The organism is Bryocella elongata (assembly GCF_900108185.1).
Lineage (GTDB): Bacteria > Acidobacteriota > Terriglobia > Terriglobales > Acidobacteriaceae > Granulicella > Granulicella elongata.
Genome location: NZ_FNVA01000001.1, coordinates 173,015 through 230,685, shown reverse-complemented (window position 1 = coordinate 230,685; position 57,671 = coordinate 173,015). Strand labels below are relative to the sequence as shown.

The window sequence follows — 57,671 nt, the reverse complement described above, 5'->3', positions numbered from 1 at the left end:
AGTCTCCGCCCTTGACCAGCACATCCGGTCGAATCACACGGATCAGCTCAATCGGAGTGTCTTCGTCGAAGAGCACCACGGCGTCCACCGCGGCCAGCGCAGCCATCACACGCGCCCGCTCGCGCTCACTCACCACCGGCCGCGTCGGCCCCTTCAAGCGCTGCACGCTGGCGTCGGTGTTCAATCCCAGAACCACCTTGGATCCAAAGCTACGGCAATCCTCCAGCAACGTGACGTGCCCCACATGCAGCAGGTCGAAGCAGCCGTTGGTGAAGACGATCGTCTCCCCCGCAGCGCGCCACTCGGCGATCCGCCGGCTCAGACCGTCGCGGTCGAGGATCTTCTCGTCAAAGCGCAGCTTCGAGGAAGGCGTGAGCTGAGATACCAGCTCATGCGCTTCAATCGGCACCGTGCCCATCTTGCCCACAACGATCCCGGCAGCAAGGTTCGCCAGCTCAATCGCAGTCTCCACCTTGAGCCCCCCGGCCAGCGAAGCCGCCAGCGTCGCGATCACCGTGTCTCCCGCACCAGAGACATCGAAGACCTCCCGCGCCCGGGCCGGCGAGTGGTACACCCCGTCCTCGCTCAGCACACGGATGCCACGCTCGCTCATCGTCACGCACAGATACTTCAGCTCATGCTCCTGGCGCTGCAGCTCGCCTGCAGAGAGCATGGCGTCCATCTCCCGCGCGTGAATGCCGGTAGCGGTGGAGAGCTCGCCCAGGTTCGGGCACACCATCGTAGCGCCCGAATACTTGCTCAGGTCCGGCGTCTTCGGATCGGCGAGCACGGGAATGCCCCGCTCGCGCGCCTTGCGAATCACGGCCTCGCAAAGCTCGCGCGTCAGCGCGCCCTTCGCATAGTCGGACAGCACCACCGCGTGGACCTTCTCTGTCAGCGCGACAGAGCTCTCGATAAGCCGTTGCCGGTCGACCTCGCTGGGCTGATCCTGGCTCTCGATATCGAGACGCAGCAGCTGCTGACGGCGTCCCACGATGCGGGTCTTGGACACCGTCGCCAGAGAACTCGTCACCATGCCTACGGTATCGACCTGCTTCGCTTCGAGAAGCCCCGCAAGGTCCCGGCGCTCCGCGTCATCTCCCCAGAAGCCCGCAAGCACCGTCTGACAGCCGAGCCCGGCCAGATTCATAGCGACATTGGCTGCGCCGCCCGCACGGTCGTAGCGCTGCACATGCCGCAAGACCGGCACCGGAGCCTCCGGCGAGATGCGATCCACCTCGCCCAGAATGTAGCGGTCCAGCATGACGTCGCCGACCACCAACACCTTCAGCTGGCCGAAGCCACCCTCCAACAATCCCAATACCGCGTGCAACTCAGGCAACATTCGTGAAGCTTACTCCTTCAAGGTTGGTGTTTCGTGGCGACAGACAGGAGCGCAGGGTGTTGGATGTTCGGTATTGGATGTTGGATCTCCGAGGGTCGTGCCGTCACCCAACACCGGACATCCAACGACTAACAACCAGTCCCCAACACTTCCCTGACCTTCTCCATCACCTCATCCACCGTGATGCTCATCAGGCATTTCTTCTGCTGTTCGATGCAGGTTTCCAGGCCGCAACCCCAGCACTCCACGCGATGGTAGACCACGCGATGCTGCTGGCCGAAGGGAAACCACTGCCGCGGGATGTTTCGCGCCGCGAAGATCGCCACGCACGGCGTCCCCACCGCGGCGGCAAGATGCATCGGGCCGCTGTCATGGCCGACGAAGAGGCTGGTCCGCGCGATCGCAGCCGCACTCTCACGGGGCTTCAGCACTCCGCAGAGATTGACCACCGCCCCACCACCGTTCGCACGCCAGCCTTCCGCAGCGAACTCGCTCGCTTCGCTCTCCTCTGGCGCGCCGACGAGCAGAAGAGGCCGTCCTGGCAGCTCCCGCGCCATCGCCGCCAGCAGCGCCCGCCAGTTGTCCCGGCCCCAGTCCTTGGACTGCACCTTGGTCCCGACACAGGCCGTGATTGCCTCGCTCCCGAGATCGACCTCGCCGATCGCCCGATCGGCCGCAGCACGCTCTTCTGCTGTGAGATGGAGGTCCCAGCTGGCCGGATCCTCCAGCCGCGCGGGATCGTCAAACTCGCCGATTCCCCCAAGCTCACCGATGTTGCGCGCCAGCCGCGCCGCCTCCGGCTCGAGATGTCCATCGCCCATCGCGCCATCGCGGCCACCGGTGGGCCGGCCATAGAAGTTCCGCTGCATCCCCTCGGTCAGCGGTACGCCCACGATCCTGCGAATGCCACACAGCCGGAAGAACCGCTCGTCGCGCAGCGCGGCCTTCACGCCCCGGCTCGATCCGAGATATACCAGCACCTGTGGCCGCCAGCGCAGGATCGTCCACGCCAGCCGCAGGAGATCCTTTGGGCTGCGGGTACCCGTCTCGTACCGGAAGTACCCATCCACCAGGCCGGTGTGATCGAGCACGGCCGCCGCCGCCGGAGCCTTCGCGTTGACCGGAAAATTCGTCAGCATCCGGCGCTCCGCGTTGGGGAAGGCCCGCGCCGCCAGGTGCAGTGCGGGCAGCGCCACCAGCATGTCACCCAGGCTGCCGAGGCGGTAGATCAGAACTCTGCGAACTTTATCCCTGCGCATCGCATCCAGTTTCGCATCCTCCACGGGAAATGCGCCTTTTCAGACGCCCATCCCGCCAGGTGGACCAGATCGCGAGAAACAAACGCCGCAACCGGTTATCCTTGAAGTGTTCTCTCCATGCTTGAAGCTCAACGCATTTTGACCCTCCAGGATCTCGCCACGGCCTTTGGCCACGATGCGACGCTCGCGACTCCCGTCGCAGCCTCGGCCTTTGAACAACTTGTGCTCGACCAGCACATGGCGAACTTCGATCTCTGGCACCAGGAAGATCAGGCCCGCGACGTCGCCGCCAGCGACCACACCATCACCGTCGTTAAGCACGAGATTGACCGGCTCAACCAGCGCCGCAACGACCTCGCCGAGCAGATCGATCTGGCTCTACTCGCAGAGCTTCCAGCGTTCGACCTGGCGCTGCCGCTGCACTCCGAGACCCCGGGGCTCATGATCGACCGGCTGTCCATCATCGAGCTCAAACGCTTCCACACCGCGGAGGAGGTGCAGCGCCCCGACGCCGACGAGGCCCATCACCAGCGCAATCGCGCCCGGCTCGCGGTTCTCGATGAACAGCGCAACGACCTCGCCGGCTGCCTCGACGCCCTGTGGAAGGATGTGAACGCCGGAAAGCGCCGCTTCAAGCTCTACAGGCAACTCAAGATGTACAACGATCCGTCTCTCAATCCGGTGCTATATCAGAAGGCGCAGAAGTAGCATTTCGCAGGCATTGGGCCACTCCGTCGCACCGCGAGTTGACCCACCCTATGCGCTGCCCGTATAACACCGGAGCAAGCTCACAAATAAATTAACCCACCCAAAGGCTCCGCATCCGCTTCAGTCGGGCCACGCAACCAGAGAAGACCATGTCCACGAAGTCCGCTACTGCCGCCCCCACTCCCCTCAATAAGGCCACTGCCCGTCGCGCGCCCAAGCCCGTCACCTCGACCCCTGCGGGGGATGCAGCGCAGCGCAAGAACACGCTCGCCCTCTACGAGAGCGCGTTGAAGCTGATGCAGACCGGCAAGTACGAGAAGGCGCACGTTGCCTTCGGACAGATGCTGGAAACAGCTCCATCCGATTTTGCCGACCGCATCCGCATGTACATCTCCGCCTGCGTGGCCCAGATCGACAAGGGATCCACCAGCTTCGAGACCCACGAAGAGCGCTACGACTACGCCATCTCGCTGCTGAACCATGGCAACTACGAGGACGCGCGTCAGCACCTCCAGGACATCCTGCTGAAGGACACCGCAGCCGACTACGCCTTCTACGGTCTCGCGCTGCTCTCCTCCATGACGGGAGACACGCAGTCGTGCATCGATCACCTCACCGAGGCCATCCGCCTGAACTCGCAGAACCGGTTCCAGGCCCGCCTCGATTCGGACTTCGAATCGGTCGCCGACGATCCGCGCTTCACCGAGCTCCTCTACCCCGAATCCTAGACCCCGAATCCTAGACCCCGCAGCTTCCCCAGATGCCAAACGCGCGTGAGAGATCTCTCTCACGCGTCTCTGTCTCTGGGCGAATTGCGCCCTCAGACCATCTTCATCTCGGGCTCGATCTTTTCCTTCAACTCGTTCTTTTCCTTCAGCGCGTTGAGCCGCTCGACCACCACCGGCGGCACCAGTTGCGTGATATCCCCACCCAGCCGGAAGACGCCCTTGATCAGCCGCGAGCTCACGTAGGTGTACTTCTCCGCAGGCATCATGAACAGCGTCTCGATCTCCGGATCGAGCTTGCGGTTCATCATCGCCATCTGGAACTCGTACTCGTAGTCCGAGATCGCGCGGATGCCACGCAGCACCGCCTTCGCGCCTTCCCTGCGGGCAAACTCCACCAGCAAGCCGTCGAAGGTCGCCACGCGTACGTTGCCCAGGTGCGAGGTCGCTGCCCGCAACATCTCCGCACGCTCGGCGACGGAGAACAGCGGCTCGCCCTTGTCCGCATTGCGCAGGATGGCGACCACCAGCTCGTCGACGATCTTCGCGCCGCGCATGATCAGGTCAAGATGCCCGTTCGTCGGAGGATCGAACGTTCCGGGATAGATGGCTCGGATGGGTTCCATGGCGGGTTTCAGCATACGTCAAGCAAATCATCTTCGGCTTGAAGGGAGTGTCCGCTGCTCGCACACCAAAACTCGCAGCTGGCGACTCGGAACTGAAAACTCGATCCCCACCTCTTGCCGCCGTGGTGCTGCAATCTACGTCCGGAAGAATCCTCGCACGTAGTCGTCAATCGCCACTTCCAGCTTCGTGAACGGCCTCTCATACCCTGCAGCCCGCAGCTTATCCGTCGTCGCTTCCGTGAAGTACTGGTACTTGCCTTGCAGCTGCTCGGGCATGGGGATGAACTCGATCTTCGGCTCCAGGTCGAGCGCCGCGAAGGTCGCGCGCGCCAGGTCCAGCCACGTCCGCGCCTCGCCCGTGCCGCAGTTGAACAGCCCGCCCGTCTCCGTGTCCTCGAGCGCGAAGTGCAGCGTCACATCCACAGCGTCCTTCACATAGATGAAGTCCCGCTTCTGCTCGCCATCCGCAAACTCTGGCTTGTAGCTCCTGAACAGCCGCACCACGCCTTCTTCGCGGATCTGCTTCACGCTCTTCGAGATCACCGAGCGCATGTCGCCCTTGTGCTCTTCGTACGGCCCAAAGACGTTGAAGTACTTCAGCCCCACAATCCCGACCTGGCCCTCCGGCGCGAACAGCCCATTCTTCAACGCCCACAGATCCAGCATGTGCTTCGAGTAGCCGTACATATTCATCGGCCTCAACGTCGGCGTAACCTCGTCGGAGTCTTCATAGCCCCGCTCGCCGTCGCCATAGGTCGCCGCGCTGGACGCATACACCAGCCGCACGTCATTAGAGATCGCCCAGTTCGCCAGCACCCGCGTGTACTGATAGTTGTTGCGCACCAGGTAGTCGGCATCGCGCTCCGTCGTCGCGCTGCACGCGCCCAGGTGGATCACCGCGCGCGCCTCCGCAAACGCGCCGTCTTCCAGCAGCCCGAGAAACTCCTCCGGGCTCACCAGGTCCTCGTAATGCAAACCCACGAGGTTCGACCACTTCTCCCACTCGCCCGGCGTGTTCTTGCCCAGCTCGTCCACCAGGATCAGTTCGTGCTCACCTCGGCGGTTCAGCTCCGCCACCGTGTTTCGTCCGATGAAACCGGCCGCGCCGGTGATGATAATGGGTCGATTCGACATAAACACCATGCTACCGGATTGGGCACGCGAGATTGCCTGCCGTGCCCCGCCTCACCCTCCCGGCACCGGCACCGTCTATACTCTGTAGCGGAAACCGAACTCGCGCTTCGCCGCGACCCATTGACAGAGGAACACCATGCCGAATCGTCGTCGCAATCTTGAAGCGGCCTCCACAACCGCGGAAGCCGGCTTCACCCTGATCGAGCTGCTGATCGTGATGTCGGTCATCCTGATCCTCATCACCCTCGCCGTACCGGGCTACGAGAAGGTGAAGAAGAAGACCAACGAGACCTCCGCGATGAACTCCCTGCGCACCCTCGTCTCGATGGAGAGCGAGTACAACTCGCAGTATCCTTCGCGCGGCTACGCCTGCACCTTGACCCAGCTTGGAGGCAAGCAGGGCTCGGGCGCTCCTTCGCCGGATGCGGCCCAGCTCATCAACGACGATCTCTCCGGCGGCACCAAGGCCGGTTATACCTTCACGATCAAGTGCGGCGACAAGAACACCAGCGCCGGCGTCGATCAGTACAACAGCTACCAGCTGTTTGCGACTCCGAACGCCGTCAGCAAAACCGGCGACCGGGGCTTCTGCACCGACGAGAATGGCCAGATCCGCTTCGATCCGGCAGGAGGCACCAACTGCACCGAACTGCTGCAGTAGTCCTCGCATTCTTCGCCCCGGCCGTCGCCTTGTCCCAGGTGACGGCCGCGTCGCTTGCGCACAAGGTGGATGACCACTACAACCACCTGCACTCGCTTACCTGCCGCTACACCGAGCGCTATCGCGGCCTCGGCATGGACCGAAGCGAGAACGGAACCTTGACCCTCGCCAAACCCGGCCGCATGCGCTGGGCCTATGACACGCCCGCCGGCAAGGTCTTCGTCCTCGACGGCAAGTTCGCCACCTCCTACACCCCCGGCGACGCCCAGGCAACCCGCCTGCCCGAGTCGCAACTCAACGACCTGCGTACCCCCCTGCGATTCCTCCTCGGCCACACCGAGCTCGCGAAGGAGCTCACCGGCCTGTCGCTCACGCTCGTCGGCACTCCGGACAAGCCGCTCTACACCCTCAGCGGCGCACCCAAGGTCAAGATGGGCGACCCCGCCTCGCCCGTCAGCAACATCGAGCTCACCGTCGACGCAGCCGGCCAGATCCACACCATGCGCATTGAGCAGACCGACGGCACCCGCACCGACTTCGCCTTCACCAACATGCGCGAAGACCTGCCCACCACGCCGGCAGACTTCAGCTTCGTCCCTCCAGCCGGCGTGACGGTGATCAACGGACAGCCACCCATGTAGGGCAGCAGAACAGCAAATTAGCAGAACAGCAGAACAGAGAGAGCAGCACGCAACCGTCCTCGACTGCTGCCCATCCTGCTATTCGCTGTTCCGCTATTCGCTGTTCCGCTGTTCCGCTGTTCCGCTGTTCTGCTGTTCTGCTGTTCTGCTGTTCTGCTGTTCCTAGTAGTCTGTTCTCCATGCGACTCGGCCTCCTTGCTCTTGCTCTTCTGCTCCCTTCCGCTCTCGCCGCCCAGACAGCCGAGTCGCTGCACCTGATTCCGATCCCGCGCGACGTCCGACCCGGCGCTCCCGTTACGCTCGCGCTGGGTGTTCGCATCGACTGCCAGGCGCCCTGCAGCGCCGATGACTCCTTCGCCATCGCCGACCTGACTGCAACGCTCGCTGCCCGCCACATCGCAGTCGTCACCAATCCCCTGGCCACGCACATCTTCGTCGCCCGCATGGACACAAAGCTGGGCCAGCAGACCTACGCCGAGTCGCTGCCCGCAGGCTCTCCCGCCGCGACCGCCATGCCCGCCGAGATGCAGCCCGAAGGCTACGTCCTGATCCCCGATCGCAACGGCGATCGCGTCGGCGGCCTTGCCGTCACCGCCAGCACCTCCGCCGGCATCTTCTACGCGCTACAGACCGTCAAGCAGCTCATCGTCGGCGACGGCCCCGCAGCGCACCTCAACGCAGCTACCATCCGCGACTGGCCTGCGATGAAGTGGCGTGGCCTGCACGACGACCTCTCGCGCGGCCCCGTCGATACGCTCGACTTCCAGAAGAAGCTCATCCGCACGCTCGCGGCTTACAAGGTCAACATCTACTCGCCATACTTCGAGACCACCCAGTTCTTCCCGTCGAACCCGCTGGCCGCCGTTCCCGGCGCGGCGATGTCGCAGCAGGACGCCATGCAACTGGTCGCCTACGCCGCGCAGTATCACATCACCATCGTGCCCGAGCAGGAGGCCTTCGGCCACCTCCGCCACCTGCTCACGTGGGAGACCTACGCAGGCGCAGCTGAGACGCCCCACGGCGCCGTGCTCGCGCCCTCCGAGCCCCAGTCCATGCAGATCATCGATGGCATGTTCAAGGACCTCACGCAGATGTACCCCGGTCCCTTCGTGCACGTCGGCGCAGACGAGACCTTCGACCTCGGCACCGGCAAGACCCGCCCCGACACCGACGCCCGCGGCCTCAACGCCGTCTACCTCGACTACCTACAGCGCATCGTCACCGACCTGCAGCCGCTGCACAAAAAGGTCCTCTTCTGGGGAGACATCGCGCAGAAGGCACCCGACCTGCTCAAGGCCATGCCGCAGAGCTTCAAGGACCAGACCATCGTCGTGCAGTGGGGCTATTCGCCCCAACCCAAGAACTTCGACCACTTCCTGACGCCCTACGCCGACGCCGGCTTCCAGATCTGGGTCGCGCCTTCGATCAACAACTACCGGCAGGTCTTCCCCAATCAGCAGGAGGCACTGCTCGACATCCAGCAGTTCACCCGCGATGGCCAGAAGTTCGGCGCGCAAGGCCAGCTCAACACCTTGTGGCATGACGACGGCGAATCCCTCGCCAACATGGATTGGTACGGCGTCCTCTTCGGCGCAGCCGCCGCGTGGCAGCAGGGCGAAAGCTCCATCCCCGCCTTCCAGGCCTCCTACGGCCTGCAGTTCCACGGCGACGCTTCGGGCCTCATCGATCAGGCCGAGAACGAGATCACCGCCGCCATGGCCCTGATGCACGATGCCAAGGTCAGCACCGGCGGCGAAGGCAGCGACGGCGTCTTCTGGCTCGATCCATGGTCGAAGGACGGCCAGGCCATGGCCGTAAAGATTCGCCCCATCGACAGCGAACTCCGCCTGCACGCCGAAAGCGCCATCAACCTCATCGGGAAGGCCCGCGTGCAGAATCCCAATCTCCGCGAGAGTGAAGCGCTGGATGCCATCGACTTCGGCGCCCGCCGCATCGACTTCCTTGGCCTCATGTTCCAGCTCTCCGACGAGATGATCCACAGCTACGCGCAGGCCCAGGCGACGCTGGCCGCGGGTACCTGGAAGAAGGCCAGCCCCGGCGTCGCCTCTCTGCTCGGCGACCTCAACAACGTCGCCAACGGCCGCCTGCAGGACATGACCTACGGCTACTCGCAGATGCGCCAGATGTACCAGGAGCAGTGGCTGCGCACCTATCGCCCCGCCAACCTGCAACCCGTGCTCGAGCGCTACGACTTCACCATCCAGCGCTGGATCGCCCGCGTCGACCAGGTGCGCGCCGTGCAGCACCAGTGGGCCGAGCAGCACACCCTGCCCGATCCCTCGCAGTTCGGCATGCCTGCCCCGCTCACGCCCGTCGCACCGTCCCCCGTGCCGCCGCCACTGCCCAACGGCCGATAGCTGCCAACATCTCGAAACTCGCAGCCCACAACTCGCAACTCAATCCCACTTCTTTAGAAACCCGCCGCCATGCAAGCTAGGACCATCACCGCCCGCCGCCTCTACACCGACATCGGCGAGATCGAGTACCCCGTCATCGACGTCTCCGCCGATGGCACGATCGCCGGCATCAGCTCCGATCCATCGCTCGCCAGCGACACCACCGTGCTCGCGGCGACCTTCCTCGACGTCCACACGCATGGCGCGGTCGGCCACGACGTGATGACAGCGTCGGCCTCAGACCTCGGCGAGATGCAGCGCTTCCTCGCCACGCGCGGCGTCGGCCACTACCTGCCCACCACCGTCACAGGCTCGATTGACGAGATCCTGCACGCGCTCGAGTCCCTCGCCAACGCCATCGAGGCCTTCGCCGCATCACCTCAGCCCAGCCAGGCCGCGCCCATGGGCATTCACCTCGAAGGTCCATTCCTCTCGCACCTCCGCCGCGGTGTTCACCCGACTCATCTGCTCATCCCGCCCACCCTCGAGCTCTTCGACCGCTTTCAGCAGGCCGCCCGCGGACACATCCAGCTCATCACCGTCGCGCCGGAACTCCCCGGAGCGATCGACTTCATCCAGCACGCGACGCAGCGCGGCGTCCGCATTTCCATGGGCCATACCGACGCCAACACCGAGCAGGCGCTCGCGGGCATCGCCGCCGGAGCCACCAGTGCGACCCACACCTACAACGCCATGCGCCCCATGGATCACCGCAACCCCGGCGTCCTCGGCACGGTGCTGACCACCGACTCGCTCTACGCCGAACTCATCGCCGACGGCATCCACGTCCACCCCGCGATGGTCGACCTGTGGTGGCGCGCCAAGGGCCGCAACCGCGCCATCCTCGTCACCGACGCCATGGCCGCCGCCGGCATGCCCGACGGCGACAACTACTCCCTCGTCGGCCTGCCCGTCGTCGTCAAGGACGGCCGTGCCCAACTGAAGGACGACCTCGCGCTGGGCAAGAGCACCCTGGCCGGATCGATCCTCACCATGGACAAGGCCGTAGAGAACCTGCAGGCCTTCACCGGCGCCTCCGTAGCAGACGCCGTCCGCGCCGCCAGCCACAACCCCGCCGCCATGCTCGGCCAGCCCGCCTGGAAGCGCCTCGCCCCCGGCATGCCCGCCAACCTCAACCGATTCGACGTAAACGGCAAACTGGTAGCAACCTACCTCAACGGAGCCGTTGTCGGTTGTTAGGTGTTGGTTGTTAGGTGCTGTGCTCTTCACCCAACACCCAACAACCAACACCTGACATCCCCAGACCCTCCAGCGCAGCTACCCCTTCCGAGCTCGCCACACCGCGCCTTCCAGCGGCTCCACCGGCTTGTCGGCAAACTTCAGCTCCGGCATCATCGCTGAAAGGTGCGCTTCCATCGAGCGCCGCACGCGCGGGATCTTCCCCAGCACGTTACCCGTGAACGCCAGCTGCGAGAAGTCCTGCACCTTGCACGTCGAAAGCGCCTTCATCTTCGAGATCACCAGGCTGACCTGCGAAGCCAGCTCCTCGCCAGCACGTTCCAGCACGCTGATCGCCAGCGCATCGCCGCCGTCCGCGCAGGTTGCGACCACCATGCACAGCTCCGAGAAGTCCGGCCGCAGCCGCTGGTTCGCGCGCGCCACCAGCTCGCCCAGGTCGTCCAGCTCCCAGAAGTCCTCGATCTCCCGCAGCACGCACGTGCTGACACCGCGATCCCTTGCCCGCAGCCCCGCACGCAACGCTTCGATCCCGATCCAGCCTCCCGAACCTTCGTCGCCCACCATCGGCCCGTAGCCGCCAGCCGTCACGCGCGTTCCATCGCTGCAACGGCCCATCACGTTCGAGCCCGAACCAGCGATCACCAGCATCCCCGGCCCACCCTGGAACGCCGCCTCCAGCGCAATCTCCTCATCGCCCAGGATGATGATCTCTCCCGAAGCGACGCTTGCGATCGTGCGCTCCGCCCATTGACACACCGCGTGGCTGGAGTTCCCCGCCAGCCCGATGCACGTCCGCGTGATGCTATCCAGCGGCACATTCGCCTTCTTCGCCGCCTCGGTGATCACGCGCTTCAGCCGCTCGGTCGCGACCTCTTCCCCTACCGCCATGATCTTTACGGTGCCGATGCTCGCACAACCAAGCACCTGCGTCTCGTCCGCCACCCAGCATCGAGTTCCCGTCCCACCTGCATCCAAACCCAGATACATCCCCATCCACAACCACCTTTCCTCTGCCGTCCCGGTTGCTGCTGCTGCACGGGCCGCTATCATAACCTCCGGGAGCACTCGGCGTCGCCAGTCTTTTGTCGAAGATCGCCCTCGATTGTTCTCGTGAACCGACAGGAGACCCAAAGCTTTGCCGGATGCCCTCGCCGCCCTCACCCTGTTCGTCCGCACCGGACGACTCGGCCCGCTCGATCTCTCGCTGGTGGCGCTGTATCTCGTCGGCATCACGCTCTTCGGTCTGCGCTTCCGCGAGAAGGGCGGCGAAGCCGGCAAAGGCCGCTCCCTCAAGAGTTACTTCCTCGCCGACAACACCATCCCCTGGTGGGCCATCGCGCTCTCCATCGTCTCGGCCGAGACCTCCACTCTCACGATCATCTCCATCCCCGGCGTCGCCTTCGCGGGCGACTTCGGCTTCCTCCAGGTCGTCATCGGCTACATGCTCGGCCGCATCGTCGTGGCCATGCTCTTCCTGCCGCGCTACTTCGCCGGCGAGATGCTCACCGCCTACCAGCTCATCGACCAACGCTTCGGCCCCACGCTGCACAAGGTCACGGCCGGACTCTTCCTGCTCACCCGCGCTGCCGCCGAAGGCGTCCGCGTCTTCGCCGTCTCCATCGTCGTGGCCATCGCCATCGGCACCGGAGACGTGCTCTCCATCGCGATCATCTCAGCGCTCACGCTGCTTTACACCTTCGAAGGTGGCATGGCCGCCGTCGTCTGGACCGATGTGGTCCAGATGGGCATCTACGTCTTCGGAACGCTGGTCGCCGTCTGGTCCCTCGGCCACCACATTCCCGGCGGCTGGGCGACCATCCACCACGTCGCCGGAGCCGCGGGCAAGTTTCACATGCTCAACTTTGCGTTCAACCTCACGCAGAGTTACACCTTCTGGGCGGGCGTCCTGGGCGGAACCTTCCTCACCATGGCATCGCACGGGACCGACCAGCTGATGGTCCAGCGCCTGCTAGCTGCAAAGAACCTGCGCGAATCGCGCCTCGCCCTCCTCAGCTCCGGCGTCGTCATCTTCATCCAGTTCACACTCTTCCTGCTGATCGGCGCAGGCCTTTACGTCGTCGCACAGCAGCAGGCCGCCACATACGGCATTGGCCACCTGTACAGCGAGTTTTGGACCAGACCATTCCTGTTGAATCAGACATCGGCGGACCGTCTCTTTCCCACCTTCATCGTGCGCGAGATGCCCATCGGCATCGCCGGCCTCCTCGTGGCCGCCATCCTCGCCGCCGCCATGTCCAACCTCTCCGCCGCGCTCAACTCACTTTCCTCCACCACCGTCGTCGACTTCTACATGCACCTGCGCCCTAACGCCGACGACCGCGAGCGCAACCTTATCAGCAAGTCCTCCACGCTCGTCTGGGCGCTGGTCCTCTTCGCCATCGCCGTCGCCACCGTCTCCGCCGGCGGCAAAGGCCACGTCGTCGAGATCGCACTCTCCATCGCTTCAGTCGCCTACGGTTGCCTGCTCGGAGTCTTCCTCCTCGGCACCCTCACAAAGTTCGCCACCGAGATCGGAACGAGCATCGGCATGGTCACCGGCTTCGCGCTGAACCTGTGGCTCTGGCAGGGCACGTTCCCCAAGACCATCGGTGGAGGCGGCTTCTCCTCGTGGTTCAGCGTGCGCGGCTATCCCGTCAGCGTAACGGGCGCGCCATCGCTCACCATCCCCCACATCGCCTTCACCTGGTACGTCCTCATCGGCGCAGCCGTCACCTTCCTCGTTGGAGCCCTCATGAGCCTCATCTTCCGCAAGAAGCGCACGGCCACCCAGGCCGCCACCGCTCTGCTCTTGTTTGTCATCCTGAGCGCAGCGTCGCGCCCTTGCGACGCGCAGTCGAAGGACCCCGAAGGTCAACGCCCCGCCATCACCGCCACGCTCCTCTCAGCCTCGGCAGCACCGCCCTCTGGACCCTGGGCCCTGAACCCTGAGCCCTCGACCGCCCCCTCGACCCGCTACGACTTCTCCAACGTCAGCAAGCTCATGACCGACGCCATCGCAGCCCACAAGCTCCCCGGCGCCGTCGTCGTCATCGGCCGCAACCAGCACGTGCTCTATCAACAAGCCTTCGGCAACCGCAAGCTAGACGGCGAACCCGGCCTCGACGGCACCCCATCCCCCGCCGAGCCCATGACCGAAGACACCATCTTCGACATGGCCTCGCTCACCAAGTGCCTCGCCACCGCCACGTCGATCATGCAGCTCTACGACGCGCACAAGATCGCGAGCTTCGACGATCCGGTCGACAAGTACATCCCCGAGTTCAACCCCGCGCATGACGCCACGCGCGCCAAGGTCACCCTGCGCCTGCTGCTCACCCACACCTCCGGCGAGCCGCCCGACGTCCCGCTGAAAGACCCCTGGGGCCTCGCCTCGCCCGACAAGGAAGAAGGCTTCCGCCGCGCTCACGCGGCCGCCCTCGCCTCCGAGCCCGGCACGCACTTCGTCTACTCCGACATCAACTTCATCCTGCTCGGCGAGATCGTCGAGCGCCTCAGCGGCCAGCCCGAAGACGCCTACGTGCTCAAGAACGTCTTCCTCCCGCTCGGCATGACCGAGACGCGCTACCTCCCTTACTACAAGGTCTGCGGCCCGCATAAACTCGTCGGCGCGGCCATCATGTGGGCGCCGAAGCCGCCCGGCCGCATCCTCATCGCCTGCCCCGGCGACACCTGGAGCACCAGCCTGCTCCCGCGCATCGCGCCCACCACGCACGACGACGAAGGCACAAAGGACACCAACCTCCACTTCGACCTGCTCACCCGCGGCACCGTACACGACCCCACCACCCGCCGCATGGGCGGCGTCGCCGGCCACGCCGGCGTCTTCTCCACCGCGCACGACGTCTCGCTCTACGCCCAGGCCCTGCTCGACAAGCTGCTGCGCAATACCGGCCCGTTCCCGGTCTCGCAGCGCACGCTGCAGCTCATGGTCTCGCCCGAGCAGCCCCCCACCGTGCAAAACGCCACCATCCTCACCCGCGATCCCAAAGCCGCCACGCCCATGCTGATGGCCGTACAGGGCACGCCCCTGCGCGGCTTCGGCTGGGACATCAACACCGCCTTCTCCCGCCCGCGCGGAGCCATCTTCCCCACCGTCGCCCCCAGCACGCCCTCGGCCCAGATCCCCAGCTTCGGCCACACCGGCTTCACCGGCACCACCCTCTGGATCGACCCCACCTCCGACAGCTACGTCATCCTGCTCTCCAACGCCGTCCATCCCCGCGGAGCCACACCGATCTCCGCCCTGCGGGGCGAAGTAGCAACCGCCGCAGCGGAGGCACTCTCAAAACCCTGTGAGCGGAACACGGTCTGCGATCCGCGTGTATGGGTTGAGAGTGATGAAGTCGAAGTTCGCAACGACCCCGGATACCAATCGGGGCCTCCTGATCCCACAAGTACCGGTATCGATGTCCTCGAAAGATTAGGCAACTCCAATCCTCTGCTGAAGCTCGCGACCGAACGCGGCGCCGAACCAGCGCGATGCTTCGGGGGGCATTGCTATTACCCGCTTCGAATTGGCGTCCTCACCAACCAGTCCGGTATCGACGCTCAAGGCAAGCGCACGATCGACATCCTAAACAGCAGAGGGTTTAGAGAAGACCTGATCGACCTTGAAACAATCTTCACCCCCGAACACGGCCTCTCCGCCCAGCAGGACACCACCCACCAACTCGCCGAGAAGGACCAAGCCACCAACCTCCCCGTCATCTCCCTCTACGGCGCCCACGACGCCGACCGCCGCCCCTCCCACGCCCAGCTCGCCTCGCTCGACGCCGTCGTCATCGACCTCCAGGACATGGGCACCCACTTCTGGACCTACGAATCCGCCATGGGCTACTTCCTCGAAGCGGCCTCCACCGAGAAGACCCAGTACCACCACGACCTCACCATCGTGGTTCTCGACCGCCCCAATCCCGTCGGCGGCCTCGCCGTCCAGGGTCCCGTCTCCGACCCCGGCCGCGAGTCCTACGTCAACTACATGCCACTGCCACCCCGCAACGGCATGACCTTCGGCGAGCTCGCCCGCTACATCGTCGCGGTCAAGCACCTCGACACCACCCTCGTCGTCATCCCCATGCAGCGCTGGCAGCGCAGCATGTTCTACGCCGACACCGGTGTTCCCTGGGTCAACCCGAGCCCCAACCTCCGTTCGCCTGAAACCGCCCTCCTCTACCCCGCGCTCGGCCTCATCGAGTCCACCAACATCTCCGTGGGCCGCGGCACCGATCACCCCTTCAGCTTCTTCGGCGCCGGCATCCCGCCACAGAAGCCTTCGACCTCAACGGCCACTGGCGGCCTCGTGGACTCCACCGCGAACACCACGAAGGCATGGTTTAACGCCGCGGACGTCGTCGCCTACCTGAACTCGCGCAACATCCCCGGAGTCGCCTTCACCGCTACGAAGGAACCCATCGCCGAGGACGCCAACCACTATCCCTTCCACGGCCAGACCATCGACGCCGTCCGCGTCACCCTGACCGACCCCAGGCACGCAGACACACCGGAGCTGGGCGTCGAGATCCTCTCCGCCCTGCATCGCCTCTATCCCACCCAGTTCAACCTCGCGCGCGCCATGACACTGGTCTGCAACCAGGCCACCATGGACGCCATCGCGCGCGGCGACGATCCCCGCGCCATCGCGCAGAGCTGGCAGCCCGGTCTCGCCGCCTTCCAGGCCGAGCGGACAAAGATTCTTCTCTATTAGCGAAAACCGTTAGCGATACCCCGCGAACTACGCGTCGGCAGCCAGCGAAAGCTCGCCCTGTCCTTCCGGCGGCTCCGTTGACGTGGGCTCTTCACCCTCCTGCTCCATCACCGTCAGCAGCGCGTCCCGAGTGAAGAAGATGTGCTCGCTCATCGCCTCAGCCGCCGCCGTACGATCGCCGCGGCGAAGTGCCTCAAGGATCTTGGCATGGCCCGCCGGCGTCGCCGGAGCGCTCAGGTGGAAGGTCTTCGAGCGCGAGAGCAGGCTCTTGTGCTGGACGTTCTCCAGCATCGCCTTCAGCTCCCCATTGCCCGAGCTCGCGGCCAGCAGCGAATGGAAGCGCACGTCTTCATCCACGTGCCCCGGCTTGTCACCGTTGCGCAGGTGCTCGCGCGTGCGCTCGATGCTCTGCTCCAGCTCGTCGATGAGCCGGGGCGACACATCCGCCACGCGGACCGCGTAGGTCTCCAGCACCTCGCGCACGTTGTACAGATCGCGGGTCTCTTCCAGCGTGAATCGCCGCACAAAGGCCCCGCGCCGGGGGGAGATCACAATCAGCCCTTCGGTTTCGAGGCGGTTCAGCGCCTCGCGTACAGGCGACTTGCTGATGCCGAGCCGCGTCGCGACGGACTCTTCGGTTAGCCGTTCGCCCTCGGTCAGCGAACCGTCCAGCAGGTACTTGCGCACGCTCAGGTACGCCATCTCGGTCAGGTTAGGAACCCTGGGAAGTCTCAACATTCGTGTCAGGCCCTCTCGATTCGACTCGATTCGCGCGTGGCGAATGACGCATCCTCCACCGGCCCGGCTTCCGGCAGAAACGCCCACAAACAGCAATGGGTCCCCCGGGCGGGCAGGACCCATTCGCCACACGCAGCTAGTGTAGAACGTAAAACGATTACCGCAAGGGTTCTCTCGACGTGAACGGAACCGGACAGAGCTACATCAGCCGCTGCATCACGTCGTCGAGCACCGACTTCGCCGGGCGGACCCGCTCCTCCGGCAACGTCGCGAGCGGCTCATCCACCAGGTTCAACAGCTCCGTAAAGCTCGGCTTGTCGGTCTCCACATAGAAGACGCCGGTCAGCACCTCGCCGCGCTCACCATGCTCCATCAGCGCCTCAATCGCCTTGGTGCGGCTGGTCGGATCGTAGTCCTCCTGCAGCTTCTTCAAGCGCAGCTGGCTGCCATCATGCATCCGCACATTGACCGTCGTACCCGGATCGTACTCGACCGCGATGTCCTCGAACGACGGCACGAAGCCAGTCTCCGCGATCGGCACATCGTGCTCCTGCATGTACTTGTAGCTGCGCGTCGAGCCCTCGTGGTCATTGAACGTAACGCACGGGCTGATCACATCGATCACCACCGTGCCGTTGTGCGCAATCGCCGCCTTCAGGATCGCCAACAGCTGCTTCTTGTCACCCGAGAACGACCGCGCCACAAACGTCGCACCCAGCTGAATCGCCAGCGCGCACGTGTCGATCGCAGGGAGATCGTTGATCACGCCGGTCTTCAGCTTCGAGCCAATATCAGCCGTCGCCGAGAACTGGCCCTTGGTCAGCCCATACACGCCGTTGTCCTCGATGATGTACAGGATCGGCACGTTGCGCCGGATCATGTGCACGAACTGGCCCATACCGATCGACGCGGTATCGCCATCGCCGGAGACGCCCAGCGAGCGCATCGTCTTGTTGGCCAGCAGCGCGCCCGTCGCCACCGAGGGCATGCGCCCATGGACGGTGTTGAACGAGAACGACCGGCTCATGAAATACGCCGGGCTCTTCGACGAGCAGCCGATGCCGCTCATCTTCATCACGCGCTCGGGCTCAATTCCCATCTCGTAAAACGCATCGATGATGCGCTCCGAGATCGCATTGTGCCCGCAACCCGCGCACAAGGTCGTCTTGCCGCCGCGATAGTCCAGCACCTGCAAACCAATGTGATTCGTCTTGGGAGCCTTGGGCGCATCTGGTGTGATTGCTGTTGTCGCCATGGTTCAAATCCTCGCGAGAGATGAGCTTTGTCAGGGCGGGGCTTCAGCCCCGCCGGGATCCGGGTCGAGTGACAGGGGCTTTAGCCCCGGAGGGAAACTTCACAGTCCCTCCTGCATCACCAGCTCGTCGGTGATGGAGCGCGCATCGATCGGGATGCCGCTGAAGTGGCGAATGCTGCGCAGCTTCACAATCAGCTCCGCCGGAATATCCAGCTTCAGCAGAGAGAGCATCTGCGCATCGCGGTTCTGTTCGACGACATAGACGCGATCATGCGCTGCGATAAAGTCGACCGTCTCGCGCGTGAAAGGAAACGCCTTCAACCGCAGGTAGTCGGTCTCCAGGCCATACTCGTTGCGCACCTGGTCGCGGCTCTCGCGCAGCGCAAAGTCCGTCGAGCCGAACGCGATCAGCCCCACCTTCGCCTTGCCGGTCTGCACGACCTCAGGACGCGGCACCAGCGTGCGCGCCGTCTCCCACTTGCGATTCAGCCGCTCCACGTTATTGATGTAATCGTCCGGACGCTCCGAGTACGCCGTCTTCTCGTTGTGGCTGGTACCACGCGTGAAGTAAGCCGCCTGCGGATGATTCGTCCCCGGCAGCGTACGGCTGCCAATGCCCGAGCCGTCGGTGTCCTTGTAGCGCGCGAAGCCGCCCAGCTCCGTCAGCTGCTCGGCCGTCAGCACGCGCCCGCGATCCATCGGCTTCTCCGGATACACAAACGGCTCACTCATCCAGTTGTTCATCCCGAGGTCGAGATCGCTCATCACGAAGATGGGCGTCTGTAACACCTCGGCGAGGTCGAACGCAGCGATGGCCATCTCGTAGCACTCCTTCACGCTGCCGGGAATCAGAAGCACATGCTTCGTATCTCCGTGCGAAAGGAACGAGCAGGCCAGCAAATCAGCCTGCTGATTGCGCGTGGGCATGCCCGTCGAAGGCCCGCCACGCTGCACATCGAAGATCACGCCCGGCAGCTCCGCGTAGTAACCAAGGCCGGAGAACTCCGCCATCAGCGAGATGCCAGGGCCAGAGGTCGCCGTCATCGCACGAGCGCCCGCCCAGCCAGCCCCAAGCACGCCACCGATCGCCGCAAGCTCATCCTCAGCCTGCACGATCGCAAACGTCGCCTTGCCGTCAGCCTCGATGCGAAACTTCTTCGCGTAGTCGATGAAGGCCTCCACCAGCGAGGTCGAAGGCGTGATCGGATACCACATCACCACCGTGCAGCCGGCGAACACGCAACCCAGTCCAGCTGCGGCATTGCCATCGATGATGATCTTCCCTGCCGTCTCATTCATCGGCTCCAGGACGAAGGGATCCTTCTTGGTGAAGTTGGTCTGCGCATACTCGAAGCCGGCCTGCACCGCGCCCCAGTTCAGGTCGGCAGCCTTCTGCTTCTTCGCGAACTGCTTACGCAGCGCCGGCTCCACGACGGTCAGCGGCATCTCCAGCAGCCACGCCGCCACGCCTACGTAGATCATGTTCTTGACCAGCTTGCGCAGCTTGGCTTCAGGACATACGCCCGCGATGAGCTTGTCGAACGGCACCGGATAGAAAGCCACATCGTCGCGCAGCTGCGAGAGCTGGTAGGACTCCTCGTAGATCGCCGCAGCCCCCGCCCGCAACGACTTCACGTCCTCCTGCGCGGTCTCGGCGTTCATCGCGATGACGACGTCGATCTCCTTCTTGCGCGCAACGTATCCATCCTTGCTGGCACGAATCGTGTACCAGGTCGGAAGGCCTGCAATGTTCGAAGGAAACAGGTTCTTGCCGCTGACGGGAATGCCCATCCCGAAGATGGAACGCAGCAGGACCGAGTTCGCCGACTGCGAGCCCGAACCGTTGACGGTTGCGATCTGAATGCTCAGGTCGTTGATCTTCTTGCCCGGTGGGATCGCGTTGGCCGTGGACCCTGACTCCGCCGGTCGATCGTGGCCGGCTGCCACCGCGACGTCTTGTGTCGCCATTGAGAAATCTCCCTGAAGAACCGCATTCTTGGCCGCTTTACGGCGGAAAACAACCTAACACAGGGCCCCAAGGACCGGCCCATTACCGAACGTTCATCGCACAGGCTCCGGTCCTTGCGCCTCGAAACGGAGGACCACCCACCACCCCACGCCGAAACCAGTTGCACACGGGTAGAAGTATGGACTAGCTTGGCTGCGTTGCAACGGCGCCGACGGCACCGCTTTCAGTGACTCGCGTCACACGGAACTTCGGCACCACCATGGCACGATGTCCTTGGTTGCATCGCTCGCCTTCCCGGTTGAGACGGGCGGTGCACCACCTTCCTCCCGCGAACACCTCGCAGGCGATCGGGCTCAACCGGGATCACACCGGTATTTGCCGCCTCCCCGGGAGAGGCCTTTCATGATCAAAGCCCTGTTCGCAACTCCTGCCCTGTTCCTCCTCGCACTGCTTCCGCAAACCCCTTCCGCACCAGACGCTGCAGCCAATCCGCCCCTGGTGATTCCTGCCGCCGCGGCCGCCGTTCCCAATCCCGTCAAGTCCACCCCCGAAAATCAGGCCTTCGCCAAGAAGGTCTACGGCTATGACTGCGCGATGTGTCACGGCCCAAAGGGCGATGGCAAGGGCGAGATGGTCGACAGTATGAAGCTCACCATGAAGGACTTCTCCAACCCGGCGACACTCTCCGGCCGCACCGATGGCGAGCTCTTCTGGGTCATCAAAAACGGCGTCGGCCAGATGCCCGGAGAGACCGGCCGCCAGACCGATGCCCAGATCTGGGCCATGGTGCATTACGTCCGCGGCTTCTCGAAGTAGCGAGCGCAACAAGCACACTCCTTCGCAATGGAAGCAACGGCCCGGCAGAGATCCTGCCAGGCCGTCGCATTGCTTGTTTGCCCACCAATTCCGGGCCGAGCGATGGTCGCAACGTTTATTCGCCGACCAGGACTCCCGTGCCCACCCGCTCCAGCAACTCCTTGGCCGCATGCTGTCCGCCGCGAATGCAATCCGGCACGCCAACCCCCTCGTACGCATTACCCACCAGCAGCAGGCCCGGCAGGTGGCCCAGCCGCCCCCGCACGCGCGCGATCCGCTCCGCGTGCCCCACGGCATACTGCGCGCTCGTCTGCTTCCAGCGAAAGACCCGCGTAAACATGGGCTCGGCCGTGACTCCTGTGATCTCTTCGAGATCGCGGCGGAAGCACGCCAGCAACTCGCCTTCGCTCGCGTCCACCATCTCTGCCGCACGCGATCCCCCCAGGAAGCAGCGCAGCAGCCCTATGCCCTCTGGAGCTCGCCCCGCGAACTTGCGATGCACGAACGTACACGCAGCCATCGCACGTCCCTCACTTGCCGGCACCAGGAAGCCAAAGCCCTCCGGCAGCTTCTTCAAATCCGCCATCCGATACGCCATTGTCGCCGTAACCGAAGATGCATAAGGTATGGCCGCAAGCTCCGCGCTCAGCTCTCCATCGACCGTCTGCAGCAGCTTCGTCGCCACGCCAGCCGGTGTCGCGACGATCACAGCGTCGAAGTACTCGGGACCTTCCGGCAGTCGCAGCACCCACTTGTGCCCGTGCCGCTCGACGCGCTCAATCGCCACGCCCGCGCGGATCCGCTCAGGAGCGATCCGTGCCTCCAGCGCCCACACCAGCGACGCCATGCCGTCACGCAACGTGGTGAACAGCGGGAGTTGCCGCTGCTCCGCCGCGCCCCCCGTAGCCGCCTTTTTCATCTTGCGACGCCCCGCGAGCATGCCCCGCGTCAGGCTGCCGTACTTCGCTTCCATCTCCGCCATGCGCGGCAGCACACTGCGCACACTCAGCTGTTCGGAGCTCCCACCATAGATGCCGCTCAGCAAAGGATCGCTGAGCCGATCCACAACCTCGTCACCAAAGTGCCGCCGCACCAACTCCGCAACCGTCTCGTCGTGGTCGCTGGGCCGCGGCGGATGCAACAACTCGAAGGCCATCCGCAGCTTCGTCTTCAGCGAGAACAGCCTAGTAAGCGCAGTAGGAATCAGCTTCGTCGGGACCATGAACATCAGCCCGTCCGGCAGCTCCACCATGCGGTTCTTCACCACGATGTACGTCTTGCGCTCGGCGTCGTTCGACCCCACCAGCGCTTCACCCAGCCCCACCTCGCGACACAGCGCACGTCCCGCAGGCTTCTCGCTGAGGAACGAGTCCGGCCCGCCTTCCACGATGCACTCCTCCACGATCTCAGACCGCACGCAACCGCCAAGGCGGTCCGAGCGCTCGAAGAGCACGTAGTCCAGATCCTGCCCCGCAGCGCGAGCCTTCTCCAGCTCCCACGCTGCACTCAGACCGGCAATGCCGCCGCCTACGATCGCGATCCGCATGACTTACACTCCCGTCAGTTGAACAAGCTCTCCCCGAAGGCTGGCCCGCGTGTTGCTCGCGGCCTCGGCCGCCTCCGCAATGATGCGACGCGCTGCGTCGGCCTCTGACAGAGAAGCCAGCGCCATCGCAATCGTCTCCTCCGCAAGCGGGTGAGCATCCTCCGACACCGGGTGCCAGTTCTTCGGCTCATAGATGCAGCAGGGTTCCTGCGCCAGCACATCGCCGGTCACCGCGAAGGCACGCGCCCGCGAACCGCCGCACACCTGCTTGTACTCGCAGACGCCGCACTTGCCGTCCAGCAGCGCGGTATCGCGCAGCACCTTGAACACCGGCGACTCCTGGTAGATCTCAGCCAGCGAGCGCTCGCGGATGTTGCCCGCCTGTAGCGGAAGGAAGCCCGAGGGATAGACCTCACCGGTATGCGAGACGAAGACAAAGCCCTTGCCGTCGTTGATGCGGCGCGTCGCCCAGCTGTGCGTGCCCGCATACATCGGTCCGCCACGCTCACGCAGAGCATCGCCATGAGAGTCGGCCTCGCGGGCCGCGCCCATGTCGTCCACTTCCCCCTCGGCCGCACGCCGGCGCTCGGTCTGCTTCTGCAGCAGGAAGCGGCGATAGTGCATGCCCTCGGTGGTCTTGATCTGGTACGGCACGCGCGTCGAAAGCTCGTAGATCTTCTCGAAGACCTTCTCGAAGTCCTCGCCGTCCAGTAGGTCCGCCGTCTTCCCGCGGCCCATCGGAACCAGCATGAACACATTCCACATCGCGATCTTCCAATCCGTCAGCAGCTTCGCGATGTTGTCGAGATCGTGGATATTGTGACGGCTCACCGTCGTGTGCACCTGAATGGGAAGGCCTGCATCGTTGGCGTACTGCACGGCCAGACGTGTGCGCTCGAAGGTGCCCTCCACGCCGCGGAAGACATCATGAATCTCAGGGCACGATCCGTCGAGTGAGACCGAAAGCCTCACCACACCGGCCTCCTTGGCCTTGAAGATGGCATCGCGCGTCAGCAGCGGGGTCGCGCTGGGAGCCAGCGCCGTGTGCACGCCCTTGCCGTTGGCATAGCGCACCAGGTCGAAGATGTCGGCACGCTTCAGCGGATCGCCGCCCGTCAGCACGAAGATGGGCACGTGCAACTCCGAGATCTGGTCGATGAGATTCATGCCCTCCGCCGTCGTCAGCTGCTGCGGATGCGGAATGGGCTGCGCCTGCGCGCGGCAGTGCTTGCAGGCCAGATCGCAGGCCTGCGTCGCTTCCCAGATCACCAGGAAGGGTTGCTTGTCGAAGTCGAGTCCGTCGAGTGGGTTCATGGCATCACCAGAACACCACCCCCCGCGGCCAACGGCGGTGACAGCTATCACCCGCCGGAGATGCCACAGTCACCTGATACGACACATTCTGCGGAGATTGCCCCATCTAGAGATGTGTCATTTCGACCGCAGCGGGACAGTTCCATCGTCCCGCGTAGTGGAGAAACCTGCTTCTTTACCGGCATAGGCAAACAGCAGATCCCTCTACCTCGCTCGAGACGACACATCTCAGCGCTTTCGTAGATCCTTAGCTCACCAAATGGCTGCAGCCTAGCTGGCCTTCAATCGCGCGTGATCGTCCAGCGCCAGGTACTGGTGCACGAACGCGATCGCCATGCTGCCCTCGCCCACGCCGCTCGATACCCGCTTGATCGACTCATGCCGCACGTCGCCCGCGCAGAAGAAACCCGGCATGTTCGTCTCCAGCATGTACGGCGTGCGGCGCCGATTGTCCCATCCCGGCAGGTCGACCACGTCGCGCCCGGTGCAGATGTAACCTCGCTCATCGCGCTCGATGCCCTTCGGCAGCCAGCTCGTATTGGCGTCCGCGCCGATCATCACGAACAGCGCATCGGCCTTGCGTGTGTACGGCGCTTCATCCTTCGTCTGCGTCGTCAGCGACTCGAGATGCCCGTCACCCGTCGCTTCCACCACCACCGTGTTCGTCTCGATACTGACGTTGCACTTCTTCGCCAGCTGATCGACCAGGTACTGCGACATCGTGAACTCCACCTTGGGCCCGCGCACCAGCATCGTGACGCTGCGCGCATAGTTCGTGAAGTACATCGCCGCCTGCCCTGCCGAGTTGCCCCCACCCACGATGAAGACATCCTTGCCAATGACCGTCTGCGACTCCGTCCGCGCGGCCCCGTAGAGGACACCGCGGCCAATCAGGTCTTCGACGCCCGGAGCCTCCAGCCGGCGCCAGTCCACACCCGTCGCCAGGATCACCGTGCGCGTCTGCACCCGATCGCCGCCATCCAGCTCCACGCAGTATCCATGGCCGCCGTGGTCGATGGTCATCGCCTCGATGTTCACCACGGTGCGCGTCAGCACCATCTCAGCGCCGAAGCGCGTCGCCTGCCGCAGCGCCTTCTCACTCAGCTCATCGCCGGAGACACCATTGGGGAATCCCAGGTAGTTCTCGATGCGGGTCGACGTCCCAGCCTGTCCACCGGCAGCGTTGCGCTCCACCAGCAGCACGCACAGACCTTCGGAAGCCCCATACACCGCGGCCGCAAGGCCAGCAGGTCCACCGCCCACGATCACCACATCGTACATCGGCTTCGTCGGATGCGTCCGAATCCCCAGTGCCTGAGCGACCTTCCGTACCGTCGGCGGTTGCGGGACCCAGAAGGCATGGTCGACCACCACGGCCGGACCATCGACGTCCTTCGGCATGCAGGAAGGGATGCGGTCTGCCTCGTTATCCCGGTCCAGCCATTCATACGGAATCCGGTTCATCGCCAAGAAGGTCCGGATATCGCGGCAGTCAGTGTCATACTGCGAGCCGACCACCAGCACACGTGCCGACGGTGTCTCCATCGCGTATTGCTGCACCCGCAACAGGCGGCTGTTCATCGCCTGCATGATGACCGCCGAACACTTCTCCGAGTCCTGGATCAACTCCTGGAACTGCTGGCGATCAAACCGCGCCACGCGGCACCAGGTTGCGGCCTGCAGAGACGCAAGAGACGCTGAGCCGAGCAGAATCGGAACCTCGCCAAAGAAATCACCCGCCGCGTACTTGACCTCGTCAATGAACTTGTCCCGCCCCATCACCTCTTTGTAGAGCTTCATCCTGCCTTCGAGCAGGACGAAGAAATGGGCCGTCTCTCCCTCGCGGATCAGGTATTCGTCGGGTCGCACATAAATGTCCGCGGCCTTGGTCGCCAGCCTGTCGCGCTCAGCAGCGTCGAGACACTCAAAGACCTTACAGATGCGCAGCTCTTCCCCGGTAATCATGCTTCTATTCTCCCACTATCCTGGATCAACCTCTATAGATGAGCTGGCGCTGCAGAACGACTCGATGGGACTGCAAAACACTCCCACCAGCGTGCCTTGCACCCGGCGCCGCAACACGTTCAGCGAGGCAGAAAGCCGTTTGGTTCCACCAGTTCGAATCCCGGCGTCTCCGCCACACACTGTCTCAGCAGAAAGGCGTGCCCCGCGCCATAGAACACCACCACCCTGTCCCCGGGCTTCGTGTGTTGGATGAGGTTCGAGCAGATCAGGAAGTTCCGGTGATACCACGCGGTCAACAGCTCCGCCCCGGGCTGATCCGTCCCGCTGCCAACCCGCAGCATCTCCCGGTAGAAGGCATTGTCGTCACGCAGCAACACAGGATCGTTAAGGAAGCGCAGAGTCGCGCCCACTCCCTGCCCGGAGAGGATCTTCGCCTGCCGATCCACCTTCGCCTGGATCGCCGCATTGGCCCTCGCCAGGACATCCGCCTGGCCATGCGTCTCCGCAAACTTCTGCACCGCCTCGTACGGGAACTCCCCATCCGCGTCGATTCCCTCGACACGCTGCAGTCCAGCCGACTTGGCCAGCCGAAAACCCAGCTGCACCACCTCGTTGCGGCTCGGCGGCAGCGTCCCTGCAAGAAACTGCGAGTATCTTTCGTCTGCCTGCTTCTCCGGCCACTCCGCCATCACCACCGTCGGGCGAAACCGCGACATCCCTGCATTCACCTGCTCAATCTGCTTCTGCATCGGCGCCGACAGCACGTCATCGACCTTGAGGTTATGCAGGTCATGCCCTGGATTGGACATGTGAAATACGCCCACCACCATCACCCGCACCGCTGGTTGCTGAGGCTCCGCAGGCTTCTGCGCAAGAGCTGCGTGAGCGCAGACACACGCTACCGACAGCCCCATCCAATTCATGATCGCCGCATATCGCATATCCCCGATACGAGCGGACACGCCCTTCCGGTTCCCTGGCTTTCAAACCCCAAACCCGCCTGCCTGACGGGTTTCTGATATTTTTGAATCGAATGGCCGGGGCCGATCGGGCCTTGTTTCGAGTGAATCGACCCGCCTTCCGCACTCAATGTTCGTGGCGCACCGGCCGTGCGCCACGCTACACTTTTCTTCAACCTCTCATCTCTTTTTCTTGAAGGAGCACCATGCCCAGCGATTACCGCGACTTTCTGGAGTTGTCGTACGAGGAGCTCGAAGAGCTCAACCTGCAGGCCAAGGAACAGCGCAAGAAGCGCGTTGATCCCGAGACGATTCAGGAAGAGCGCGTGAAGTGGCTGACAGACACCAAGGGCATCAAGGCCGTGACGGTGTTGTTCTCGGATCTCGAGGGCCGTCTCCACATGCTCGATTACGACAAGAAGTTCCTGCTCAAGAGCTACGACAACCTGACCTTCGACGGCAGCTCGATCCGCGGCTTTACCGCCCAGCGCGAGTCCGATCTCCGGCTCGCCCTCGATTGGGCCGCCTTCTACTACGCCCCCGCCGACGTCTTCGGCTCCGGCAAGGTCCTCGTCTTCGGTGAGGTCATCGACAAGAACGGCTCCCACTACGTCGGCGATCTCCGCGGCGTGCTCAAGGCCTTCTGCAAGGAGCAGTACGAGAAGAACGGCTACACCCTCAACGCCGCCAACGAGATCGAAGGCTTCCTCTTCGAGGGCCTCGACGCCGAGCGCAACTTCCCCCTCACCGGCAAGTTCGAGTACACCAACCAGGGCGGCTACTACCACTCCCTGCCTGGCGACCCGCTCCGCGAGTTCATCGACCTCTCCGCCGAAGTGCAGCGCGCGATGGGCTTCGAGAACGAGAAGGATCACCCCGAAGTCGCTCCCTCGCAGTTCGAGATCAACTACACCTACGGCGACGCCGTCGCCGCGGCCGACCAGATCCAGCTCTACAAGCTGATCTGCCGCCAGGTCGCCAACCAGATGGGCATGACCGCCAGCTTCCTCCCCAAGCCGGTCGTCGGCGTCAACGGTTCGGGCATGCACACCAACGTGTCCATCACCAACAAGGCCGGCAAGAACCTCTTCTGGGATCCCAAGGGCGAAGAGAAGATCTCCAAGATGGCGTGGACGTTCGTGGACAAGATCCTCACCCACGGCAATGACATCTGCCTGCTGCTCAACGCTTCGGTGAACGCCTATCGCCGCCTGGATCCTCACTTCGAGGCCCCGAACCAGATCAAGGCCTCGGCCACCGATCGTGGCTCGATGGTTCGTATCCCCATCGGCAACGAGAAGTCGGCCCGTGTCGAGGTCCGTTCGGTCGGGCCGGACGCCAACCCCTACGCCGTCCTCTACACCGTCTTCAAGACCGGCCTCACCGGCAACGTCGCGAAGATCAAGAACCTCCGCCAGGCCGAGCGTTACCTGCCTGACAACATCTACACCGCCATCGAGGACTTCAAATCGGCCGAATGGACCACCGAGCTCCTGGGGGAGGACGTCAAGGCCCGCTACGCCGAGCTGAAGCAGGCTTCGGCCGACCGCTGCCCCCGTCTGCTCGGCACGGTCGTCAAGGCCTCCGAGGTCCAGTTCCACCACGAGGTCTACAACCAGCTCCTCTGGGGCCAGTTCTAGTGACCTCTGCCCACCGCAGCACAGAAACCCCGGCCACCCGGCCGGGGTTTTGCCTTCTTACGCGACACCACGTCCGGATCCGGACTCGATTCCCACAAGTTATCCACTCGTTTCCAGTCACCTGAATTTCGCCATCTATTCCCCGTCCATACACATCAATTCCCCCCTCTGCCGACTCCGGTACCACCTTTCGGTAATCTCCAAACCGACACAAAAGATGGCTATGTAGAAAAAGCTGGAAAACCGTCGAAAGTTATTGACACGCCCACGGTTATGACGGCATGCTTAGGCATTCGCAATACCCCCTGAGGTGCTTCCATGAAGTCTGCCTTCACTCGTAATGCCGCGGCAATTTTCACGCTCGTGGCTGCGCTATTCTTCTTGGCGGTCCCCTCCGCCAAGGCTACTCCCACCAATCCTGCTCCGTACGGAACGTTCACCTATGGCGGCTACGGTACGATCGCGAGCAACACGTTCACGTACAACGCCGGCTCGCCCACCTTCGACACGTCCTACAACACCACGCGTGGAACCTATGGGTCCGCGACGCTTACCCTTCTCTCGCCGATCAACCTCGGCACGATCAGCACTCCCGAAGAGCTGTTCACGATGGTTCTCGGTGGCACGACCCTGACGTTCTACCTCACCGAGGTTGATTCGTACACGGCCGCGACCGTCAGCACCAAGGGCTCGTTCACCGGTCTTGGCTACTTCACCGACTCCGACTACCCTGGCGTGGACTACTACGGCGCGTTCAGCCTCACCAACTCCGGTGTAGGCGCTGGCGACCAGAACTTCTCCGCGCAGCTCACCGTTGGCACGCCTGAGCCCAGCGCTCTGGTGCTCCTCGGCACCGGCCTGCTGGCAATGGCCCTCGTGGCTGGCCGGAAGTTCCGCGTAGCGTAACTTCGGACCTGTTTCATCCAAGACCCCGTGCTTCGGCGCGGGGTTTTTGCTTTCTCTGCTTGTCTCATGACCAGATCACCCACGACCCTTTCAGAACGACGCACGCCGACGTTCGCTAATCGCCACGGCAAAGCGAACGCCGCATCCCGGGGACTATCATCGTAGGGTCGCAATGACGCAGTTTTTCTTCGTGGAGACAACATGCAGCGGAAGAAGGTAACGGTAGTCGGCGCCGGGAACGTAGGCGCGACGGCAGCACATTGGATCGCAGCCAAGGAACTGGCAGACGTCGTTCTGATCGACGTGATCGAAGGCGTTCCCCAGGGCAAGGCCCTCGACCTGGCTCAGGCCATGCCGATCGAAAAGCGTGACGTCACCCTGGTTGGCACCAACGACTACGCCGACACAGCAAACTCGGACATCGTCGTCATCACCGCGGGCATCGCACGCAAGCCCGGCATGAGCCGCGACGACCTGCTTAACACCAACTTCAAGATCATGAGCGACGTCGCGGAGAAGGCCCTCGCCGCCTCGCCCAACGCCATCTTCATCATCGTCTCCAACCCGCTCGACGCGATGGCGCAGACGGCCTTCAAGAAGCTCGGCATCCCCCGCGAACGCGTCATCGGCATGGCCGGCGTGCTCGACTCCGCCCGCTTCCGCACCTTCATCGCGCAGGAGCTCGAAGTCTCCGTCGAGAACGTCACCGCCTTCGTCCTCGGCGGCCACGGCGACACCATGGTGCCGCTCTCCCGCTACTCCACCGTCGCTGGCATTCCCATCACCGAGCTCATCGAGCCCGCCCGCCTCAAGGAGCTTGAGGACCGCACCGCCAACGGCGGCGCCGAGATCGTCAAGCACCTCAAGACCGGCTCCGCCTACTACGCTCCCTCCGCTGCTGCGGTCGAGATGGTCGAAGCCATCCTCAAGGACAAGAAGAAGATCCTTCCCTGCGCCGCCTACCTCCAGGGCGAGTACGGCATCTCCGGCCTCTACGTCGGCGTGCCCTGCAAGCTCGGCGCCAAGGGCCTCGAGAAGATCATCGAGATCAAGCTCACCGCCGACGAGCAGGCAGCGCTCAACAAGTCCGCTGCCGCAGTGCAGGAGCTCTGCAACGTCATCGGCGTCGCGTAACGACTGTCACAACCCGCTCTGCACGAGGCCCGCTCATCGAGCGGGCCTCGTGCGTTTACGCATTCGATGGGCCGCTATTTCGTATGAACACAACGTCATGATGAACGAGGCCGCGCATGATGCCGTTGTAACCGTCCGGTGACAACATGTTTCGGATGAGCTCCATTCTGGCCCGGCTGCTTTGCCTCGTCGGCACCCTTCTCGCCTGCTCCCAAGCGCACGCCCAGGCCGGCCCGCCCTACCAGACCGACGATCCCGACCCCGTCGACTACCACCACTTCGAGATGTACGCCTTCTCCCTGTCCGACAGCTCGCAGCACGCCGGCACGACCCTGCTGGCGCCCAGCTACGAGATGAACTTCGGCATCGCACCGCGCACGCAGTTCCACTTCGTCCTGCCCTTCGTGAACGCCTTCAACCCCGACGGCACCGTCACCCACGGCGTCGGCGACATCGAGCTTGGCGTGAAGCTAAAGCTTCTCCCTGAATCGAAGCTCATCCCCGAAACCGGCATCTTCCCCTTCGTCGAGCTGCCCACCGGCGACGCCTCCCGCGGACTCGGCGTAGGCAAGACCTGGTACCGCGTCCCCGTCTGGTTCAAGAAAGGCTTCCAGGACGACAAGTGGACCGAGTACCTCGGCGGCGGCGAAGCCATCGTCCCCCAGACCGGCTATTACAACTACCCCTTCGCCGGCTTCCTCAGCCAGCACAAATTCACGGAGAAGCTGGTTCTCGGCGTCGAGCTCTTCGGCCACGGAGCCGAAGGCCGGCCCGACGTCGCAGGCGATCGCGCCATCCTCGCCGACTTCGGTGGCTACTACGCCTTCGGAGACCACTTCCAGCTGCTCTTCGCGGGCGGCCACAGCGTCGTCTGGGCGCCCGAGACCTACACCTACCTCGCAGCCTACTGGACGTGGCCCAAGGCCAAAGAAGACGACAAGAGCGGCAAAGAAGAGGCCAGCGGCGAAAACCTCTTCCGCGCCTTCACGCACTAAGCCAGCGCCTGGGCCTTTTCGACATATACAACCTGATAGTGTGTCATTTCGACCGGAGCAGGACGGCTTTATCGTCCTGCGAAGTGGAGAAACCTGCAGCTAGGTACCAGCACAGAAGGTCTGCAGGTCCCACGCCGTCGCTCGGGATGACACCTCTTACTGATAACAAAAGCAAAGCGCCGCACCTTTACGTCGATACAACCGCGGCGCGGTCAAGCCTCCAGCGACTGGATCAGGCCCCGGATGTATCCGTACGAGAACGCGAAGGACTGCAGCCCGCCTGGATCGCTCGCCGCCTGCGGCACATGGTCCGGCATCAGCAGGTAGGGATACCGGACCTCCTGGTAAACCCGAATCGCCTTCACCATGTCCACATCGCCTTCGTCGGGATACACCTCGACAAAGTCGTTGCGGTGTCCTCGAATATTGCGGAAGTGCACATTGAAGATCTTCCCCCGCGACCCGAAGTAGCGGATCACGTCGTAGATCTCGCGCCCCGGATCCGCCAGCATCTCCGACACCGTGCCCTGGCAGAAGTTCAGCCCATGGTAGGGGCTCTCACGGATGGTGATGAACCGCTTGAGCCCATCCACCGTGCCCAGCACGCGGTCCACTCCCTGGTAGCCCTCCGGCGGCACACCGGGGTCCTGCGGATGGCACGCAAGCCGTACCTTGTACTCGTTCGCCACCGGCACCACCCGGTCGAGAAAGTACGTAATGCGCTCCCAGAACATATCCGCATCCACGCGGCCCGCAATCGTCAGCGGAGTCTCCGGGTGCGCCGCCGCGAGCTTCCACTGGCTGTAGGTGCTGTCGCCCCGCCCCGGAACACGCCCGACGCGCAGTACACCGAGAAGGCTCATGTTGTACTTGATCGCTGGCAGGCCAGTTTGCGCGCAGTTGCGGATCAGCTTCTGAAAGTCCTCGATATCCCGATCGCGTTCCGGGCTCCGCGCCAGCATGATCGCCGGATGCCTCTCCTTGTCGACGTAGCTCGACGTAAGGATCGGCGGCCCCACGCAGTCGATGGCGATGCCGTTGCTCGCAGCCAGGCCCTTCATCCGCGTCAGCTCTTCGACCGTCGCATAGACGCGCCCATCGGCGACCTCCGGGTAGCCGCAGATGTTGCGAACCCCGTACCGCGCCAGGAACTTCAGGTGCGAATCCGTAGTCGGCTCACTCTGGCAGCCGAGCTTCATGGTGGCCGGGCCAGTGGCGCTGCGCGGCACGGACGCAGCACCTGGCTCGGCTGGCGCGGCTGAAGAGCCCAGCGCCAGCGTGGCCATGCTGCTGGATGTAAGAAATTTGCGGCGATTCATCGGCTACCTTCGACCCTTGAGTTGCCGAAGTGTACGTGTCCCACGCGAGCACTCACAAGTGCAACCGCCTGCTCGCGGAATCGCAAGAGCCGGGAGCCGCCGCATCGCTGAGCCCGGCTCCCGCCCTCCTGCTACTGCTGCTGCGAGTCCCCCGCTGTAGCAGCACCACCACGCCCACCCGTCGCAACGGCCTTGCCTGCGTCCAGGTGGTCCCAGTTGATGATCGTGTTGAAGCCCAGCGCGAAGGTGCCCTGCGTCTGCCAGCGCCAGAACGGCCGGATCGCAAACATCACGACGTGCCCCTCGCCCAGCGGCTGATCCACGATCATTGCCCGGCCACTCAGCGCCGTGCCGCCTGCCAGCTCGCCCGAAAGCAGGATGTCGTTCGGGTTCGTTGGGAAGCTCAGCACCACGCGCGGCGAAGGCTCAGCAGGCCCTTCGGCGCCGCGACCACCTCCAGCACCTCCGCCTGCGCCAGCACGGCCACCAGCGCCCCGCCGCACCGCAGCCCGTGCCGCTGCACCGTCAGCCTCCAGCGTCGGCAGCCCCTTGGCCTCCGGCTCATCGTTGGCATCGGGGTTATACGGCGACAACGCAATCGGCGAAGCGTTCGGCGTAATGTCCACACCCACGCCCGGCACGGTGCGCGCTCCACCGAAGCCCCCGCCGCCGAAGCCGCGTCCACCACCCGAAGCCGCAGCCAGCACAGGCTCCTGGCTGAAGTACACCGGAAGCTGCGTGCCGTTGTAGCCATACATCACAGGGCTCTGCGCGTCACTGATCATGCCGCGCATCAACGCACCCTTCGCGTACAAGTTCGTGGGATGCTCTACGGTGACCAGCGACGTGATGCCATAGTCCGGCAGAATCGTCGAGGTCGAGCCTTCGGTGATGAGCGTCCCTCCCTCATCCACGAACTTCACCAGCTCCGCCACGCCCTCGATCCCCATACCGCCGCGTATGTCATCCGTAGAGTCCTCCGCGCCCAGGTTCGGCGTGATGTCGCTCTTCTTGTACGGCACCGCATCGCCGCCCGGCAGCTTCGGAATCCCATTCACCTGCGACACCGACGTGCCGCCGATCGACGGCAGCAGGATCACGTCATACTTCTCGCGCAGATGCCCCTCACGCAGCTTCTGGTCCGCAAAGTAGGTGTACGGAATGCCGTAGTGATCCAGCGCCGCACGCACCCAGCCTTCGTCCTGCGTGCGCGCCCACGAGTGCACATACCCGATACGAGGCACCGTCAGCGGATGCGTCTTCACCGTCAAGCCCGACGTGAGATACGCCGTCAAGCCCAACGAGTCGATCGACCTCTTCACCTCGGCGTTGCTCGCATCATGGATGACGAACGCGCCCGCCCGCAGCTTGTGTCCATCGACCGTGAAGTCCTGCTCCGCGGCCTCCATCTTCACCGTCGGGTTCTTGAACCGGAAGGTCGCCAGCACGTTGTCCGTGTTGTTCTCGACCACCAGCGTGTCACCCGTTCCTGCGATCACACCCGGCGCGACAACATCCGCCATGATCGGCTTCGTCGGCCCCGCCAGCACAGCTTTATCCGCAATCGCACGCACCGTCACGTTGCGCATCAGCGGCATCGTCCAGCCCGTGTCGTCGTATGGGATGGGGTTGGTGATCGGATAGTTCTGCAGACTGAAGTACAGGTCCACCAGCGTGCGATACGGCTGGTCCGCGCGGATGATGTAATCGCCCGCAGCCACCTTCACATCGCCATAGGTCGCATCGGCCGGCGCAACCTCGATCTCCACGCCCTGGTGGCGAAGATCATTCACCATCTCCACCGTGTTCACGCGATGCTTCTGCGCCGCAGGAATCACCCAGCCAAACGTCGGGCCATCCTTGCCCTTCTCCACGCTGCGCTTGCTCTTCATCCAGTAGTTCTCGAGATACAGCTGCTTCTCGGTCGCCACCTTGTTCAGCGCGATCAGGATCGCCGACTCCTGGATGTCCGTATTCGCACGCGGCCCCCACTTGATCGAAGCCAGCGGAGGATTCGGCCGATACCACTCGCGGCTCGTCGCCGTCGCAGGCAGTTGCAGGTTGGGCTGGTTATCCGGCCCATACGACTGCACCTCGTAGAAGCGCCCAAACGAGTTATGCGATTCTGCAATCCAGAACAGATAGTTCGGCACCCAGCCATCGTAGTAGCCATACGTGAAGACGCCCGGCACACCGCGCTTGGCCATCTCCATCACTTCCGTCTCGGCCAGCATCCACCACTCGTCAATCGCAATCGGGTCCAGCGAAGGGTTATACGGCCCCGTGCCCGTCGACACATACAGGTACGACTGCGCCTCATGCAGATCGTGCAGGATCGTCGGGTGCCACTCCAGCATGCCCGCCGTAATGTTCTGTGTCAGGTGCAGCAGCTGGCCCATGCCATCGCGGTTGTTGTCATGCGCCACGTACTTGCCCCAGTACATCAGCGGAGGCTTCGTCTTGCCCGTCTTCTTGCCGTAGTAGTACGTGTCCACCTGCTTGTCACGGCCATCCGGCTCGACCACCGGCGTGATGAAGATGATCGCGTTATCGCGAATGTTCTTGATCGTCGGCGACTCTTCCACCAGCAGCCGGTACGCCAGCTCCACCAGCATCTGCGGGCCACCGGTCTCGGGCGAATGAATACCCGACGTGATCCAGTAGATCGGCTTCGACGTGTGAATGATCTTCTGCGCCTGCTCCTCGGTCGTCTTGCGCGGATCGCCCAGCGCCGCGAGGTCAGCCTTGTACTTGTCGAGGTTCTTCATCGACTCTTCGCTGCCGATCGCGAGCACGACCATGTCGCGCCCCTCCTCGGTCTTCAGCGGAAACTTCCAGAACTTCGCCCGCGGCGAGTCCTTCGCCAGCTCCTGGTAGTAGCGATAGATGTCTTCGGCGTAATACAGCTCGCCCGGCTGCCCCGGCATCGAGCCCAGGAACTTCAGCGGCGTGGGAATCGTCGACGACGCCGGCAGATGATCCACCAGCTCCGTCGAGAACCGCGGATCGGTCAGGTACTCCTTGATCTTCGCGGTGTATTCCGGATCGTCCGGCTGCTTCGCCGCCGGCTTCTGTGCAACAACGATCGTGGCAGAGAAAAGCCCACACAACAGCGCAAGCGCGCCACTACGGCGAACCACAGGCAAGACTTTCAGCATGCAAACAAACTACAGGAATCGTCGTAAAACGCAACTGGATCGGGACGGAATCATGCCCAATGACGCATGCCCGGCTACTACCCGGCGTAGTACAGTCCCCCGCGCGGGACCATGAACTACTACGCGCAACTCCGGCCCTCTGCTACCAGCTTCCGCTCGCGCCTCCGCCACCGGAGTCGCCACCATCGCCGCCGCCAAAGCTGTCACCACTATCACTGCTTGACGAGCTCGAATCACTATCGAAGCTTGAACTTCCGCCCGCAGATCCGCTGCTTCGTCCGCCGCGAATCCCCCTGCGAATTCCAACCACAACGAGTCCGCCAACCAGCACCACCCAGGCACCGATAAAGATCACGGGAATCAGCCACGGATGAGCGTCCGATGGCGGAGTAGGCGGAGCGGGTAACTCCCCCGCTGAGAGATCCGCCGCCAACTCCGTTGACGTCGCCTGAGGCGATGCCTCGAGCTTCTCCAGCGGCACATTGGCATCGGTCGAGATGATCTGCAGCACCGACCGCAGGCTCCCATCAGCGGCCGCATCATAGTTACCTGCCTTCAGCTCAGGAACCATCTCGCGACCGATATCCCCAACCTTCGCATCGTTGAGGATCCCCTCCAGCCCATACCCAACCTCGATGCGATACCGATGGTCCTTCACCGCAAACAGAAGAAGCACACCCTTGTCGCTCTTCTTGTCACCGATCTTCCAGGTGTGGAACAGGTCGTTCGCAAAGTGCTCGATGGAATCGCCTTCGAGTGACTTCACCGTCACGACAAAGGCCTGCGCGTGGATCTTCTCGTGCAGCTCAACGCACATCGCCTCCATACTCGCGCGCTCATCGCTCGAGAACACGCCGGCGTAGTCGTCGACGTAACCGGAAGGCTTTCCCAGCGACGAGACTTTTTCCGCGCGCAGCAATCCTGCCATAGCGAGCGCAAAGCCAAGCACGACCGTCCACGTACGAGATCGGAGCATGGGCCATCCTACGCCACGCCCGCAAACAACAGAGCCTGCCCATGAAGGGCAGGCTCTGTCTGTGAATCAGCGGAAAATTACGAGCGCTCGATCGTCACCGACTCAAGCACCACCGGCTTCTTCGGCCGATCCATCCCATCGCGCGCCACCTTCGAGATCTTCTCGACGATGTCGTAGCCCTCGGTCACTTCACCGAAGATCGTGTGCTTGCCCGTCAGCCAGCTCGTGTCCGTCACCGTGATGAAGAACTGCGAGCCGTTGGTGTTCGGGCCTGCGTTCGCCATCGCCAGCTTGCCCGGCTGCTTGAAGTGATGCGGCGAACCCTTGGTCTCGTCCGCGAACTTGTAGCCCGGGCCGCCCATGCCGTTGCCCATCGGGTCGCCGCCCTGGATCATGAACTCCGGGATCACGCGGTGGAAGATCGTGCCGTCATAGAGCTTGGTCTGGCCAGCCTTCTTGCTGGGTGCGCTCCACTCCTTCGTGCCTTCCGCCAGGCCAACGAAGTTGGCTACCGTCTCCGGAGCTTCGGCCTCGAACAGCTTCGCTTTGATCGTGCCTTCCGACGTCGTAAATACTGCGGTCAATGCCATTGCGTATCCTCTTTCTTTCCTTGCGTCTTCTCTGCTGCTGAACTCACTCAAACTTGGATGCAACCGCGCGCGCGGAGGCTCCGTTGCTATTGATTCTGCGGTGGCGGTGCTGCAGGCGTCGGACTCGCCGCCGGCGCAGGATGCGGATCCGGTGGCAGCGGCTGGCCAGGCTTCAGTACCGTCACCTTGTTCAGCATCACCGGGGTCACCGGCTTGTCGTCAGCTCCACGTTGAACGCGGGCAATCGACATCACCATAACCACCGCGTGCTCATCGCACTGGCCGAAGATCGAGTAGTGCCCTGTCAGGTCCGGCTGCGGAGCCTCTGTGATGAAGAACTGCGCGCTGTTCGTGTTGGGCCCGGAGTTCGCCATTGCCAGCCGGCCCGGTACGTCGAATCGCAACGACGGCAGAATCTCATCTTCGATGTAATACCCCGCATCCCCGGTACCGTTGCCGACGCGATCTCCGCCCTGGATCATGAACCCGGGAATAACGCGGTGGAACGTGGTGCCATCGTAAAACGGTACGCCCGTCACCTTCTTGCTCGTCACCGGGTCCGTAAACTCCTTCGTGCCAGTGGCGAGTCCCACAAAGTTCGCAGAGGTAATCGGCGCTTCCTTGTCAAAAAGCCGGCACACCATCCGCCCCATCGACGTATCAAAGACGACAATGGAACCCGTCGGTACCGCAGCCGGGGCCTCGTGCACCATCGCTGAAGGCGCATCGGGCAAGGCATCTGCAGGAGATTGCTGTGCCGGGGTGGTAGAAGCTGGAGCTGTAGAGCTCTGCGCGGCGGCCGACAACGCAAAGGTCATAGCCGCGAACCAGGGAATCGAACGTAAAGTCACACGCATCATGCCATCCTAGAGGCTAACTGAATCACCGGGCTCCGGGCAAAGACCGGCGTCAATCCATCAACCGGACGAAATGAGGAGAAACGTCGCAATGTCGAAACTTGCACTTTGGGTGATGCTGAAAGCAAAACCCGGCCGAGAGGCTGAAGCAGAGGTATTTCTGAAGCAGGGCGCGGAGCTGGCCCGCAACGAAGCCAGTACCCACACATGGTATGGCGTAAAGATTACCCAGGGCGTGTACGCCGTCTTCGGCACCTTCCACGATGAGGAAGGCCGCGAAGCCCACCTCAACGGCGATATCGCCAAAGCCCTGATGGTCCGCGCCCCTGAGCTCTTCAGCAACGTGCTGCAGGTGGAGAAGATGGACATCCTCAGCAACAAAGACGCCCACGTCATTCATTAGCGTCCCGCGGCGGCGACCTCCCGCATCACTCGCAGCATATTGCCGCCGAGCAGCAGCTTCAGTTGCTCGGCGGTATAGCCCCGCTCCAGCAGCACCCGCGTGATCTTTGGCAGATCCGCCGCGCTTTGAAGCCCTTCCGGCAGTATCGCGAATCCATCGAAGTCCGACCCCACGCCCACATGTTCAATTCCTGCCACCTTTGCGATGTGATCGAAGTGATCGATCAGCGCCTCGAAACGCGGCGCCGGAAACAGCTTCCCCACATGCTCGGCGTAGAACGCACGGTCGACCGTCAGTGACGCCGCATAGGGTGCAGGCACGCCGCGCTCGCGCCACGGCTTATCCGCAGCCTCATAGAGCGGCTTGCGCATCGCTTCGGTCGCACGCCACGCCTCGCGAAACGCCTCGTCGATGAATGACGCGTAAAAATTCACCATCACGATGCCTCGCTTCGTCGCCACGGCGCGAAGCTGCTCGTCGGTGAGGTTGCGCATCGCGCCGTTCAACGCCCGCGCGCTCGAATGGCTCGCAATGATCGGCGCCGTCGAGCACTCGAGCACCTGCCAGAACGTTGCGTCCGACACATGGCTCACATCCACCATCATGCCCAGCCGATTCATCTCTGCGATCACTTCGCGGCCAAAGTCCGTCAGCCCTCCATGGTGCTGCACATTCGCATCATCCATGTCGCCGGAGCTGTCCGCCCACTCGTTCGTATTCGTCCACGTAAGCGTCATATAGCGCACGCCCTGCGCATAAAACGCTCGCAGCTTCTCCAGGCTCGCCTCGATCGCGTGACCGCCTTCAAGCCCCAGCAAGACGCAGAACTTCCCCGCAGCCTTCGCCTTCACAATGTCATCCGCGGACAATCCCAACACCATCGCGTCCGGGTGCTTCGCGAGCTGCTGCTGCACGCCTGCAAGCAGCGACGCTGACCGCTCAGCGTAACGGCCCGGCCACTCATGCGGATCAACCCACACCGCGAAGAACTCGGCATCGAGACCGCCGGCGCGCGCCGTTTCGAGGCTCACCATGCCCGTCCCCACCGGGTCGGCCATGTCCCAGCCTTCATCCACGAACCGCTGCGGTGTGTCCGCATGTCCGTCGATCACAATCGCTTCACGCTGCAGGGTTTCCCACTCGCTCATTCGTCTCGCTCGCCGTGCAAAGCGCGCTCATGCAACATGCATCGAGAGCCTCTGCACGAAACTACGATTGTAGCAATCGCGTTGCGATGGGACCCACATCGATGCATTGCAGTGAGGCAACCATCCCAGCATCTGCATGATTGTTGCCACGCGCCCACAACGGCAACCCGAAGTCGCCCGATGCCATCTCTATTAGCCAGTGAGGTGAACCATGGCAATAGGTTTGGATTCCACAAAGACGGCAAGCCGTCCTTCGCACGAAGCCATCGAGTCCGGTGGCGGTGGAGATGTTGGTATTGCAGATACACCTGCAGAACACCTCGATCGAGAGGCGATGCAGGGTGCCAAACGCGCCCAGAACAGGATTCATGACAACGAAGAGAAAATTCCGGGCGATTCCATCTTCACCAAGTAGCAAACGCACAACGTCCGGCAGTACTATTCCTGCAGTGCAGAAGGAGCTCCGCTTGGCGCGGAGCTCTTCTGTTTAAGCTCTCTTCTGTTTAAGCCCTCTTCTGTTAAGCCCTCTTCGATCTTGGTCCCCGTCGCTTTACGCCCTCTTCTGTTTAACCCGCGCTATCCTTCTCCCATGGCCCTCAGCGATCTCGACTACATGCAACTGGCCATCGCACAGGCCCACGCCGCAGAGGCTGCAGGCGAAGTTCCCGTAGGCGCAATCGTCGTCTCCCCCGACGGTGAAGTCATCGGCCACGGCAACAATGCTGTACTGCGCACCAACGATCCCACGGCACATGCGGAGATCGTTGCCATGCGCGAGGCCGGACGCGCCCTCAACAACTATCGCCTGCTGGGTTGCACACTGTACGTCACACTGGAGCCCTGCGCGATGTGCGCAGGCGCCATCCTCCACGCGCGCATCGCGAGGCTTGTTTATTCCGCACGTGATCCCAAGGCTGGCGCATGCGGTTCGGTGCTCAACGTGATGAACCACGAAGCGCTCAATCATCGCGTCGAGGTCAACGAAGGCCTGCTGGCCGAAACCACCTCAACCTTCCTCAGCGACTTCTTTCGTCGCAAACGCGCCTCCTGGGCCACTCGCGTCTACACACCATCGCTCGACTCTGCATCAGACTCCATAACAGGCACTCCCGAACCAGAGTGAGCGATCAGGCTATAACGTCTCGCCACAACAGAGATGCGTTGCAATACGAAGGAGATCCAGTCGATGGCAGGTCGTCTTGAAGACAAGGTCGCAGTCATCACCGGATCAGGCTCCGGCATTGGTCAGTCCATCGCAGAACGCCTCGCACAGGAAGGCGCCGGCTGCGTCGTCGACTATCGCGATCATCCGGAACAAGCCCAGGGCACTGTCGACAAGATCGTCGCCGCTGGCGGCAAAGCCGTGATGGTGCAGGCAGACGTCGCCAGCATCGCCGACTGCAACAACCTCATCGAGCAGGCATGGCAGCAGCTCGGCTCCTGCGACATCCTCGTGAACAACGCTGGCATCGAGAAGCGCGCCGACTTCTGGGACGTCACCGAAGCCGACTACGACGCCGTCCTCACCGTGAACCTCAAGGGCGTCTTCTTCCTCACCCAGGCCTTCGTGCGCCGCCTGCGCGCCGCGAACAAGCCCGGCCGCGTCATCAACATCTCCTCCGTGCACGAGGACATGGTCTTCCCGCACTTCTCCACCTACTGCGCCTCCAAGGGAGGCATCCGCATGCTCATGCGCGACCTCGCCGTGGAGCTTGGCCCACTCGGCATCACAGTCAACGACATCGCCCCGGGAGCCATCGCCACGCCCATCAACACCGCGCTGCTCAACGATCCGTCCAAGCTCAATCCCCTGCTCGCCAATATCCCGTTGGGGCGCCTCGGCAAGCCGGAAGAGGTAGCCGGCCTCGCAGCCTTCTTAGCCTCGGACGACGCCGCCTATGTCACCGGCTCAACCTACGTCATCGATGGCGGCCTGATGCGGAACTACAAGGAACAGTGAAAAGACAGTTATTAGTTTTTCGTTGTTAGCTGTTAGCCCGCAAAGGTCGTACCGATAATGCATTTGTCTACATCGACAAGCCAACAACTAACAAGTCGCGCTCTATCCTTCCGCAAACGTCCGCTCGAAGATAGCATCCACATTGCGCAGCTGCCGCGTGTAATCGAACGCATGCGCAATCTGCTCCGGCGTCAGCTTCGACGTCACCGTCGGGTCAGACTCCATCCGCTCGCGGAAGGTCTTCGAGCCTGGCTCATCAACGTTCTGCCAGGCTTCCATCGCCTGCGACTGCACCAGCTTGTACGCATCCTCACGCGACAGCCCCGCGGCCGACAACTCCAGCAGCAGCTGGCCCGAGAACACCAGCCCGCCCGTCGCTTCCAGGTTCTTCAGCATCCGCTTCGGATACACCAGCAGCTTCGCGATCATGTTATCGGTCTTATGCAGCAGATAGTCCGTGAGCGTGGTCGAATCCGGTATCACCACGCGCTCCGCCGAGCTGTGCGAGATATCGCGCTCATGCCACAGAGCCACATTTTCGAAGCCCACCTGCGCATTGCCACGCACCACGCGTGCCAGCCCTGAGATCTGCTCGGCAGTAATCGGGTTGCGCTTGTGCGGCATCGCGCTCGATCCCTTCTGCTTCGGCGAGAAGTACTCCTCCGCCTCACGAACCTCCGTCCGCTGCAGGTGACGCACCTCCGTCGCAATCTTGTCCAGCGTCGAGCAGATCACAGCCAGCGTCGCCAGATACGCAGCATGGCGGTCGCGCTGCAGCACCTGGGTCGAGACCTCCGCCGGGCGCAGGCCCAGGTTCGCAAGGATCGCCACCTCATGCCGCGGTTCAAGATGCCCGAATGTCCCCACGGCTCCCGAAAGCTTCCCAACGCGCAGGTCTTCCGCTGCCAGGTCGAAGCGCTTCAGATTCCTGCCCATCTCCGCATACCAGAGCAGCAGCTTCAGCCCGAAGGTCGTCGGCTCGGCGTGGATACCGTGCGTGCGTCCAATCGTCGGCGTCAGCTTGAACTCGATCGCCCGGGCCTTCAGCGTCTCGCGGAATGCCACGATCCCCTTCCGAATGCTCGCCGAGGCCTCCAGCAACGTTAGGGCCTGCGCCGTGTCGACGACATCCGTGGAGGTAAGACCAAAGTGTAGCCATCGGGCGGCATCCGACCCAGCTCCGCGAACATGCTCGGCCACACACGTTGTGAAAGCTAAAACATCGTGACGAAGATCACTTTCCAGCTCATGGATACGCGGTATCGTGAACGCCGCGTGTTGCCGCAGCTCTTTGGCAGCCTCAGGAGGAACCAGTCCGGCCTCTGCCAACACATCGGTGGCCGCCAGCTCCACACGTAACCAATTCGCGAATCGGGTCTGCTCAGACCACAGTGCGGCCATCTCAGGCCGCGTGTAACGGGGAATCATAGCTTTTAGTGTAACGGGCTCAACCACCTTCGCCGCACCGGAGGAACGGACCCCAGTATTTGACGGGCCTAATTCCGGACAGAGCTTTCTTCGCGGGACGACAAGCGCAAGCTCATATATCGAAAGACGTTGGACTTTTCTAATGGAGGCTGGTATGAACGAGGGTACGATTACGAATCAGCACGCGAGAAAGTTTCAAACCGAGCCAAATTATTTACCTTGGCTGGAAAACTCGCGTGCATCGAAGAACGAGGCTACATCTTCAATGGACACCAACAACAGCAACGGCACGTACCTGAGCCGGTTGCGTACACTTGCGGAGTTTCGCTTTCAGCTGCGAAAGTTCCTTAGTTTCAGCGAAATGGCGAGTGAGCGGGCAGGTATCGCCGCTCAACAATATCAACTGATGCAGGTCATTGCCTCCATGCCGGAGGGGCAAAAGGCATCGATCGGCTACCTGGCCGAACGGATGATTCTGCGTCACAACAGCATGGTGGAACTCGTGGACCGGGCCGAGCGCAAGGGACTGGTGCGGCGCGAGCACGATGAAAAGGACCTTCGCCGGTCTCTCGTACTCCTCACGCAGCAGGGAGAGGAACTGCTCCACCGTCTCGTGGTCGAACACTTGAAAGAGCTCGGTCCAAAGAGCGAAATGCTCATGCACGCGCTCCACGAACTTCAGATCGCGGGACAGTCACAGGGCACCGGGGAAGCTGAAAGCAGCTAACGTAGAGCATCGCTGTCGCGGCAGATGGCCGCGGGGTGACGACCCCGCGGAACGTCACACCGATGCAACTACGGGTGCTTCACACCGAACAACTCAGCCATCTCGTGGTGGAGAAAGCCCTGCCCCGGGCGGTACGGCTGCACCCAGCGTCCATCAATCACAAACTGGGGGATCGCCCGCTTCCCTGTCGCTTCGATCACGGCCTCGGCTGCGCCAGGCTCACGCTCGATATCGATCTCCCGGTACGGGATCGAATGCAGGTTCAGAAAACGCTTCGCCTCGCGGCAGTCACGGCACCAGTCAGCCGAATAGACCAGAACTTCCATATCGCTATTGTCGCATTTTGCGCTTAGGCCGCGTCCAGCCATTGGGACTGCGCCAGCCTTCACCGCGCATCCACCCCGCGTCGCCTAGAAAGGCTGCGATGCTCCGGCTGGCTCCGTCTTTCCCTGCGGTACCGCAACGACCTCCACTCGAGGCATCGACGGCGGATCGGGAAACGGCAGTGCAGCCTCCGGCTCCGGCAGCCGAAGAGACCGCGTCAGCATCGCCTCCTGCTCCGGGCCGCCGGCAGGAGCCACCAGCGCAGGCAGCACTCTCGCCTCGGCCTCGAGCACGCCAACGTCCAGGATCGGCGCGTGCCGCGGCATCTCGAACCGCCCATCCCCGATGTAGGCAGTCAGCATCAGCGCGGCGGTAACAGGCGAGATCAGCACGATCGGCAGGCCGTAGCGTCGCACCAGCGCTTCACTCACGCCCTCGTTGGCATGACTACGCGGCAGCGACCCGCGCACCTGCGGCACCTTGAAGACCTCCAGCTCCACCTCAGGATGGCGCGAAGCGTACTTCGTCAGCTGCCTGGCGACCTGCTTCGGCGAAGTCACACCGAAGTCAGCAATGAAGTTGCGATGGATCGCTCCCGGGTAGAAGCGGTTGATGGTGACCCGCGCAAAGTCGGCGCAGTTGGTAAACGCTCCGTTGTAACGCTCCACATTTCGGCGGTCGTTGAAGAGCGCAATGAGCCCGGCATCCTGCTCGGCAGTCGTCTTCACGCTGAAGCCAAAGATCGCCCGGTCGTAAGCAGAGCCTGCCAGCTCATACCAGTTTCCACCAGGAGCCTTGCCATCCGGCAAATCCGGCGCGATCGATTCCAGGTGCGCCCGCCGGTAAATGTCGCGCAACGCAACCTCGCGTTCGCGGTCCATCGAGGCGGGAATGTCCGCCGCGGTATCGACTGCATACAAGTAGCCCGTGAGCGGCACAGCAAGCCAGTCCAGGTGCTGAATCCCATCGTAGCGGCTGATCACCACGCCCAGTTCGTCCGGCTGGCAGGGACGCAACTTCACCGGCGTCTCCGCACACACGTGATCCAGAAAGATCGCAGAGTGCCCGCCCGGCGAAAACGTCCCGAGGTGCCCATACGGCTGCTCCACCAGCACCGCCACGGATGCCTGCGAGTGCGGAATCGCGGAACCAAAAGCAATCGCGAGCACCGCCCACCATCCCAGCCTGAAGCGTCCCGCCTGCGTTCGTACCTTCACTCGCTCCTCCCACCGTCGACGCATCGACCGCCAACCTTCAAAAGCGCCTCCACATAACCCTCTTCTCCAACGTTCCTTCGATGGATTGGACGCTCACTCGGTGGCGCACTGCGACCGCTCCATCGCTCTTTCCATTAAAGCGGTTCGGTTAGCGAAAGTCGCGCCGAGGGGTGCAAAGATGGTGAAGGATGCAAAGATAAAGAGTGATGGAACTGACACATAGCTACCGGAAGCCAGGGCAAACCATCGTCACTCTCGCTATCACCGGCGCCAGCGGAGCCGCGCTCGCCGCAGAAGCTCTCCGCGCGCTTGAGGCGGACGCCCGCGTCGCTCGTGTGCACCTCGTAGCCTCGCCGTCAGCACTCCGCGTCTTGGCCGAGGAGACAGGAATCTCCGGGCGCATCGACCTCGCCGAAAAGCTCGCCGGGCATCCCTGCCCCAAGGTTCTGCAGCACGCTCACGAAGATGTCGGCGCGGCCATCGCCTCCGGTTCCTACCCCATCGACGCCATGATCGTGATTCCCTGCTCCATGGGCACGCTCGCCGGCATCGCGCATGGCCTCGCCTCAAACCTCATCGAGCGCGCCGCCGACGTCTGCCTCAAGGAGCGCCGCAAGCTCGTCCTCTGCGTCCGCGAGACGCCGCTCAACCTCATCCACCTGCGCAACATGACGGCCGTCGCCGAAGCCGGAGCTACCGTCTTTCCGGTCGTTCCCGCCTTCTACGCCAAGCCGCAGTCAATGGAAGAGATGGTCCGCACCTACGTCCAGCGAGTGCTCGCGCACATCGGACTGGAACAGAGCGACGCCTACGTCTGGGGATCAGAGTAGAAGTCGCACGCTCCTGCCAGGCTGAGACTGACTCGCAGCTCACAACTCAAGACCCGCGACTCGATCATCCGCATTTTCCCAACTGAGCAGACAGCGCGAGGTCCGGAGCCAACGCAGAGCCGGCCCCAAGAACAGACACCGGACAACAGAGAACGGACCACCAGCACCGCGCCCTACTTGTTCATCGCCGCCAGCGTCCGCACACCACCACTCGGCGCGGGATTCGACTTCAGAAAGTCCGCAGTAGCCTGCGCAACGCGTCCCGAGCACGTCTTCGGTGCAAGGTGTCCGCAGCCTTCGACGATATCCAGCTCCGAGCGCGGATCGAGCGTGTGCATCTTCTGCCCCATCGCCAGGGGCAGCATCCCATCCACGCTTCCCCACACGATCAGCAGCGGGTTCTGCAGCTGCGGCAACGTTGCGTCAACCGCATCGTGCCCCGTCAGCATGGCAGTCACGCCCTTGTCGACCACCCACTGCTGGTCGCCATACACCCGCAGCGCATCGCGCAGAACGAAGTTCGGCAGCGGCTTCGCTGTGGGCTCCAGCAACGATGCCAGCCGCTGCATTCCCTGGATATCTCTGGGATGGAACGCATCGCTCGGCACCGGAGAATCCGGCTGAATGCCCGCCGCGTCGTACACCACAACCCGGTCCACCATGTCGGGATGGTCGGTCGCCAGCTTCAGCGCCACCCAGCCACCCATCGACCAGCCACCGATATCCGGCTTCTGCAGCCCAAGCGCCTGGATGAAGTCCGCAACGAACTTCTCCTGCGTCGCGATCGAGTAGTCCGAATCGCCCGGCTTGGGTGAGCGCCCGTAACCGAGCAGATCCGGCGCATACACATGAAAGCCAGCGCGCTTCAGGCGGCGCAGCATGGGAGCCCAGCTCTCGTCGCGGTCGCCAAGACCATGCACCAGCACCAGCGGAATGCCATGCTCCGGGGCAAACCGTGGCTCCGCGTCGTAGTAGTGCACGCGGCCCTCCGGCGTCAGCACATAGTTGCTTTGCACGCGGGAGAGGAACAGCTCGAAGTGCGTGATCTGCAGATTGACCCACAGTGGGCGCTCATAGAACGTGACGCCTGCCACGATTACAAGCAGTACAACCCACAACAGCAACCGGCCGATTCGTTGCATCTCAATCCTCTCGCTTGCTGTTTAGGATGCCAGCCGCTGCACAGGCTATGCACAAAAATTCACGTCTCCGCTGCACCGGAGTCCTATGCGGAACAGGTCTACTTCAGCGGCTTGCCATACTCTTCGCCGAAGACCGTGTGCGCCATGTCGAAACGCCCACCGTTGAACTTGTCCGGCCCCTGGTTCTTTCCGATCGCCAGCAGCGCCACCACGTGATAGCTCATCGGCAGCCGCAGCGTCTCGCACACCTTCTGCTGCTCGAAGCCTTCCATCGGCGCGGTGTCGTAACCCATCACTTCGGCCATCAGCATCATCGCGGTGAAGGCAATCATGACGTGCTTGTTCAACCATGCCGCCATCTGGTCTGCATTGAAGCTCGAGAGGTAAGAGGGCACGAACTCTTCCGCCTGGGCAGCATAGCTTTCGCTCATACCGCCGGCGCGCCCCATCCGCAGCACCTCATCGAGGTCCTTGCGCCAGCCATCGCGGTCACCACACGCGACGATCACAGCCGAGGCCTCTTCGACCTTCGCCTGGTTATAGCTCGCGGCACGCAGCCGCTTCCGCTGCTCGGGGTGTTGTACGACGACAAAACGCCACGGCTGGATGTTGTAGCCGCTGGGCATCGAAAGGCCTGCATCGAGGATCTGGCGCAGGTCCCCGGCGGGGATCGGCTCGCCATCGAAGCTCGGCGTCGCACGGCGGTCGCGAATCGCCTGCGCGAGAGATTTCAGTGTGGTACCCATCGGGGCTTAGTGTCTCACCTCGGACCTCTTTGGTGGAACCAGCGATCCAGTTCTCTTCTCCTCATCAACAGACAATGAACAGGTCTTGCGGAGGATCGGAAAAGACATTTCCAGACGGCCCTTACGGGATCTGGCTCATCGGTATCTCCGTCGCGAACGGCGCCTGCCCTTCGAGATCGGCGAAGACGAAGACCGAGTCCACGCCCGTCCGAAGGTCCTTGTGGGCGTCCAGCAACGTACGGGCCGCATCGAGGTTCCGCGCCCCCGCAGCCGCAGGGTCCGCCAGCGGCGTCGCACGATAGTGCACCGCCAGCCGCAGCTTGGAGCCATCGTCGGAAGAGTCCGGAGCAACCGCCGTATAGGCGATCGACTCGCCCTTCGCATCCTTCAACACCAGCGGCGTCTGGGCGTTCAGTCCGTCCCCCAGCTCCGGAGGCAGAGCCTCGCGCTGCTCGGAGCGCAGCTTGTCCAGGTGGGTGGAGTCGATAAAAGGCGCTGGCGCCAGCAGGGCGTCGGCCTCCGCATACAACAGCCACGCGCGCCACGACTGCTTCGCCTTGGCAGCCTCACGAGCCGCCGTCCAGTACGAGAGCCCATCCCGCCCCCCAACCATCCGGGCATGCGTATAAAGTCCCGCGAGCTTCCACGCGCTGCCATCCTGCTGCAGCAGCAGGCTCAGCAGCCACGGTCGCGGCCCTGTGGCCTCCACCATCGCAAAGGCATACGTCCCCGCCGGCAAGGTGCCAAAGGTAAAGTCCGTCTCGGACGTCGTAGCCGTCAGGGGACACGAGAAGTCCACTTCGGCCGTCCCGCTCACCTTCGACGCATCCAGCAGGTACAGCTGTGAGACAGCCAGGGAATCGGCAGCGATCCTTTCCGACGTCGTCCGCAGCAAGAAGGCCGTCGGCGCAAAGTTTCCCGTCAGCGCCGGGGCGGATTCGCCCTGTACCTTCGCCCCATTGTTGGCCTTGATATCCAGCGCGATGGCCAGCGCCTGGTCCGCGAGCGACGACCGCACGTCGTCCGCCATCTTCGCCTGGGTGGTGCACGTCTGCGCCGTCGCCTCCAGCACGGAACCGGCGAGCGTCGCGATCGCCGCCAGGGTGATCGCCGCCGTCATCGCTCTCGCTCTCGTCATTCTGCCCCGGCCAATCCCATACTCGTCTTGCAACTGATCGTCTCGCATCCAATCCTCACGCCGCGCGACGCAGCGCACGTTCAGAGCCAAGCATACGAAGACCGGGCGGAAGCGTCCAGCGATCAGCCGCGGCCTCACAACCATCCAGCGCGTACCATCCACCAATACCCCGGACGCTGTAGGCTACCTTCAGGCTCCGGCCCACGTCCCACACTTTAGATGCCAGCTCAGCGCCAACCCGCCATGTCCAGCCCGAAGCTCCTGCTTGCGGCGGCGACGCTGCTGTCCGCGACAGCTCTTCCCCTCGCCGCTCAGCTTCCCGCGACCGCTCCGACATCCACCCCAGCCCCCGAAGCCACCACCGCACCGCTGACGGCCACCTCGGTCACCACCGCATACACCCGGCCTCAGCGCGCCCAGGTCAGCTATGTCGGCGGTGAGCTCGACGTCCGGGCCGAGAACTCCAGCCTCAACGACATCCTCTTCGAGATCTCCCGGGCTACCGGCATGAAGATCCACGGCGGCGTCAACGATCAGCGCGTCTTCGGCCACTATGGACCCGCAGCTCCCTCGGACGTCCTCGCCACCCTGCTCTTCGGCACCGGCACGAACATGCTGCTGAAGGAAGACGACGGCCTCGGCCCGGTGGAGCTCGTCCTGACCCCGCGCACCGGTGGCGTCACGCCCCCCAGTCCATCCGCTCCCAGCTATTCGTCGGACAGCCTCACTCCTCCGCCGCAGCCTTCCGTGATGGGCCGTGGCGGCCTGCGGCAGCCTCCCGTTCAGCAGCGCCCGGGAGACGGCGCCGGTCCCCCGGGCGGAACTCCTCCTGCCGGGAATCCACCGTTGAACAATCCTCTCGGCAGCCCGGACAACACGACCAACACCGTCTCCACCATGCCGACCACAAACTCCGTGCCGACCGACGCGCTGCCCACGCCGTCAACGACCACCGAAACCCAGCAGGGCATCGTGGATTCGCCCAACCCGCCGGCGACCGGTACCACCACCGCGACCTCGCCCAACGGAGTCTCAACACCAGAGCAGATCTACCAGCAGCTGCTCAAGCTGCAGCAGAGCACCTCCGGCTCGACTTCGACAACAACAACGCCGCCCCAATAGGGCGGCGGCGGGTACGGCAATAACTTCATTCCGGCTCAGGCGTCGACGAGCTGGACACATCCAGCCACAGACGAGGGAACCATCGCCCGTGTACCGCGATCTTCTCAGCCGATCGGGGCGCTAGCCTTCGATCGCAATCCGCGTGCCAGCGGACTGCATGCGCTCCCGCGCCGCCGAGATCGAGTGCCACCGGAACAGCCGGAAAAGACCAAGGCAAAGCCCGTAAGCGAACAGAACACCGAGCGCCAGGGATACAGCGATCGCACACGACAACATCAACATGACCATCACAACAAAACTCCTGGGAAGGGCCCAAGCCACGTCGCAGATTCACTACAGGACAACTGCCGGTAGGATGCGTTGCGACCTCTTGTAGTGTGCCCCGAATCGCACAGGAAATTTACCAAAATCCTGCAAATGTTGTTGCTTTTCGCGGTTCCTGTCGGTTCATGCCTGGAAATCCCGTGCGGCACAGGACGGGTCTCCCCCGCCTGGCCCACGCCGGCACTCCCGGCCACAGACACCCTCACCCCCAAACCTTGATACCCTAAGAGCTTGGCCCCTGTGGCCTGTAGTTCCTTGATGAGCCCCTGTCTATGAGCCTGACTCACATTCACGTTCGCGGAGCGCGTCAGCACAACCTGCGCGATGTCTCTGTGTCCATTCCGCGCAACACGCTGACCGTCGTCACCGGCCTCTCCGGCTCCGGCAAGAGCTCGCTCGCCTTCGACACCATCTACGCCGAGGGCCAGCGCCGCTACGTCGAAACGCTCTCCGCCTACGCACGCCAGTTCCTCGACCAGATGGAGCGCCCCGACGTCGACTCCATCGACGGCCTCTCGCCCGCCATCTCCATCGAGCAGAAGACCACCTCGCGCTCACCCCGCTCCACCGTCGGCACCATCACCGAGATCTACGATTACCTGCGCCTGCTCTGGGCCTCCGTAGGCCAGCCGCACTGCCCCAACTGCCATCGGCCCATCTCGCGTCAGTCCGCCGACCAGATCGTCGCCCAGGTCGTCGCCCGCGCCGCCGAGCATGAGCGCTCCGGCCGCCCGCAGGAGCGCATCACCGTCCTCGCCCCCGTCGTTCGCGGTCGCAAAGGCGAGTTCCGCGAAGAGCTCGAATCCCTGGACAAGAAGGGCTACCGCATCCGTATCGACGGCGAAATCACCGAGATCGAAGAAGGCATGCGCCTCGAAAAGCGCAAGAACCACACCGTCGAAGCCGTCGTCGACAGGATCATCCTCAAAGCGCTCCCGACAGCCGAAATTCCCAAGGGCTCAGGCCCCAGGGCCCAGGGTTCAGAAAGCGCCAACGGCGATGTGCCCTCTGGGCCCTATACCCTGGACCCTGGACCCTCGCCCTCCTTTGACACTCGCCGCCTGCAGGCCGCCATCACCACCTCGCTGCAGCTCGCCAATGGCCTCGTGCTCATCGGTTCGCAGACGCCCGGCGGCGGCTACGAAGAGACCCTCTACAGCTCGTCGATGGCCTGCCCCGACTGCGGCATCAACGTACCCAAGCTCGAGCCCCGCAGCTTCAGCTTCAACTCCAACTACGGCGCCTGCCCCGAGTGCAACGGCCTCGGCTCCATCTACGACTTCGATCCCGCCAAGACCATCACCGACTGGTCCAAGCCGCTGCTCGATGGCGCCATGGGTCCCGGCTCGGCCAGCCAGTACCTGCATCGCCTCATCAAACTCGCCGCCGACCGCTACAAGATCAACCTCAAGCTCGCCTTTCAGGACCTTCCCAAGGAGCAGCAGAACCTCCTGCTCTACGGTCCTCCGCGTGGCGAGACCGCGCGCACCGGCTTCCACGGCGTCTTCGCCTGGCTGCGCTCGACTCTCGAGGAGACCAAGTCCGAGGGCTATCGCGACTACATGATGCAGTACATGTCCGCGAGCGAGTGCCCCGTCTGCCACGGCGCCCGCCTGCGACCAGAATCGCTTGCTGTGACGATCCCCATGCAGGGCCCAGACAGCGGGCCGCCTTCTGACCCCTTGGCCCTGGACCCTGGACCCTCGGACTTCTCCATCGCCGACTTCACGTCGCTCTCGCTCGCCCGCGCCCTGCGCGGCGCACGTTCCATGAACTTCGTCGGCCGCGACAAGCTCATCGCCGACCGCCTCCAGCGCGAGGTCATCGAGCGCCTCGAGTTCCTCAACGCCGTCGGCCTCGGCTATCTCTCGCTCTCGCGCTCCGCAGCCACGCTCTCCGGCGGCGAGGGCCAGCGCATCCGCCTCGCGACCCAGATCGGTTCGCGTCTACGCGGCGTCCTCTACGTCCTCGACGAGCCCAGCATCGGCCTGCATCAGCGCGACAACCAGCGCCTCATCTCCGCGCTCAAGGACCTCCGCGATCTCGGCAACACCGTCCTCGTCGTCGAGCACGACGAAGACACCATGCGCGCCGCCGACTATCTGCTCGATCTCGGCCCCGGCGCCGGCAAACATGGCGGCGAACTCATCGCCTCCGGCACACCCGCCGAAGTCATGGCGAACCCTGCCTCCGTCACCGGCCAATACCTCGCCGGCCTCATCGACATCGTCACCCGGCCGACAGAGAACAAGGCCCCGCGCCCTCTCGACGGCCGCTGGCTTTCCGTTGAGGACGCGACTTCGCACAACCTCCAGCACGTCACCGCGCACTTCCCGCTTGGCGTCATGACCGTCGTCACCGGCGTCTCCGGCTCCGGCAAGAGCACCCTCGTCAACGACATCCTCTATCGCGCCCTCGCCAAAGAGCTCTACGGCTCCCGCGAAGAACCCGGCGCCTACAAGGCGATCCACGGCGCAGATCAGCTCGACAAGGTCATCCAGATCGACCAGTCCCCCATCGGCCGGACGCCACGGTCCAACCCCGCCACCTACACCGGCGTCTTCACCGCCATCCGCGACCTCTTCGCCATGCTGCCCGAGAGCCGCGAGCGAGGTTACAAGCCCGGACGCTTCTCCTTCAACGTCCAGGGTGGCCGCTGCGAGGCCTGCCAGGGCGACGGCCAGCGCCGCATCGAGATGAACTTCCTCCCCGACGTCTACGTCGAGTGCGAGGTCTGCAACGGCCGCCGCTACAACACCGAGACCCTCGGCGTGCGCTTCAACGGGTACAGCATTGCGGATATTTTGGATCTGCCCATCGAAGACGCCCTGCCCGTCCTCAAAGACATCCCTGCCGTCGCGGTCAAGCTCCAGACCCTCGTCGACGTCGGCCTCGGCTACGTGCACCTGGGCCAGTCCGCCACCACGCTCTCCGGCGGCGAAGCCCAGCGCATGAAGCTGGCCAAAGAGCTCTCCAAGCGCCAGACCGGCCGCACGCTCTACGTGCTCGACGAGCCCACCACCGGCCTGCACTTCGACGACGTCCGCAAGCTCCTCGAAGTCCTGCACCGCCTCACCAATCTCGGCAACACCGTGCTCATCATCGAGCACAACCTCGACATCATCCGCAACGCCGACTACCTCATCGACATGGGTCCCGAGGGCGGCGAAGGCGGCGGCCGCATCATCGCGCAGGGCGCTCCCGAGCTGGTCGCGCTGGTCAAGGGATCGCATACCGGCGAGTTCCTCGCCCGCTACTACGACGCTGCCGGACCCCAGCTCGCACAGCTCCCGCCACCAGCCGAGCTGCCCGACCTCGAGAAGAAGGCCCCCAAGCCGAAGTTCGTCGCTCCGGAGCGCAAGACCGGCGTCCCCACGGCCTCCAAGGCCAAGCCTGCCGAAGGCCGCGCTCCTGCGAAGCCCGCAAAAAAGAAATCGGCCGCGAAAAAATCCGCGAAGTAGCTCTCACGCATCGCCGACCGCCTCCCACCTTTCGTCTGCTTTCACACATTCGCGCGAGGGTGCGATCATAGCGAAGACATGAGCGATCTTCCGTTGCCCAAGCCGGTCGGTCATCACGACCAGGCGCTCGACGTGCAGCACGACACCGACCCGGCACACGACCACGGTGTCGCCAGGCGCATTCCCCACCTCGGGCACGCTCTGCTGTTCTTCGCGCTTACCATCGCCTGCTTCTTCGGCGTAGCCATCGTCCTCTTCCTCGCCTTCCACCGGACGGTCTTCTCCAACAACGACGTCAAGCTCTACGTCAGCGGCGCCAGCCAGCTGCTCGGCTACGTCCTCGCGCTCGCTGTCTCCTTCCCGCTGTTCCCTCTGCTCTGGCAGCGCAGCTTTCTCGACGGCATCCACTGGACCTGGCGGCAGGCTCGCCTGCACTGGTGGCAGCTGCTGGCCCTCGGCTTCGCGCTCAGCGGCCTCGCCCAGGTCGGGGAGCACGTCGTCGAGCACTTCGTGAAGCTACCGAAAGAGACCGAGATCCTCAGCCTCTTCCGCAACCCCGTCTCCGCCTGGGTGACGACGATCTTCGGCAGCCTGTTCGTTCCCGTATACGAAGAGATTGGATTTCGCGGCTTCCTTCTCCCCGCCGTCGCCACGGCCTACGACTGGCTGAGCATGGAGCGCACTCCCGCAGCCGTGCAACGCTGGCAGCAGACCACGGACCAGACTCGCGGCGCGTGGATCTTCTCCTCCATCGTTACCAGCGCCCTGTTCGTCTCCATCCACGGGCCCCAGCTGCACTGGTCCGTCGGTGCGCTGACCGTCCTCTATCTTCCGTCCCTGGTCTTCTGCTATGTGCGCGTACGCTTCCGCTCCGTCGCCGCAGCCGGCCTCGTTCACATCGCCTACGATTCGTTGATCTTCCTCGAGATATGTATCTCGACAGGCGCATTTCGACATCTTGAACGGCTGGGAAACTAGGGCAAGTAACAGCCGCCGTGGTGACCATTGATTCCGCAGTCGCTCTCCCCTGCGCCCCTTGCGACCCAATAAAATCGTTGCAAGAGGTAAATCGATGGGTTCTACCAAGCAATGCCCCGGCTGCGGATCTACCGCTCGAACGCGCTCGCGGCGTCGATCTGTCGAATATCTGCTCGTGGGGCTGCGGCCCTTTCGCTGCCTGACCTGCCAACGGCGCTTTTATGGCGCCAAGGACACTCCGGCTACCGCTGCCGTTCGTTACATCGAGCCATCGGGTGTCGTCGTGGCGGCCTCACTTCAACCCCCAACCCCACAACGCGTCCCAGCCCCGAGCAAATGGTTCCTCATCCAGGACATGGCTACCAGTAAAATCTCACCTGACGGGCACTAGAAGCACTCACAAAATCCGGAAATATCATCCCGGGTTGCCCGCATCCGAAAGATTTTTCAACTAGCTTTCGTGGTGCGATGGAATTGTGTTATTCCTACCGTAAAGCGAATATTCGACACTGTCAGTGTCGATTCGCGGCCACGGGCCACGCAGAATCCGTGAGCAAGGTGCAGTCGGCGCCGGTGGGGCATCGATTCGCAAACTTCGCTGACGCCTATCGCATTTTCAAGCATATCGACGTGACCACCGCATCCGAAGCACTTTGGGATGCATATGCGTTTGGACTTTATAAACCCCAGGAATCCCATGCCAGCGCGTTCGCTAAAGTGTCCCAGCTGCAACTCCGGAGATGTCTCCCGATCTCGTCGCCGGATCTACGAAAGACTCCTTTTCTGGCTCAAGCCTTACCGTTGCCAGTCCTGCTCTCGGCGTTTCCACTCTGTTTCCAGGGGCCAGTAATGGAGACGAATCGGGCCCGTCCCTCAGACGCCGCCTCTCTCCAAGTACAATCAGAGGCGGCATGATTCCTACGCTTGAATGGACCCCTGAAGGCGTCCGCTTCCTCGACCAGACGAAACTCCCCCTCGAAGAGACCTACGTCCTCGCCACCGATTACCAGCAGGTGGCGATCGTCATCCGCGACATGATCGTTCGCGGCGCCATGGCGATTGGCGTCTCTGCAGCCATGGGCGTTGCCCTCGGCATTGACCGCTCCACCGCCACCACGATCCCCGAACTCACCACCGAGGTCGACGAGGTCTGCCGCACCCTGGCTGAGACCCGGCCCACCGCCGTGAATCTCTTCTGGGGCATCGCGCAGGTGCGCAATCTCTATACCTCGCTCGCCGCACGCGACACCCCCATCCCTGAGATCAAGGCCCAGTGCATCGCCCTCGCCCAGCAGCTCTACGACGAGGACATCGCCAACCTCAAGATCCTCGGAGCTAACGGCGCTGCCCTGCTGCCCGACGAAGCCACCGTGCTCACCCACTGCAACGCCGGCGCCCTCGCCGCCTGTGGCTACGGCTCCGCCCTCGGCGTCATCCGCGCCGCGGTCGAGGCCGGCAAGAAGATCGACGTCTTCGCCGACGAGACCCGCCCCTTTAACCAGGGCGCACGCCTCACCGCCTGGGAGCTCGTCCACGACGGCATCCCCACCACCCTCATCTGCGACAACATGGCCGGCTACTTCATGTCCAAGGGCCGCATCCAGGCCGTCATCGTCGGTGCCGACCGCATCGCCGCCAACGGCGACGCCGCCAACAAGATCGGCACCTACTCCGTCGCCATCCTGGCCAAGGAGCACGGCGTGCCCTTCTACGTCGCTGCGCCCTTCAACACCATCGACCCCGACACCGCCCACGGCGACATGATTCCCATCGAGCAGCGCGCGGCCACCGAGGTCACGCACTTCCAGGGCAAGCAGGTCACCCCCGACGGCGTACGCATCGAAAACCCCGCCTTCGACGTGACGCCGGCAAAGTATATCGCCGGCATCATCACCGAGCGTGGCGTACTGCGCGCACCCTACACCGAGTCCATCGCGGCCGCCGCCCAGCTCTAGCCGTCAAAAGACATACGGAGACTCCTGCAGCATCCATGTATGCTGCAGGAGTTATCCAGCCGTTGCTGTCACCCTATCGGCTCGAGGCTGCTGCCCGTATGTTCGCTCTTCCCCGGCTCGACTCCCTGAAACTTACGCTGCCTTCGTGCTGCCTATGGCTGCTGACGACCTCTCTCGCCGCGCAGTCCAC

The 57,671-nt window shown here is 63.3% G+C and carries 48 protein-coding genes (2 of these 48 running past the window's edge); 23 read left to right on the top strand and 25 right to left on the bottom strand.

What is annotated here, in order from left to right:
• Both hldE and C4S68_RS00970 read right to left on the bottom strand, forming a co-directional pair.
• On the bottom strand, positions 1-1,345 hold the 5' portion of the coding sequence (gene hldE / locus C4S68_RS00975) for a bifunctional D-glycero-beta-D-manno-heptose-7-phosphate kinase/D-glycero-beta-D-manno-heptose 1-phosphate adenylyltransferase HldE (protein WP_103931170.1). Its footprint begins 125 nt before the window's first position; 1,345 of the gene's 1,470 nt are visible here — the first part of the coding sequence; the start codon lies at positions 1,343-1,345; the stop codon falls past the left edge of the window.
• 128 nt (positions 1,346-1,473) lie between these two features.
• A complete protein-coding gene (locus C4S68_RS00970; RefSeq protein WP_103932093.1) occupies positions 1,474-2,604 on the bottom strand; it encodes a glycosyltransferase family 9 protein in 1,131 nt (376 codons plus the stop codon).
• 117 nt (positions 2,605-2,721) lie between these two features.
• Between C4S68_RS00970 and C4S68_RS00965 the strand changes: the two genes are divergently transcribed.
• On the top strand, positions 2,722-3,312 hold the full coding sequence (locus C4S68_RS00965; protein WP_103931169.1) for a DUF4254 domain-containing protein: 591 nt from the start codon (positions 2,722-2,724) through the stop codon (positions 3,310-3,312).
• A gap of 149 nt (positions 3,313-3,461) precedes the next feature.
• The gene (locus tag C4S68_RS00960) at positions 3,462-4,040 is read left to right on the top strand and encodes a tetratricopeptide repeat protein (protein ID WP_103931168.1); all 579 of its coding nucleotides are present in this window, start codon (positions 3,462-3,464) and stop codon (positions 4,038-4,040) included.
• Between the two features lie 92 nt (positions 4,041-4,132).
• On the opposite strand, the gene coaD is transcribed toward C4S68_RS00960, so the two are convergent.
• Both coaD and rfaD read right to left on the bottom strand, forming a co-directional pair.
• Entirely contained in the window at positions 4,133-4,663 is a 531-nt protein-coding gene (coaD, locus tag C4S68_RS00955) for a pantetheine-phosphate adenylyltransferase (protein ID WP_103931167.1), read from the bottom strand.
• A gap of 135 nt (positions 4,664-4,798) precedes the next feature.
• A complete protein-coding gene (gene rfaD / locus C4S68_RS00950) occupies positions 4,799-5,797 on the bottom strand; it encodes an ADP-glyceromanno-heptose 6-epimerase (RefSeq protein ID WP_200821447.1) in 999 nt (332 codons plus the stop codon).
• 136 nt (positions 5,798-5,933) lie between these two features.
• Here rfaD and C4S68_RS00945 point away from each other — a divergent pair, with 136 nt between their 5' ends.
• The 4 genes from C4S68_RS00945 (at position 5,934) to nagA (ending at position 10,716) form a co-directional block, all read left to right on the top strand.
• Positions 5,934-6,458, top strand: a complete 525-nt coding sequence (locus C4S68_RS00945) for a type IV pilin protein (RefSeq protein WP_103931165.1) — start codon at positions 5,934-5,936, stop codon at positions 6,456-6,458.
• A 38-nt stretch (positions 6,459-6,496) separates the two neighbouring features.
• Entirely contained in the window at positions 6,497-7,099 is a 603-nt protein-coding gene (locus C4S68_RS00940) for a LolA family protein (RefSeq protein WP_235011400.1), read from the top strand.
• Between the two features lie 179 nt (positions 7,100-7,278).
• A complete protein-coding gene (locus C4S68_RS00935) occupies positions 7,279-9,477 on the top strand; it encodes a family 20 glycosylhydrolase (protein ID WP_103931163.1) in 2,199 nt (732 codons plus the stop codon).
• A gap of 69 nt (positions 9,478-9,546) precedes the next feature.
• Positions 9,547-10,716, top strand: a complete 1,170-nt coding sequence (gene nagA, locus C4S68_RS00930; RefSeq protein WP_103931162.1) for an N-acetylglucosamine-6-phosphate deacetylase — start codon at positions 9,547-9,549, stop codon at positions 10,714-10,716.
• 78 nt (positions 10,717-10,794) lie between these two features.
• Here the strand turns inward: nagA and C4S68_RS00925 are convergent, their stop codons facing one another.
• Positions 10,795-11,703, bottom strand: a complete 909-nt coding sequence (locus C4S68_RS00925) for a BadF/BadG/BcrA/BcrD ATPase family protein (RefSeq protein WP_160114941.1) — start codon at positions 11,701-11,703, stop codon at positions 10,795-10,797.
• Between the two features lie 148 nt (positions 11,704-11,851).
• Between C4S68_RS00925 and C4S68_RS00920 the strand changes: the two genes are divergently transcribed.
• Complete coding sequence (locus C4S68_RS00920; RefSeq protein WP_103931161.1) at positions 11,852-16,441, top strand: sodium:solute symporter family transporter; 4,590 nt, start codon at positions 11,852-11,854, stop codon at positions 16,439-16,441.
• A gap of 27 nt (positions 16,442-16,468) precedes the next feature.
• Here the strand turns inward: C4S68_RS00920 and C4S68_RS00915 are convergent, their stop codons facing one another.
• The 3 genes from C4S68_RS00915 to C4S68_RS00905 all read right to left on the bottom strand — a co-directional run bounded on the left by C4S68_RS00915 (position 16,469) and on the right by C4S68_RS00905 (position 20,402).
• Positions 16,469-17,179 carry a GntR family transcriptional regulator gene (locus C4S68_RS00915; RefSeq protein WP_103931160.1) on the bottom strand — a complete coding sequence of 237 codons (711 nt, stop codon included), beginning with the start codon at positions 17,177-17,179 and terminating at the stop codon, positions 16,469-16,471.
• A gap of 199 nt (positions 17,180-17,378) precedes the next feature.
• Complete coding sequence (locus C4S68_RS00910; RefSeq protein ID WP_103931159.1) at positions 17,379-18,434, bottom strand: 2-oxoacid:ferredoxin oxidoreductase subunit beta; 1,056 nt, start codon at positions 18,432-18,434, stop codon at positions 17,379-17,381.
• A gap of 99 nt (positions 18,435-18,533) precedes the next feature.
• Positions 18,534-20,402: a 2-oxoacid:acceptor oxidoreductase subunit alpha gene (locus C4S68_RS00905; RefSeq protein WP_103931158.1), complete on the bottom strand. Its 1,869-nt coding sequence runs from the start codon at positions 20,400-20,402 to the stop codon at positions 18,534-18,536.
• Positions 20,403-20,805: 403 nt separating this feature from the next.
• Here C4S68_RS00905 and C4S68_RS00900 point away from each other — a divergent pair, with 403 nt between their 5' ends.
• Positions 20,806-21,219: a c-type cytochrome gene (locus C4S68_RS00900; protein WP_160114940.1), complete on the top strand. Its 414-nt coding sequence runs from the start codon at positions 20,806-20,808 to the stop codon at positions 21,217-21,219.
• Between the two features lie 115 nt (positions 21,220-21,334).
• Here C4S68_RS00900 and hemG read toward each other — a convergent pair whose 3' ends face one another.
• The 4 genes from hemG to C4S68_RS00880 all read right to left on the bottom strand — a co-directional run bounded on the left by hemG (position 21,335) and on the right by C4S68_RS00880 (position 27,006).
• The gene (gene hemG, locus C4S68_RS00895; RefSeq protein WP_103931156.1) at positions 21,335-22,765 is read right to left on the bottom strand and encodes a protoporphyrinogen oxidase; all 1,431 of its coding nucleotides are present in this window, start codon (positions 22,763-22,765) and stop codon (positions 21,335-21,337) included.
• Between the two features lie 3 nt (positions 22,766-22,768).
• Complete coding sequence (locus C4S68_RS00890; protein WP_103931155.1) at positions 22,769-24,079, bottom strand: TIGR04053 family radical SAM/SPASM domain-containing protein; 1,311 nt, start codon at positions 24,077-24,079, stop codon at positions 22,769-22,771.
• Between the two features lie 270 nt (positions 24,080-24,349).
• Positions 24,350-26,044 carry an FAD-dependent oxidoreductase gene (locus C4S68_RS00885; RefSeq protein WP_103931154.1) on the bottom strand — a complete coding sequence of 565 codons (1,695 nt, stop codon included), beginning with the start codon at positions 26,042-26,044 and terminating at the stop codon, positions 24,350-24,352.
• 119 nt (positions 26,045-26,163) lie between these two features.
• Complete coding sequence (locus C4S68_RS00880) at positions 26,164-27,006, bottom strand: DUF5694 domain-containing protein (RefSeq protein ID WP_146071965.1); 843 nt, start codon at positions 27,004-27,006, stop codon at positions 26,164-26,166.
• 203 nt (positions 27,007-27,209) lie between these two features.
• Here C4S68_RS00880 and C4S68_RS00875 point away from each other — a divergent pair, with 203 nt between their 5' ends.
• From C4S68_RS00875 to C4S68_RS00860, 4 genes are all read left to right on the top strand, one after another.
• On the top strand, positions 27,210-28,643 hold the full coding sequence (locus tag C4S68_RS00875) for a glutamine synthetase family protein (RefSeq protein ID WP_103931152.1): 1,434 nt from the start codon (positions 27,210-27,212) through the stop codon (positions 28,641-28,643).
• A gap of 318 nt (positions 28,644-28,961) precedes the next feature.
• Positions 28,962-29,549: a PEP-CTERM sorting domain-containing protein gene (locus C4S68_RS00870; RefSeq protein WP_103931151.1), complete on the top strand. Its 588-nt coding sequence runs from the start codon at positions 28,962-28,964 to the stop codon at positions 29,547-29,549.
• A gap of 201 nt (positions 29,550-29,750) precedes the next feature.
• The gene (mdh, locus tag C4S68_RS00865) at positions 29,751-30,683 is read left to right on the top strand and encodes a malate dehydrogenase (protein ID WP_103931150.1); all 933 of its coding nucleotides are present in this window, start codon (positions 29,751-29,753) and stop codon (positions 30,681-30,683) included.
• 155 nt (positions 30,684-30,838) lie between these two features.
• On the top strand, positions 30,839-31,678 hold the full coding sequence (locus C4S68_RS00860; protein ID WP_103931149.1) for a transporter: 840 nt from the start codon (positions 30,839-30,841) through the stop codon (positions 31,676-31,678).
• Positions 31,679-31,890: 212 nt separating this feature from the next.
• On the opposite strand, the gene C4S68_RS00855 is transcribed toward C4S68_RS00860, so the two are convergent.
• From C4S68_RS00855 to C4S68_RS00835, 5 genes are all read right to left on the bottom strand, one after another.
• On the bottom strand, positions 31,891-32,997 hold the full coding sequence (locus C4S68_RS00855; protein WP_103931148.1) for a mannonate dehydratase: 1,107 nt from the start codon (positions 32,995-32,997) through the stop codon (positions 31,891-31,893).
• 131 nt (positions 32,998-33,128) lie between these two features.
• Positions 33,129-36,155, bottom strand: a complete 3,027-nt coding sequence (locus C4S68_RS00850; protein WP_235011264.1) for a M14 family zinc carboxypeptidase — start codon at positions 36,153-36,155, stop codon at positions 33,129-33,131.
• Positions 36,156-36,297: 142 nt separating this feature from the next.
• Positions 36,298-37,131, bottom strand: coding sequence for a TPM domain-containing protein (locus C4S68_RS00845; RefSeq protein ID WP_103931147.1), 834 nt, complete (start codon positions 37,129-37,131; stop codon positions 36,298-36,300).
• Between the two features lie 77 nt (positions 37,132-37,208).
• Positions 37,209-37,721 (bottom strand): peptidylprolyl isomerase, encoded by a 513-nt coding sequence (locus C4S68_RS00840; protein ID WP_103931146.1) that lies wholly within the window; start codon positions 37,719-37,721, stop codon positions 37,209-37,211.
• An 86-nt stretch (positions 37,722-37,807) separates the two neighbouring features.
• Positions 37,808-38,581, bottom strand: coding sequence for a peptidylprolyl isomerase (locus C4S68_RS00835; protein WP_235011263.1), 774 nt, complete (start codon positions 38,579-38,581; stop codon positions 37,808-37,810).
• Positions 38,582-38,669: 88 nt separating this feature from the next.
• Between C4S68_RS00835 and C4S68_RS00830 the strand changes: the two genes are divergently transcribed.
• Positions 38,670-38,981 (top strand): putative quinol monooxygenase, encoded by a 312-nt coding sequence (locus C4S68_RS00830; RefSeq protein WP_103931145.1) that lies wholly within the window; start codon positions 38,670-38,672, stop codon positions 38,979-38,981.
• On the opposite strand, the gene C4S68_RS00825 is transcribed toward C4S68_RS00830, so the two are convergent.
• Positions 38,978-40,129 (bottom strand): dipeptidase, encoded by a 1,152-nt coding sequence (locus C4S68_RS00825; RefSeq protein WP_103931144.1) that lies wholly within the window; start codon positions 40,127-40,129, stop codon positions 38,978-38,980. The genes C4S68_RS00830 and C4S68_RS00825 overlap by 4 nt on opposite strands.
• A 211-nt stretch (positions 40,130-40,340) precedes the next feature.
• Here C4S68_RS00825 and C4S68_RS00820 point away from each other — a divergent pair, with 211 nt between their 5' ends.
• The 3 genes from C4S68_RS00820 to C4S68_RS00810 all read left to right on the top strand — a co-directional run bounded on the left by C4S68_RS00820 (position 40,341) and on the right by C4S68_RS00810 (position 42,089).
• Complete coding sequence (locus C4S68_RS00820; protein WP_103931143.1) at positions 40,341-40,544, top strand: hypothetical protein; 204 nt, start codon at positions 40,341-40,343, stop codon at positions 40,542-40,544.
• A gap of 174 nt (positions 40,545-40,718) precedes the next feature.
• Complete coding sequence (tadA, locus tag C4S68_RS00815; protein ID WP_103931142.1) at positions 40,719-41,252, top strand: tRNA adenosine(34) deaminase TadA; 534 nt, start codon at positions 40,719-40,721, stop codon at positions 41,250-41,252.
• Positions 41,253-41,315: 63 nt separating this feature from the next.
• On the top strand, positions 41,316-42,089 hold the full coding sequence (locus tag C4S68_RS00810) for an SDR family NAD(P)-dependent oxidoreductase (RefSeq protein ID WP_103931141.1): 774 nt from the start codon (positions 41,316-41,318) through the stop codon (positions 42,087-42,089).
• Between the two features lie 102 nt (positions 42,090-42,191).
• Here the strand turns inward: C4S68_RS00810 and purB are convergent, their stop codons facing one another.
• Positions 42,192-43,517, bottom strand: coding sequence for an adenylosuccinate lyase (purB, locus tag C4S68_RS00805; RefSeq protein ID WP_103931140.1), 1,326 nt, complete (start codon positions 43,515-43,517; stop codon positions 42,192-42,194).
• Between the two features lie 154 nt (positions 43,518-43,671).
• Between purB and C4S68_RS00800 the strand changes: the two genes are divergently transcribed.
• Positions 43,672-44,244, top strand: a complete 573-nt coding sequence (locus tag C4S68_RS00800; RefSeq protein ID WP_235011262.1) for a MarR family winged helix-turn-helix transcriptional regulator — start codon at positions 43,672-43,674, stop codon at positions 44,242-44,244.
• Positions 44,245-44,312: 68 nt separating this feature from the next.
• Here the strand turns inward: C4S68_RS00800 and C4S68_RS00795 are convergent, their stop codons facing one another.
• Complete coding sequence (locus C4S68_RS00795; protein ID WP_103931139.1) at positions 44,313-44,570, bottom strand: glutaredoxin family protein; 258 nt, start codon at positions 44,568-44,570, stop codon at positions 44,313-44,315.
• Between the two features lie 84 nt (positions 44,571-44,654).
• Positions 44,655-45,809 (bottom strand): hypothetical protein, encoded by a 1,155-nt coding sequence (locus tag C4S68_RS00790; RefSeq protein ID WP_160114939.1) that lies wholly within the window; start codon positions 45,807-45,809, stop codon positions 44,655-44,657.
• A gap of 182 nt (positions 45,810-45,991) precedes the next feature.
• Between C4S68_RS00790 and C4S68_RS00785 the strand changes: the two genes are divergently transcribed.
• On the top strand, positions 45,992-46,615 hold the full coding sequence (locus C4S68_RS00785; RefSeq protein ID WP_103931137.1) for a UbiX family flavin prenyltransferase: 624 nt from the start codon (positions 45,992-45,994) through the stop codon (positions 46,613-46,615).
• A 173-nt stretch (positions 46,616-46,788) separates the two neighbouring features.
• Here the strand turns inward: C4S68_RS00785 and C4S68_RS00780 are convergent, their stop codons facing one another.
• From C4S68_RS00780 to C4S68_RS00770, 3 genes are all read right to left on the bottom strand, one after another.
• The gene (locus tag C4S68_RS00780) at positions 46,789-47,757 is read right to left on the bottom strand and encodes an alpha/beta fold hydrolase (RefSeq protein ID WP_103931136.1); all 969 of its coding nucleotides are present in this window, start codon (positions 47,755-47,757) and stop codon (positions 46,789-46,791) included.
• Between the two features lie 98 nt (positions 47,758-47,855).
• Entirely contained in the window at positions 47,856-48,503 is a 648-nt protein-coding gene (locus C4S68_RS00775; RefSeq protein WP_103931135.1) for a nitroreductase family protein, read from the bottom strand.
• 121 nt (positions 48,504-48,624) lie between these two features.
• Positions 48,625-49,641, bottom strand: coding sequence for a hypothetical protein (locus C4S68_RS00770; protein ID WP_146071963.1), 1,017 nt, complete (start codon positions 49,639-49,641; stop codon positions 48,625-48,627).
• A gap of 243 nt (positions 49,642-49,884) precedes the next feature.
• Between C4S68_RS00770 and C4S68_RS00765 the strand changes: the two genes are divergently transcribed.
• Entirely contained in the window at positions 49,885-50,763 is an 879-nt protein-coding gene (locus C4S68_RS00765; protein WP_103931133.1) for a hypothetical protein, read from the top strand.
• Between the two features lie 120 nt (positions 50,764-50,883).
• Here C4S68_RS00765 and C4S68_RS23330 read toward each other — a convergent pair whose 3' ends face one another.
• Positions 50,884-51,051, bottom strand: a complete 168-nt coding sequence (locus C4S68_RS23330; protein ID WP_200821446.1) for a hypothetical protein — start codon at positions 51,049-51,051, stop codon at positions 50,884-50,886.
• 308 nt (positions 51,052-51,359) lie between these two features.
• Between C4S68_RS23330 and uvrA the strand changes: the two genes are divergently transcribed.
• From uvrA to C4S68_RS00745, 4 genes are all read left to right on the top strand, one after another.
• A complete protein-coding gene (gene uvrA / locus C4S68_RS00760) occupies positions 51,360-54,548 on the top strand; it encodes an excinuclease ABC subunit UvrA (RefSeq protein ID WP_103931132.1) in 3,189 nt (1,062 codons plus the stop codon).
• Positions 54,549-54,626: 78 nt separating this feature from the next.
• Entirely contained in the window at positions 54,627-55,526 is a 900-nt protein-coding gene (locus C4S68_RS00755) for a CPBP family intramembrane glutamic endopeptidase (RefSeq protein WP_103931131.1), read from the top strand.
• Between the two features lie 911 nt (positions 55,527-56,437).
• Positions 56,438-57,481, top strand: coding sequence for an S-methyl-5-thioribose-1-phosphate isomerase (gene mtnA / locus C4S68_RS00750; protein ID WP_103931130.1), 1,044 nt, complete (start codon positions 56,438-56,440; stop codon positions 57,479-57,481).
• Positions 57,482-57,543: 62 nt separating this feature from the next.
• Positions 57,544-57,671 carry the start of a VWA domain-containing protein gene (locus C4S68_RS00745; RefSeq protein ID WP_160114938.1) on the top strand. It continues 1,807 nt past the right edge of the window, so 128 of the gene's 1,935 nt are visible here — the first part of the coding sequence; it begins with the start codon at positions 57,544-57,546; its stop codon lies off the right edge, out of view.

Bases quoted from the DNA above. Each gene is read 5' to 3' on its own strand.
- C4S68_RS00900 (WP_160114940.1), top strand. From the start codon at position 20,806: ATGATCAAAGCCCTGTTCGCAACTCCTGCCCTGTTCCTCCTCGCACTG.
- C4S68_RS00790 (WP_160114939.1), bottom strand. From the start codon at position 45,809: ATGCGTCGACGGTGGGAGGAGCGAGTGAAGGTACGAACGCAGGCGGGA.
- C4S68_RS00965 (WP_103931169.1), top strand. From the start codon at position 2,722: ATGCTTGAAGCTCAACGCATTTTGACCCTCCAGGATCTCGCCACGGCC.
- C4S68_RS00830 (WP_103931145.1), top strand. From the start codon at position 38,670: ATGTCGAAACTTGCACTTTGGGTGATGCTGAAAGCAAAACCCGGCCGA.
- C4S68_RS00890 (WP_103931155.1), bottom strand. From the start codon at position 24,079: ATGAACCCACTCGACGGACTCGACTTCGACAAGCAACCCTTCCTGGTG.
- C4S68_RS00915 (WP_103931160.1), bottom strand. From the start codon at position 17,179: ATGTTGAGACTTCCCAGGGTTCCTAACCTGACCGAGATGGCGTACCTG.
- C4S68_RS00825 (WP_103931144.1), bottom strand. From the start codon at position 40,129: ATGAGCGAGTGGGAAACCCTGCAGCGTGAAGCGATTGTGATCGACGGA.
- purB (WP_103931140.1), bottom strand. From the start codon at position 43,517: ATGATTCCCCGTTACACGCGGCCTGAGATGGCCGCACTGTGGTCTGAG.
- C4S68_RS00850 (WP_235011264.1), bottom strand. From the start codon at position 36,155: ATGCTGAAAGTCTTGCCTGTGGTTCGCCGTAGTGGCGCGCTTGCGCTG.
- C4S68_RS00800 (WP_235011262.1), top strand. From the start codon at position 43,672: ATGAACGAGGGTACGATTACGAATCAGCACGCGAGAAAGTTTCAAACC.
- hemG (WP_103931156.1), bottom strand. From the start codon at position 22,765: ATGCGGATCGCGATCGTAGGCGGCGGCATTGCCGGTCTGAGTGCAGCG.
- C4S68_RS00770 (WP_146071963.1), bottom strand. From the start codon at position 49,641: ATGACGAGAGCGAGAGCGATGACGGCGGCGATCACCCTGGCGGCGATC.
- C4S68_RS00780 (WP_103931136.1), bottom strand. From the start codon at position 47,757: ATGCAACGAATCGGCCGGTTGCTGTTGTGGGTTGTACTGCTTGTAATC.
- tadA (WP_103931142.1), top strand. From the start codon at position 40,719: ATGGCCCTCAGCGATCTCGACTACATGCAACTGGCCATCGCACAGGCC.
- mdh (WP_103931150.1), top strand. From the start codon at position 29,751: ATGCAGCGGAAGAAGGTAACGGTAGTCGGCGCCGGGAACGTAGGCGCG.
- C4S68_RS00855 (WP_103931148.1), bottom strand. From the start codon at position 32,997: ATGAATCGCCGCAAATTTCTTACATCCAGCAGCATGGCCACGCTGGCG.
- C4S68_RS00820 (WP_103931143.1), top strand. From the start codon at position 40,341: ATGGCAATAGGTTTGGATTCCACAAAGACGGCAAGCCGTCCTTCGCAC.
- C4S68_RS00845 (WP_103931147.1), bottom strand. From the start codon at position 37,131: ATGCTCCGATCTCGTACGTGGACGGTCGTGCTTGGCTTTGCGCTCGCT.
- C4S68_RS00960 (WP_103931168.1), top strand. From the start codon at position 3,462: ATGTCCACGAAGTCCGCTACTGCCGCCCCCACTCCCCTCAATAAGGCC.
- C4S68_RS00925 (WP_160114941.1), bottom strand. From the start codon at position 11,703: ATGTATCTGGGTTTGGATGCAGGTGGGACGGGAACTCGATGCTGGGTG.
- C4S68_RS00910 (WP_103931159.1), bottom strand. From the start codon at position 18,434: ATGGCGACAACAGCAATCACACCAGATGCGCCCAAGGCTCCCAAGACG.
- C4S68_RS23330 (WP_200821446.1), bottom strand. From the start codon at position 51,051: ATGGTCATGTTGATGTTGTCGTGTGCGATCGCTGTATCCCTGGCGCTC.
- C4S68_RS00860 (WP_103931149.1), top strand. From the start codon at position 30,839: ATGAGCTCCATTCTGGCCCGGCTGCTTTGCCTCGTCGGCACCCTTCTC.
- C4S68_RS00775 (WP_103931135.1), bottom strand. From the start codon at position 48,503: ATGGGTACCACACTGAAATCTCTCGCGCAGGCGATTCGCGACCGCCGT.
- C4S68_RS00785 (WP_103931137.1), top strand. From the start codon at position 45,992: ATGGAACTGACACATAGCTACCGGAAGCCAGGGCAAACCATCGTCACT.
- C4S68_RS00875 (WP_103931152.1), top strand. From the start codon at position 27,210: ATGCCCAGCGATTACCGCGACTTTCTGGAGTTGTCGTACGAGGAGCTC.
- C4S68_RS00905 (WP_103931158.1), bottom strand. From the start codon at position 20,402: ATGGCGACACAAGACGTCGCGGTGGCAGCCGGCCACGATCGACCGGCG.
- C4S68_RS00755 (WP_103931131.1), top strand. From the start codon at position 54,627: ATGAGCGATCTTCCGTTGCCCAAGCCGGTCGGTCATCACGACCAGGCG.
- C4S68_RS00945 (WP_103931165.1), top strand. From the start codon at position 5,934: ATGCCGAATCGTCGTCGCAATCTTGAAGCGGCCTCCACAACCGCGGAA.
- C4S68_RS00795 (WP_103931139.1), bottom strand. From the start codon at position 44,570: ATGGAAGTTCTGGTCTATTCGGCTGACTGGTGCCGTGACTGCCGCGAG.
- C4S68_RS00765 (WP_103931133.1), top strand. From the start codon at position 49,885: ATGTCCAGCCCGAAGCTCCTGCTTGCGGCGGCGACGCTGCTGTCCGCG.
- C4S68_RS00810 (WP_103931141.1), top strand. From the start codon at position 41,316: ATGGCAGGTCGTCTTGAAGACAAGGTCGCAGTCATCACCGGATCAGGC.
- C4S68_RS00970 (WP_103932093.1), bottom strand. From the start codon at position 2,604: ATGCGCAGGGATAAAGTTCGCAGAGTTCTGATCTACCGCCTCGGCAGC.
- C4S68_RS00840 (WP_103931146.1), bottom strand. From the start codon at position 37,721: ATGGCATTGACCGCAGTATTTACGACGTCGGAAGGCACGATCAAAGCG.
- C4S68_RS00935 (WP_103931163.1), top strand. From the start codon at position 7,279: ATGCGACTCGGCCTCCTTGCTCTTGCTCTTCTGCTCCCTTCCGCTCTC.
- rfaD (WP_200821447.1), bottom strand. From the start codon at position 5,797: ATGTCGAATCGACCCATTATCATCACCGGCGCGGCCGGTTTCATCGGA.
- C4S68_RS00885 (WP_103931154.1), bottom strand. From the start codon at position 26,044: ATGATTACCGGGGAAGAGCTGCGCATCTGTAAGGTCTTTGAGTGTCTC.
- coaD (WP_103931167.1), bottom strand. From the start codon at position 4,663: ATGGAACCCATCCGAGCCATCTATCCCGGAACGTTCGATCCTCCGACG.
- uvrA (WP_103931132.1), top strand. From the start codon at position 51,360: ATGAGCCTGACTCACATTCACGTTCGCGGAGCGCGTCAGCACAACCTG.
- C4S68_RS00870 (WP_103931151.1), top strand. From the start codon at position 28,962: ATGAAGTCTGCCTTCACTCGTAATGCCGCGGCAATTTTCACGCTCGTG.
- C4S68_RS00835 (WP_235011263.1), bottom strand. From the start codon at position 38,581: ATGATGCGTGTGACTTTACGTTCGATTCCCTGGTTCGCGGCTATGACC.
- mtnA (WP_103931130.1), top strand. From the start codon at position 56,438: ATGATTCCTACGCTTGAATGGACCCCTGAAGGCGTCCGCTTCCTCGAC.
- nagA (WP_103931162.1), top strand. From the start codon at position 9,547: ATGCAAGCTAGGACCATCACCGCCCGCCGCCTCTACACCGACATCGGC.